54 protein-coding genes (1 of these 54 cut by a window edge) are annotated in these 56,080 nt (G+C 72.0%); 20 read left to right on the plus strand and 34 right to left on the minus strand.

Going from position 1 to position 56,080, the window contains the following annotated elements:
• The first annotated feature begins 435 nt into the window (after positions 1-435).
• Positions 436-3,255 carry an AbfB domain-containing protein gene (locus ACIA5G_RS44340; protein WP_395934761.1) on the plus strand — a complete coding sequence of 940 codons (2,820 nt, stop codon included), beginning with the start codon at positions 436-438 and terminating at the stop codon, positions 3,253-3,255.
• Positions 3,256-3,299: 44 nt separating this feature from the next.
• On the opposite strand, the gene ACIA5G_RS44345 is transcribed toward ACIA5G_RS44340, so the two are convergent.
• The 4 genes from ACIA5G_RS44345 to ACIA5G_RS44360 form a co-directional block, all read right to left on the minus strand.
• Positions 3,300-4,352 carry a polyprenyl synthetase family protein gene (locus tag ACIA5G_RS44345; RefSeq protein WP_395934763.1) on the minus strand — a complete coding sequence of 351 codons (1,053 nt, stop codon included), beginning with the start codon at positions 4,350-4,352 and terminating at the stop codon, positions 3,300-3,302.
• Positions 4,349-5,785, minus strand: coding sequence for a cytochrome P450 (locus ACIA5G_RS44350; RefSeq protein ID WP_395934765.1), 1,437 nt, complete (start codon positions 5,783-5,785; stop codon positions 4,349-4,351). The genes ACIA5G_RS44345 and ACIA5G_RS44350 overlap by 4 nt, the downstream gene beginning before the upstream one ends.
• A complete protein-coding gene (locus tag ACIA5G_RS44355; protein ID WP_395934767.1) occupies positions 5,782-6,882 on the minus strand; it encodes a terpene synthase family protein in 1,101 nt (366 codons plus the stop codon). The genes ACIA5G_RS44350 and ACIA5G_RS44355 overlap by 4 nt, the downstream gene beginning before the upstream one ends.
• A 152-nt stretch (positions 6,883-7,034) precedes the next feature.
• Entirely contained in the window at positions 7,035-7,319 is a 285-nt protein-coding gene (locus ACIA5G_RS44360; RefSeq protein ID WP_395934769.1) for a protealysin inhibitor emfourin, read from the minus strand.
• 103 nt (positions 7,320-7,422) lie between these two features.
• Here ACIA5G_RS44360 and ACIA5G_RS44365 point away from each other — a divergent pair, with 103 nt between their 5' ends.
• Positions 7,423-7,650 carry a hypothetical protein gene (locus tag ACIA5G_RS44365; protein WP_395934771.1) on the plus strand — a complete coding sequence of 76 codons (228 nt, stop codon included), beginning with the start codon at positions 7,423-7,425 and terminating at the stop codon, positions 7,648-7,650.
• A gap of 5 nt (positions 7,651-7,655) precedes the next feature.
• Here ACIA5G_RS44365 and ACIA5G_RS44370 read toward each other — a convergent pair whose 3' ends face one another.
• Entirely contained in the window at positions 7,656-8,693 is a 1,038-nt protein-coding gene (locus ACIA5G_RS44370) for a M4 family metallopeptidase (RefSeq protein ID WP_395934773.1), read from the minus strand.
• Between the two features lie 244 nt (positions 8,694-8,937).
• Between ACIA5G_RS44370 and ACIA5G_RS44375 the strand changes: the two genes are divergently transcribed.
• Complete coding sequence (locus tag ACIA5G_RS44375) at positions 8,938-10,086, plus strand: serine hydrolase domain-containing protein (protein ID WP_395934776.1); 1,149 nt, start codon at positions 8,938-8,940, stop codon at positions 10,084-10,086.
• A 105-nt stretch (positions 10,087-10,191) separates the two neighbouring features.
• Here ACIA5G_RS44375 and ACIA5G_RS44380 read toward each other — a convergent pair whose 3' ends face one another.
• The 7 genes from ACIA5G_RS44380 to ACIA5G_RS44410 form a co-directional block, all read right to left on the minus strand.
• Positions 10,192-11,031, minus strand: coding sequence for a leishmanolysin-related zinc metalloendopeptidase (locus ACIA5G_RS44380; RefSeq protein ID WP_395934778.1), 840 nt, complete (start codon positions 11,029-11,031; stop codon positions 10,192-10,194).
• A gap of 110 nt (positions 11,032-11,141) precedes the next feature.
• Positions 11,142-11,777, minus strand: coding sequence for a hypothetical protein (locus ACIA5G_RS44385; RefSeq protein ID WP_395934780.1), 636 nt, complete (start codon positions 11,775-11,777; stop codon positions 11,142-11,144).
• A 153-nt stretch (positions 11,778-11,930) separates the two neighbouring features.
• Entirely contained in the window at positions 11,931-12,290 is a 360-nt protein-coding gene (locus tag ACIA5G_RS44390) for a hypothetical protein (protein WP_395934782.1), read from the minus strand.
• Positions 12,291-12,423: 133 nt separating this feature from the next.
• Positions 12,424-12,693: a hypothetical protein gene (locus tag ACIA5G_RS44395; protein ID WP_395934784.1), complete on the minus strand. Its 270-nt coding sequence runs from the start codon at positions 12,691-12,693 to the stop codon at positions 12,424-12,426.
• 136 nt (positions 12,694-12,829) lie between these two features.
• Positions 12,830-13,981 (minus strand): N(5)-(carboxyethyl)ornithine synthase, encoded by a 1,152-nt coding sequence (locus ACIA5G_RS44400; protein ID WP_395934786.1) that lies wholly within the window; start codon positions 13,979-13,981, stop codon positions 12,830-12,832.
• Between the two features lie 83 nt (positions 13,982-14,064).
• Positions 14,065-15,126 carry a fatty acid desaturase family protein gene (locus tag ACIA5G_RS44405; RefSeq protein ID WP_395934788.1) on the minus strand — a complete coding sequence of 354 codons (1,062 nt, stop codon included), beginning with the start codon at positions 15,124-15,126 and terminating at the stop codon, positions 14,065-14,067.
• Positions 15,127-15,295: 169 nt separating this feature from the next.
• Positions 15,296-16,897, minus strand: a complete 1,602-nt coding sequence (locus ACIA5G_RS44410; RefSeq protein WP_395934790.1) for a GAF domain-containing sensor histidine kinase — start codon at positions 16,895-16,897, stop codon at positions 15,296-15,298.
• A 173-nt stretch (positions 16,898-17,070) separates the two neighbouring features.
• On the opposite strand from ACIA5G_RS44410, the gene ACIA5G_RS44415 reads away from it, so the two are divergent.
• Positions 17,071-17,973, plus strand: a complete 903-nt coding sequence (locus ACIA5G_RS44415) for a hypothetical protein (RefSeq protein WP_395934792.1) — start codon at positions 17,071-17,073, stop codon at positions 17,971-17,973.
• Here ACIA5G_RS44415 and ACIA5G_RS44420 read toward each other — a convergent pair.
• Positions 17,933-18,601 carry a response regulator gene (locus tag ACIA5G_RS44420; protein ID WP_395934794.1) on the minus strand — a complete coding sequence of 223 codons (669 nt, stop codon included), beginning with the start codon at positions 18,599-18,601 and terminating at the stop codon, positions 17,933-17,935. The genes ACIA5G_RS44415 and ACIA5G_RS44420 overlap by 41 nt on opposite strands.
• A gap of 92 nt (positions 18,602-18,693) precedes the next feature.
• On the opposite strand from ACIA5G_RS44420, the gene ACIA5G_RS44425 reads away from it, so the two are divergent.
• From ACIA5G_RS44425 to ACIA5G_RS44435, 3 genes are all read left to right on the plus strand, one after another.
• Positions 18,694-19,368: a BON domain-containing protein gene (locus ACIA5G_RS44425; protein ID WP_395934796.1), complete on the plus strand. Its 675-nt coding sequence runs from the start codon at positions 18,694-18,696 to the stop codon at positions 19,366-19,368.
• Positions 19,369-19,404: 36 nt separating this feature from the next.
• On the plus strand, positions 19,405-20,253 hold the full coding sequence (locus ACIA5G_RS44430; RefSeq protein WP_395934798.1) for a slipin family protein: 849 nt from the start codon (positions 19,405-19,407) through the stop codon (positions 20,251-20,253).
• Between the two features lie 124 nt (positions 20,254-20,377).
• Entirely contained in the window at positions 20,378-20,857 is a 480-nt protein-coding gene (locus tag ACIA5G_RS44435) for a GNAT family N-acetyltransferase (protein WP_395934800.1), read from the plus strand.
• Between the two features lie 4 nt (positions 20,858-20,861).
• Here ACIA5G_RS44435 and ACIA5G_RS44440 read toward each other — a convergent pair whose 3' ends face one another.
• Complete coding sequence (locus tag ACIA5G_RS44440) at positions 20,862-21,029, minus strand: hypothetical protein (protein WP_395934802.1); 168 nt, start codon at positions 21,027-21,029, stop codon at positions 20,862-20,864.
• Between the two features lie 17 nt (positions 21,030-21,046).
• Here ACIA5G_RS44440 and ACIA5G_RS44445 point away from each other — a divergent pair, with 17 nt between their 5' ends.
• Entirely contained in the window at positions 21,047-21,682 is a 636-nt protein-coding gene (locus ACIA5G_RS44445) for a hypothetical protein (protein ID WP_395934804.1), read from the plus strand.
• 53 nt (positions 21,683-21,735) lie between these two features.
• Here the strand turns inward: ACIA5G_RS44445 and ACIA5G_RS44450 are convergent, their stop codons facing one another.
• The 5 genes from ACIA5G_RS44450 to ACIA5G_RS44470 form a co-directional block, all read right to left on the minus strand.
• Positions 21,736-22,392 (minus strand): phosphoribosyltransferase, encoded by a 657-nt coding sequence (locus ACIA5G_RS44450; protein WP_395934806.1) that lies wholly within the window; start codon positions 22,390-22,392, stop codon positions 21,736-21,738.
• 230 nt (positions 22,393-22,622) lie between these two features.
• Positions 22,623-23,369 (minus strand): GAF and ANTAR domain-containing protein, encoded by a 747-nt coding sequence (locus tag ACIA5G_RS44455; protein WP_395934808.1) that lies wholly within the window; start codon positions 23,367-23,369, stop codon positions 22,623-22,625.
• 30 nt (positions 23,370-23,399) lie between these two features.
• On the minus strand, positions 23,400-24,137 hold the full coding sequence (locus tag ACIA5G_RS44460; protein WP_395934810.1) for a GAF domain-containing protein: 738 nt from the start codon (positions 24,135-24,137) through the stop codon (positions 23,400-23,402).
• A 162-nt stretch (positions 24,138-24,299) separates the two neighbouring features.
• Positions 24,300-24,866, minus strand: coding sequence for a sigma-70 family RNA polymerase sigma factor (locus ACIA5G_RS44465; protein ID WP_395934812.1), 567 nt, complete (start codon positions 24,864-24,866; stop codon positions 24,300-24,302).
• Positions 24,867-24,884: 18 nt separating this feature from the next.
• Positions 24,885-25,493 (minus strand): hypothetical protein, encoded by a 609-nt coding sequence (locus ACIA5G_RS44470; RefSeq protein WP_395934814.1) that lies wholly within the window; start codon positions 25,491-25,493, stop codon positions 24,885-24,887.
• A 231-nt stretch (positions 25,494-25,724) separates the two neighbouring features.
• Between ACIA5G_RS44470 and ACIA5G_RS44475 the strand changes: the two genes are divergently transcribed.
• The 4 genes from ACIA5G_RS44475 to ACIA5G_RS44490 all read left to right on the plus strand — a co-directional run bounded on the left by ACIA5G_RS44475 (position 25,725) and on the right by ACIA5G_RS44490 (position 29,688).
• Complete coding sequence (locus tag ACIA5G_RS44475; protein ID WP_395934816.1) at positions 25,725-26,930, plus strand: LLM class flavin-dependent oxidoreductase; 1,206 nt, start codon at positions 25,725-25,727, stop codon at positions 26,928-26,930.
• Positions 26,931-26,941: 11 nt separating this feature from the next.
• Complete coding sequence (locus ACIA5G_RS44480; RefSeq protein ID WP_395934818.1) at positions 26,942-28,282, plus strand: NtaA/DmoA family FMN-dependent monooxygenase; 1,341 nt, start codon at positions 26,942-26,944, stop codon at positions 28,280-28,282.
• 39 nt (positions 28,283-28,321) lie between these two features.
• Complete coding sequence (locus ACIA5G_RS44485) at positions 28,322-28,957, plus strand: DUF2238 domain-containing protein (RefSeq protein ID WP_395934820.1); 636 nt, start codon at positions 28,322-28,324, stop codon at positions 28,955-28,957.
• Positions 28,958-29,061: 104 nt separating this feature from the next.
• Complete coding sequence (locus ACIA5G_RS44490; RefSeq protein ID WP_395934822.1) at positions 29,062-29,688, plus strand: DUF4190 domain-containing protein; 627 nt, start codon at positions 29,062-29,064, stop codon at positions 29,686-29,688.
• Between the two features lie 58 nt (positions 29,689-29,746).
• On the opposite strand, the gene ACIA5G_RS44495 is transcribed toward ACIA5G_RS44490, so the two are convergent.
• The 3 genes from ACIA5G_RS44495 to ACIA5G_RS44505 all read right to left on the minus strand — a co-directional run bounded on the left by ACIA5G_RS44495 (position 29,747) and on the right by ACIA5G_RS44505 (position 35,627).
• Positions 29,747-33,076, minus strand: coding sequence for a glycosylhydrolase-like jelly roll fold domain-containing protein (locus tag ACIA5G_RS44495; protein ID WP_395934824.1), 3,330 nt, complete (start codon positions 33,074-33,076; stop codon positions 29,747-29,749).
• A gap of 101 nt (positions 33,077-33,177) precedes the next feature.
• Entirely contained in the window at positions 33,178-35,424 is a 2,247-nt protein-coding gene (locus ACIA5G_RS44500) for a heavy metal translocating P-type ATPase (protein ID WP_395934826.1), read from the minus strand.
• Positions 35,421-35,627, minus strand: coding sequence for a heavy-metal-associated domain-containing protein (locus ACIA5G_RS44505; RefSeq protein WP_395934828.1), 207 nt, complete (start codon positions 35,625-35,627; stop codon positions 35,421-35,423). Before ACIA5G_RS44505 ends, ACIA5G_RS44500 begins: the two co-directional genes overlap by 4 nt.
• A 144-nt stretch (positions 35,628-35,771) precedes the next feature.
• On the opposite strand from ACIA5G_RS44505, the gene ACIA5G_RS44510 reads away from it, so the two are divergent.
• A complete protein-coding gene (locus tag ACIA5G_RS44510) occupies positions 35,772-36,350 on the plus strand; it encodes a sigma-70 family RNA polymerase sigma factor (RefSeq protein WP_395934830.1) in 579 nt (192 codons plus the stop codon).
• Entirely contained in the window at positions 36,350-37,048 is a 699-nt protein-coding gene (locus ACIA5G_RS44515) for a zf-HC2 domain-containing protein (RefSeq protein ID WP_395934832.1), read from the plus strand. The genes ACIA5G_RS44510 and ACIA5G_RS44515 overlap by 1 nt, the downstream gene beginning before the upstream one ends.
• Here the strand turns inward: ACIA5G_RS44515 and ACIA5G_RS44520 are convergent.
• Complete coding sequence (locus ACIA5G_RS44520; RefSeq protein ID WP_395934834.1) at positions 37,045-39,294, minus strand: heavy metal translocating P-type ATPase; 2,250 nt, start codon at positions 39,292-39,294, stop codon at positions 37,045-37,047. The two genes, ACIA5G_RS44515 and ACIA5G_RS44520, sit on opposite strands and share 4 nt — an antisense overlap.
• Before the next feature lie 190 nt (positions 39,295-39,484).
• On the opposite strand from ACIA5G_RS44520, the gene ACIA5G_RS44525 reads away from it, so the two are divergent.
• Positions 39,485-39,703 carry a hypothetical protein gene (locus tag ACIA5G_RS44525; protein ID WP_395934836.1) on the plus strand — a complete coding sequence of 73 codons (219 nt, stop codon included), beginning with the start codon at positions 39,485-39,487 and terminating at the stop codon, positions 39,701-39,703.
• Here the strand turns inward: ACIA5G_RS44525 and ACIA5G_RS44530 are convergent, their stop codons facing one another.
• The gene (locus tag ACIA5G_RS44530) at positions 39,704-40,309 is read right to left on the minus strand and encodes a DUF5134 domain-containing protein (RefSeq protein ID WP_395934838.1); all 606 of its coding nucleotides are present in this window, start codon (positions 40,307-40,309) and stop codon (positions 39,704-39,706) included.
• Positions 40,306-41,622, minus strand: coding sequence for a PepSY-associated TM helix domain-containing protein (locus tag ACIA5G_RS44535; RefSeq protein ID WP_395934840.1), 1,317 nt, complete (start codon positions 41,620-41,622; stop codon positions 40,306-40,308). Before ACIA5G_RS44535 ends, ACIA5G_RS44530 begins: the two co-directional genes overlap by 4 nt.
• A gap of 159 nt (positions 41,623-41,781) precedes the next feature.
• On the opposite strand from ACIA5G_RS44535, the gene ACIA5G_RS44540 reads away from it, so the two are divergent.
• Positions 41,782-43,119 (plus strand): alginate lyase family protein, encoded by a 1,338-nt coding sequence (locus ACIA5G_RS44540; protein ID WP_395934842.1) that lies wholly within the window; start codon positions 41,782-41,784, stop codon positions 43,117-43,119.
• Positions 43,120-43,160: 41 nt separating this feature from the next.
• Here the strand turns inward: ACIA5G_RS44540 and ACIA5G_RS44545 are convergent, their stop codons facing one another.
• The 8 genes from ACIA5G_RS44545 to ACIA5G_RS44580 form a co-directional block, all read right to left on the minus strand.
• The gene (locus ACIA5G_RS44545; protein WP_395934844.1) at positions 43,161-44,006 is read right to left on the minus strand and encodes a hypothetical protein; all 846 of its coding nucleotides are present in this window, start codon (positions 44,004-44,006) and stop codon (positions 43,161-43,163) included.
• Between the two features lie 69 nt (positions 44,007-44,075).
• The gene (locus tag ACIA5G_RS44550; protein ID WP_395934846.1) at positions 44,076-44,702 is read right to left on the minus strand and encodes a TetR/AcrR family transcriptional regulator; all 627 of its coding nucleotides are present in this window, start codon (positions 44,700-44,702) and stop codon (positions 44,076-44,078) included.
• A 27-nt stretch (positions 44,703-44,729) separates the two neighbouring features.
• A complete protein-coding gene (locus ACIA5G_RS44555; protein WP_395934848.1) occupies positions 44,730-45,818 on the minus strand; it encodes a hypothetical protein in 1,089 nt (362 codons plus the stop codon).
• The gene (locus ACIA5G_RS44560; RefSeq protein ID WP_395934850.1) at positions 45,818-47,272 is read right to left on the minus strand and encodes an FAD-dependent oxidoreductase; all 1,455 of its coding nucleotides are present in this window, start codon (positions 47,270-47,272) and stop codon (positions 45,818-45,820) included. The genes ACIA5G_RS44555 and ACIA5G_RS44560 overlap by 1 nt, the downstream gene beginning before the upstream one ends.
• A 63-nt stretch (positions 47,273-47,335) precedes the next feature.
• Entirely contained in the window at positions 47,336-47,653 is a 318-nt protein-coding gene (locus ACIA5G_RS44565; protein WP_395934852.1) for a DUF4387 domain-containing protein, read from the minus strand.
• Positions 47,646-49,019, minus strand: coding sequence for an acyclic terpene utilization AtuA family protein (locus tag ACIA5G_RS44570; protein ID WP_395934854.1), 1,374 nt, complete (start codon positions 49,017-49,019; stop codon positions 47,646-47,648). Before ACIA5G_RS44570 ends, ACIA5G_RS44565 begins: the two co-directional genes overlap by 8 nt.
• Entirely contained in the window at positions 49,016-49,963 is a 948-nt protein-coding gene (locus ACIA5G_RS44575) for a phosphoglycerate dehydrogenase (protein ID WP_395934856.1), read from the minus strand. The genes ACIA5G_RS44570 and ACIA5G_RS44575 overlap by 4 nt, the downstream gene beginning before the upstream one ends.
• Entirely contained in the window at positions 49,960-51,234 is a 1,275-nt protein-coding gene (locus ACIA5G_RS44580) for an MFS transporter (protein ID WP_395934858.1), read from the minus strand. The genes ACIA5G_RS44575 and ACIA5G_RS44580 overlap by 4 nt, the downstream gene beginning before the upstream one ends.
• Positions 51,235-51,349: 115 nt before the next feature.
• Between ACIA5G_RS44580 and ACIA5G_RS44585 the strand changes: the two genes are divergently transcribed.
• Positions 51,350-52,057 (plus strand): GntR family transcriptional regulator, encoded by a 708-nt coding sequence (locus ACIA5G_RS44585; protein WP_395934860.1) that lies wholly within the window; start codon positions 51,350-51,352, stop codon positions 52,055-52,057.
• A gap of 215 nt (positions 52,058-52,272) precedes the next feature.
• Positions 52,273-53,502 (plus strand): DUF222 domain-containing protein, encoded by a 1,230-nt coding sequence (locus ACIA5G_RS44590; RefSeq protein ID WP_395934862.1) that lies wholly within the window; start codon positions 52,273-52,275, stop codon positions 53,500-53,502.
• A 351-nt stretch (positions 53,503-53,853) separates the two neighbouring features.
• Here the strand turns inward: ACIA5G_RS44590 and ACIA5G_RS44595 are convergent, their stop codons facing one another.
• Positions 53,854-54,783 carry a hypothetical protein gene (locus ACIA5G_RS44595; protein WP_395934864.1) on the minus strand — a complete coding sequence of 310 codons (930 nt, stop codon included), beginning with the start codon at positions 54,781-54,783 and terminating at the stop codon, positions 53,854-53,856.
• Between the two features lie 287 nt (positions 54,784-55,070).
• On the opposite strand from ACIA5G_RS44595, the gene ACIA5G_RS44600 reads away from it, so the two are divergent.
• Entirely contained in the window at positions 55,071-55,838 is a 768-nt protein-coding gene (locus ACIA5G_RS44600; RefSeq protein WP_395934866.1) for a S1 family peptidase, read from the plus strand.
• A 111-nt stretch (positions 55,839-55,949) separates the two neighbouring features.
• A protein-coding gene (locus ACIA5G_RS44605) for an ATP-binding protein (protein WP_395934868.1) crosses the window boundary here: on the plus strand, positions 55,950-56,080 show its 5' end (the start). 262 nt of this gene lie beyond the right edge of the window; the window shows 131 of its 393 coding nt (coding positions 1-131); it begins with the start codon at positions 55,950-55,952; its stop codon lies off the right edge, out of view.

A 56,080-nucleotide genomic window follows, 5' to 3' on the forward strand; every position in this document is an offset into this window, starting at 1 on the left:
GCCATCAGCGTTAACCCGGCTCCGCGATCCGGCGCCGATTCCGCCGGGCCATCAGCGTTAACCCGGCTCCGCGATCCGGCGCTCCGGCGGTCCTCTGCACCCCGTCGCGATCCCACCACCCGGCGCCCCTGCCGACTCCGGCCACCGGCCGACTCCGGCCACCCGGCTAACTCGATCACCCCACGTCGCGATCCCACCTCTGAGAGCACACCCCCAAGACCTTCCGCGGCGAACACCCGACCACCGCATGTTGATTGTCTGGTGGTTTCTGAGTTGTTCCGTTTGTCCATGTCTCGTGTTACGTTCGATTCGACGAGCCCGCCGTAGTGCTCCGGGCTCGGCGTGCCCACCCCGTTCGCCGCCCCGCCCGGAGTTCTGCGCCGTCCCCGCCAGGCCGGTACGTGGCTTCCGTGCGCATTCCGTCCGAGGAGTCCGATGCGCCGCCTCGTCACCCTGGTCCTCGCGCTCTTGTGCGCGATCGTCGTGAGCCCGGCCTTGCCGGCCGCGTACGCCGACATCGTGCCGAAGACACCCCCGCTCACCACCCCGTGGACTTCGCAGGTGAGCACCACCAACCCGCTGCCCGACTACCCGCGGCCGCAGATGACGCGGCCCGACTGGCAGTCGCTCAACGGGGAGTGGCAGTTCCTCAACCCCGCCACCGGCTCCGGGGGCAGCGTCGACCGGTACGCCGCGCCGCCGCTCGGGCAGACCCTCCCCGAACGCATCCTCGTGCCCTACCCGGTCGAGTCCGCGCTCTCCGGGATCATGCGCAACGACAACCGCGACCTGATGTTCTACCGCCGCACCTTCACCGTGCCGCAGGCCTGGGCCGGGCGGCACGTGCAGCTGCACTTCGGCGCCGTCGACTACGAGGCCACCGTGTGGGTCAACGGTGTCCAGGTCGCCACCCACAAGGGCGGCTACGACCGGTTCGAGGCCGACGTCACCGCCCAGCTGAACGGCGGCACCAACGAGATCGTCGTCCGCGTTTACGACCCGACCGACGGCCGCGGCGAGAAGCAGCCGCTGGGCAAGCAGGTCAACAACCCCTCGGGCATCTTCTACACGCCCACTTCCGGCATCTGGCAGACCGTCTGGCTCGAGCCGACCGCGCCGTCGTCGATCTTCTCCGTCGACATCTACCCGAACCTGGCGAACAACACCGCACGCGTGCGGGTGTTCGGCCGTGGTGACGTCGGCGGGTACTCCGTGCTCGCCGAGTCGATGACCGGCGGCGCCGTCGTGGGCAGTGCGACCGGTGGTTTCACCGAGTTCTCGGTGCCGGTGCCGAACGCGCGGCGGTGGTCGCCCGACGACCCGTTCCTCTACGACCTGCGGGTGTCGCTGCGCAATGCCGCCGGCGCCACGGTCGACCAGGTCGTCAGCTACTTCGGCATGCGTGAGGTCGGCACCAAGAACGTCAACGGCGTCGTGCGCCCGACCCTCAACGGCGAGTTCGTGTTCCAGGTCGGCACGCTGGACCAAGGTTTCTGGCCCGACGGCCTGTACACCGCGCCCACCGACGCGGCGCTGGCGTCGGACCTGCAGAAGCACAAGGACCTGGGCTTCAACATGGTCCGCAAGCACATCAAGGTCGAACCCGCGCGCTGGTACTACTGGGCCGACCGCCTCGGTTTGCTGGTGTGGCAGGACATCCCGTCGACGCTGAGCAACGACGCGAACCGGACACCGGCGCAGATCGCCGAGTTCGAGACCGAAGCCCGCGAGATAGTCGACGAGCACCGCTTCTCCCCCGCCGTCGTGACCTACGTGCCGTTCAACGAAGGCTGGGGCGAGTGGAACCTCGACGACACCAAGCGCGTGACCACCAGCTTGGAGAGCTACGACCCGACCCGGCTGATGAACCCGCACAGCGGCAGCAACTGCTGTTCCGCCAAGGGTGACCCGGGCACCGGCGACCTGCTCGACTGGCACGTCTACACCGGACCGGACGCACCCCGGCCGACCGCGACCCGCGCGTCCGTGCTCGGCGAGTTCGGCGGGCTCGGGCTGCGCAACCCCGGCCACGAATACAGTCCCAACGGCCAATTCTTCGCCTACGAACAGATGTCGAGCGCGGACCAGCTCAACGACCGCTACACCGGCATGGTCCGGGACGTCCGGCAGCTGATGACCACGAAGGGCGTCTCGGCGTCGGTCTACACCGAAATCACCGACGTCGAAGGGGAATACAACGGCCTCTACACCTACGACCGGCGGGTGCAGAAGGTCGACACCGCCCGCGTCCGCGCGGCGCACGCCGACCTGATCGCCGCGTCCCGCAACCAGAACGCCGCGGTGCCGCTGACACTCGGGCACCTCCGGTCGTTCAAGGTGACCACCCCCGGGTTCACCGACCGGTACCTGCGCCACGCCGATTCCTTCGCCCGCACCGACGTCCTGACAACGGCGAGCCCCGACGCCGCCCGGCAGGACGCGTCGTTCCGCACCGTGGCGGGGCTGGCGAACCCGAAGTGCTTCTCGTTCGAATCGGTCAACTTCCCCGGGAAGTACCTGCGGCACAGCGACAACCGCGTCCGCATCGACAGCGACACCGGCGGGACGTTCACGGCCGACGCCACCTGGTGCAGCCGCTCGGGCCTCGCGGCTGGCGGGACGTCGTTCGAGTCGCTGAACCTGCCGGGCCGGTACCTGCGCCACTACAACGACAACGTCTACCTGGCCGTCAGTGGCGGCCCGAACCCGTGGGACACGGCGACGAGCTTCGCCGCGGACGCGACCTGGAACGTCACGGCGCCGGCGTTGTGGCGCAGCTCGGTGCCGCTCGCGGTGAACGCCCGGCAGTCCCTGCGGGTGACGACGTGGGGTTACACCGACCGGTACCTGCGGCACGCCGGCGGCCTGGCCTACACCGAGGTCGTCACCGGCGGCAGCAGCGCGCTGCTCAAGCAGGACGCCACCTACACCGTGCGCCGCGGGCTCGGCGAGTCGTCGTGCTACTCCTTCGAGTCGGTGAACTACCCCGGCCAGTTCCTGCGCCACCAGGACGGCCGGGTCCGCAACTCACCGGACGACGGCTCGGCGCTGATGCGCGCGGACGCGACGTTCTGCACCCGGCCGGGTGTCGGCGGCACCGGCGTGACGTTCGAGTCGCTCAACATCGCCGGGGCGTTCCTGCGCCACTTCGACTCCGCGGTGTACATCGCGTCGGGGGCGGGCACCGACTCCGACCGGCCGCAGACGGTGACGGCGGACAGCAGCTGGTCCGTCGCCCCACCCTGGGCCCCGTGAGGTGACCCCCGGCCACGACCGAGCAGCGGTCGTGGCCGGGGTTTTCAGTGCCGTCGTTCGACGAGGACGTCCGCCAGCTCGGCGAGCATGGTGCGGCCCGCCGGGCTCAGGTGCTCCGCGGCGGCCGACAGCGCGTCGATCGCCTGGGCCGAGTGCGCTTCTGCGGCCCGCCGGGTGACGTCGAGGCCGCCGGTTTCCCGGACGACGCGGACCGCCACGGCCGCGGCCGCCCGGTCCCCCCGGCGCAGCAGCTCGCGCAGGCCCGGCCGCTCACGCAGGGCGTGCACCACCGGCAGCGTGTAAACACCCTCGACGATGTCGTGCCCGGCCGGCTTGCCCAGCGCCTCCGCCGAGGACGTCACGTCGAGCAGGTCGTCCACCAGCTGGAACGCCAGCCCCATGTGATGGCCGTACGCGGCCAGCGCCTCGACGGCGTCGGCGGGCAGCCCGACCGCCATCGCCCCCAGCCGGCAGGCGGTCGCGAGCAGCGCGGCGGTCTTGCCGGAGATCGCCTCCAGGTAGGACTCCTCCGTGCGGTCCACGTCGAACAGCGCGGCGGACTCGCGGGCCTGGCCCTCGCAGAGCCGGCTGAACGTCCGCGCCGCGACCGCGCCCTCTTCGGCGCCGAGGCTGCTGCCGGCCAGGAGTCCTTGCGCCAGCAGGTAGTCACCCGCGAGCACCGCGCGGATGTTGCCCTCGCGGATGTTGACGCTGTCGACCCCGTGGCGGGTGGCGGACTCGTCCATGACGTCGTCGTGCACGAGGCTCGCCAGGTGCAGCAGTTCGACCACCGCGCCGGCCTGCACGGCCCGGTCCCGCGCCCGCGGGTCCAGCGGCGCCGCGGCCGCGTACGCCGTGGCGAGCACGAGCAGCGGGCGCAGCCGTTTGCCGCCGCCGACCACGCCGGCGACGACGTCGGAGACGATCAGCGGTTCGGCCGAGGCGATCGTGCCGATCCGCCCGAGGCACCCGGCGAGGTCGGCCGCGAGCACGGCCGGGCCGGCCAGGTTCGCGACGATCCGGTGCGGCGCGGACGTCATCAGCGCGGCGACGTTCGTGCCGTCGACGGTGCTCCGCGCGTTCAGTGCGGCGCTCACGACGGCTCCCCCGTCCGGTGGTCCACCGGGCAGCCGGCGGCAGCGGCCGGCGGGGCCGGCCGGTCGGCCTGGGCGACCGGCTCCGGCACCATGGGCAGCGGGCCGGTGCCCAGCGACGCCTTGGGCGCGGTGCTGATCCGGTGGCCGGGCACCGGCCGCAGCCGCCACCGCGCCACCGCCGCGGCCAGCGTCAAGGTCGTCTCGGCGATGCCGAAGTTGTCCCCGATGCACTTGCGGTTGCCCTGCCCGAACGGGAGAACGGCGTTGCGCGGCAACTGCTTCGCCCGCTCCGGCAGCCAGCGGTCCGGGTCGTAGCGGTCCGGGTCCGGGAACATCTCCGGGTTGCGGCCGAGCAGGTACGAGCTGTAGAAGACCGGCGTGCCGGCCGACAGCCGCGCGCCGGCGATCTCGACGTCGCGGGTCGTCGTGCGGGACAGCAGCCACGCCGGCGGGTACATGCGCAGCGTCTCGGTGAGCACGCGGTCGGTGTACTCCAGCCGCGGCAGGTCGGCGCTGGTGGGCCGCCGGCCGCCGAAGACGGTGGTGACCTCGTCCTGCAGCTTCGCCTCGATCTCGGGGTGCCGGGCGAGCAGGTGGAACGTCCAGGCCAGGGTGTTCCCGGTGGTCTCGGTGCCGCCGATGAGCACGGTCATGACCTGGTCGTGGATCTCCTGGTCGGTCAGCCCTTCGCCGGTCTCCTCGTCACGCTGGTTGACCAGGATCGACAGCACGTCACCCTGGTCGGCCCCGGAGCGCCGGTACTCGGCGACCGTGTCGCTGATGACGTCGCGCATCCGGACCTGGGCCTCGGCGAAGAGCCGGTTGTGCTTGTTGGGGATCTTCTCGATCAGCGAGGTCGGTGAGATCATCCGGCGGTAGACGCCCTGCATGATGACCGGCATGCACTCGGTCACCGCCCGCACGGCGTCCTCGCCGATCCGGGTGGCGAACATCGTGCGCGCGGTGATCCGCAGGGTCAGGCCGTGGGTGATGTCGCTGACGTTGAACGCGACCCCGGGCCGCCACGACGACAGCTCGGCGTCGATCTCCTCGGCCATGATGTCGATGTAGTGCGGCATCCGCGCGCGGTGGAACGCCGGCTGCACCAGGCGCCGCTGCCGGCGGTGGCTCTCGAACCCGGAGCTGACCAGGCCGTCGCCGACCAGCAGCCGGGCCTTCTCGAACAGCGGGCCGCCCTTGTCGAACGTCCGCGAGTCGTGCAGCAGCTGGGTGACCAGGTCGTGGTGGCAGGCGATGTAGGCGAGCCGGGGGCCGAGCCGGAACGCCACCAGGTCACCGTGGGCCGGCAGCGAGGTCAGGAACTCCAGGGGCCTGCGCCACAGCTGGGGAACGTGGCCGAGCAGCGGCACCCGGCCGGGCGCCTCGCCGACGGTGTAGGTGGCCGCCGAGGGGCTTTCCTTGACGATCGTCATTTCCACTCCCAGGTCTCGGCGCTTGCGGTCGACGGCGCCGGGCGGAACCTGGCCACCGGTGCGGTGAGGTCGAGCCAGCCCGACGTCGTGCCGTCCCACACCGAGCCGTCGCCGAAGTAGCGGGGCGTGAGGTACTCGAACTCCTGGCTGCCGCCGATGAGCAGATCCATGCCCTCGAGGTAGGCGCGCACGTCCTCGCGCTGCCCGAGCGGGCCGGCGAGGACGCGGTCGCGGACCGCGATGTAGGCCCGCTCGTGGTGCTCGACGAGCGCGCAGAGGCGGTTGATCGCGTCCTGCAGGCCGAGGCCTTCCTGCTGCCACAGCACGCGCACCGCGGTCATGGTGTCGCCGTCGGCGTGCTCCTTGCGCCAGGAAAGGAGGTCGTTGACGATGATCATCTGCCGCATGGAGTGCGTGTGGATCTCGGCGAACTCGGGCTCGGCCCGCAGCTCGGTCATGTCGACGCCGGCGGCGTACTCGGTGAACAGCTCCAGGAAGTCGCACCCGAAGCTGTCCTGGCGGACCGCCATGCACGTTTCGTAGTCGGGGATCGCGTCGGTGAGCTTCGACTCGATCTCGGTCGCGCAGCCGCGCAGGAACGCCTCCAGGCTGCCGACGAGCCGGCGCACCTGGGCCGGGGCGAGGCCGGCGCTGATGCGCAGCCACAGGTCGCGGGCCGCCCGCCCGTAGGGGAACTCGCGGGTCAGCGCGTCGGCGTCGTCCACATCGGCCATGATCGCGGCGAACACCTGCCGCGCCCCGTCGTGGCTGGCGCCCAGCGCCGACCGGTCGGAGACGAAGCTGTCGATGACGGTGACGAACTGGTACCAGTCGGCGATGTTGCGCGCCCGGTCGTCGGCGGCGAAGGGAACCGTGATCGGGCCGTAGATTCCGTTGCGCTGGCGGAGGAACACCAGCAGGGACTCCTCGTCGGGGAAGCACTCGCCGAGGAACTCCCGCACCCAGCCGTTCGACGCGATCTCGATCTGCGCGGCCTTGGGGTGGTAGGCGTAGGGAAGGAGCCGGGGCAGTTCGGGGAGGTGGAACTCCCGAATCCCGGGAACAGTGGATATCGCGGTCATAAGGTGGACCCCCATGTCCAGGCAGCACACAGGTTGCGCCTGCTTGATGCCGCCTGATTCTGCTGACCCCGGCCGGGAGCGTCCACTCCGAGCGTGCTTGGTGTCCTCGGACTGTCCATAAAGGACTTCGAGTGGACGGTGCCCGGCCGTGATCCGGGGGCCGGGCCTCAGCGGCCGGCGCGCTCGAGCAGCAGCACCAGCTTCCGCACCGGCGGCGGAACGAAGGGGTCGTCAGCGGTCAGCTCGACGTGACCGTCGTCCCCCCAGACGTCGATCCGGTAGTGGAAACCGTCCGGTATCGGCGGTGCGGGCGGAGCCTTCGCAGCGAAGTCGATCTCCGAGACCGCTTCCCGGACCGCTGCGGCCCGCTCGGCGGGCAACGTGGCCAGGTCCGCTTCGGCCACGAGCCGAACACCGGCGAAGCCGCCGCTTCGGGTGACCCGTACCTTCATCACGACTCCCCTTGACGCTCGTCGTTTCGCCGGGCAAGCAGTGGGGCATTCTCCCCCGGTGATGTGCCGAGCGCACCACGAGGATACGGCGAGAGGACCACTCGTGCCCGAACACGGACACGCCGGCCGCTCCGCGGAACGGCCGGCAGAAGCGACCAACATGTCCCTGGTGATGGCTGAGTGCTGGGCCTGCGACACCCCGCGTTACAAAGAGGTGCCCTGGCGCAACCGGCACCACCGGCACTTCACCTGGTCCTGCCCGGACTGCGACGTCGACTGGTGCGGCCCGGGTGCACAGGTGGCGGAGCCGGCGGCGCGGATGGCCGGCTGACCTCGTCAGATGATGCCCACCTCGTGGAAGGCTGCGCGCACGGTTTGAGCGCCCTGCCGCCCGATGACCCCGTCCCGGGCCAGGATGCGGGCCATCTGCGCACACACGTCGGCCGCGGCCGCGAAATCGGCGGTCGGCCACAGGTTCTGCAGCGTGGCGTACCACAGCTTCGCCGCCGGGAACGTGCCGAGATCGGTGGCGACCAGGTAGAACACGCGGTTGACGATGCCGCTGTTGACGTGCGGATCACCACCCGGCACGTACTGCGACATGTCGGCGGCCTGTGGGTCCTTGCCCATCAGGGGGTTGTCGTAGGCGGTGCCGGGGTGGGCCATCGACCGGATCGCTTCGCCGTAGAGGCCGTCGGCCATCACGTCTTCGCCGATCAGCCAGTTGAAGGTGCCGGCGTCGAGGTTTTTGCTGAACTGTTCGACGCACACGCCGAAGATGTCGGACGTCGCCTCGTTCAACGCGCCGGGCTGGTCCGAGTACTGCAGCCCGGCGGTGTACTGGGTCACCCCGTGGGTCAGCTCGTGCCCGATGACATCGACATCGCCGGTGAAATCCTTGAATATCTGCCCGTCCCCGTTGCCGAAGACCATTTCGGTCCCGTCCCAGAAGGCGTTGTTGAAGTCGGCACCGAAGTCGACGTGCCCCTGCAGCGTCAGGCCCGCATTGTCGAGTGAGTCACGGCCGAGTTCCTTTCGGTAGAACTCCCGGGTGCTGCCGAGCCCGTCATAGGCGAGGTTCGCGTTCTTCAGCTTCGTCGGCGGGTCGTCCTCGCCACGAATCGGGCTGGTACTCAGCTGCCACTGATGACCGTCGTCGAAGATCACCCGCTCACCCTTGCCGGGCTGCGGGGTGTGCAGGGCCGCACCCAAATCGGCCGCACCACCGAGCGGCGCGCGGCGGGCGTCGCGCAGCAACTGCCCGGCCAGCGCCGTCCGTTGCGCGGCGCCGGCGCCGTCGGGCGATTTCCCGGAAACCCTGGCGATGTGATCGATGATATGCGGCGGCACGTAAGAGCAAACAATTTTCCGCATGACATCTCCTCCTGGCGAAAATAGATCACGAATATCGACGATTCGATTCCCTCCAGGTCTACCACCCGATTTCCGCGTCGCTACCGCCGAAAGAGTGCACGAATTCACCGGCCCGCCGGCGGCTCTTGCGGCGCCTTGGCGGTAGCGCCAGCACCACCCTGGGTTCGGTAGGCAGCGCTACTGATCTTCGCGGCGGATCCGGCCACCATTCGAGGTGTCATTCACCGGCGGCGAAGGAGAAGCGATGCAGAGCACAGCCATCTCGGCGGCACGCAAGGGCGCAGTGGCCCTGACCGTGGCGGGACTGATGGGCGCCGCCCTGACCAGCGCGGCGGCCGCGGACCGGCCCCGGGACCAAGCCGTCCGGGACAGCCTCGACGCGCTGGTGAGCCAGGAGAAGTTCCCGGCCGCGCTCGCCTCGGTGACCAAGGGCGGCCGCACGACGACGCTGGTCGCCGGGTCCGCCCGGCTCGGGCGCCAGGTCCCCGTCCCGCCCGACGGCGAGGTCCGGGCGGGCAGCAACACGAAGACGTTCACCGCGATCGTCGTGCTGCAGCTGGTGGCCGAAGGCAAGGTCGTGCTGGACGCGCCCATCGAGCGCTACCTGCCCGGAGTGGTGCGCGGCGAAGGCATCAACGGCGCCGACATCACCGTCCGGCAGCTGCTGCAGCACACCAGCGGGCTGCCCAACTACACCGAGTACATCGGACTCGAGGACTTCGAAAAGGTCCAGCACAAGTTCTTCCAGCCCCACGACCTGCTCGCCGCGGCGCTGGCCCACCCGGCGAAGTTCGCGCCCGGCACGAACTGGGAGTACAGCAACACCAACTACCTGCTGGCCGGCCTGCTGATCGAGCACGTGAGCGGACGTCCGGTGCAGGAGCAGATCACCGAGCGCGTCATCAAGAAGGCGGACCTGCGGAACACGTACTGGCCGCAGCCCGGCGACCAGACCATCCACGGCCCGCACCCGCACGGGTACGCGACCTCCGCCACCGGCGCCGTCGTCGACGCGACGGAGATGGACCCGTCCTGGGGCGGCGCGGCCGGGCAGCTCATCTCGACCCCGGGTGACCTCGCCCGGTTCTCCCGCCTCCTGCTCGACGGCCGGCTGCTCCCGCCGGCCCAGCTGGCGGAGATGCGCAAGACGGTCGACGCGCCGCTGCTGCCGGGCTGGCGGTACGGCCTCGGCCTGTTCAGCATCCCGCTCAGCTGCGGCGGGGTGTTCTGGGGCCACGGCGGTGACATCGAGGGCTTCGAAACCCGCGGCGGCGCCACCGAGGACGGCCGGTCCGTGGGGCTCGCGGTGACCGCGCTCCCCGGGACGTTCGGCGACGGGGAGCAGGGCGTGAAGGCGGTCATGTCCACTGTGGACACTGCGTTCTGCAAGTGACGGACGGCCCGGTGCGCGCGCCCGGATGTCGTGAACGACTCGTTCATCGCGTCGGACGAGGTGAACGAGTCGTTCACGGCATCGCAGCCAGGCCGCGGCCGTGCGTCAGCGCAGGTCCGAACGCGACAGTTCGGCCGGCGCCGGCGTGACGGCGAGCGCGTGCACCGCCAGCCGTTCCGCCGGCTGCGGCAGCTGGGTGGCCGCGGGCAGCTCGTATGGGTCGGCCGCTTCGATGTCGACCTGGTAACCGAGGTCGCCGAGGGACGCGGCGGTGAGCCGGCTCAGCGGGTTCGGCGCGGGGTTGACGAAGCCGGTCATCAGCTCGTTGCCGAAGGTGCGGTCCCGCCAGTGCACGTCCCGGGTGCCCGGGCCGCCGGTGTCCTCCACCGGCACCCGCACCGGGTCGCCCGAGCCGGTGCGCAGCTTGTGGTACTCGGCCATCGCGGCCGGCCCGGAGAACGTGGGGTCGGTGGTGCCCTTGCCGACCAGCAGGCCCTTCGCCGCCCAGAGCGAGCCGACGCCCACGACGTGGCCCATCTCGTGGGTGATCACGTCTCCGAGGATGCCCTCGGCTTCCATCTTGGCCAGGTCGACCTTGTCGAACGTCATCTCGCCGCGGGCCGGCAGCAACGCCGACGGCTCGCTCCCGGCCGGCCGCACGTGCGTGATGCGCGCCTGGCCGAGGATGTGGCCCGCACCGTCGATGTCGGCGCCCCGCGCGATGATCAGCACGTCGTCGACCGGCTCGCCGTCGACCACGACGTCCGGCAGGTCGCCGACGATCACCTCGGCCCACCGATCCGCGGCCGCGGCGAAGGCGTCCATCTGGGCCGAGGTCAGGCCGCCTTCGAACCGGACCGTGATGGTGAACGGCGATTCGGTGCCCGCGAGCAGCAGCGCACGCCCGGCGTCGGCCCGCGCGTGGTAGATCTTGTGTTCCGGCATGGTCGTTCCTTCCCCGTGGGAGCTGTACCTCTCCGAGCCCGGAACGCCGAAGAAAATACGCCCGCGACCGAGGCGATCAAAGGGGCCGCCACCAGGCGTGACCCGCCGGGTCAGCGCATCGGGTAACCGGGCCCGCCCGGCGCCTCGCGGGCGCACCAGACGGCGGTCGGCTTGACGATCGCGAGGGTCAGCGTCGCCCCGGCCGGGATCAGGACCATCAGCAGGCCGACGATCGCACCGCCCAGGTACACGCCGCCGACGCCGGCGCCGAGGCCGCCCACCCCGATCGCGTTCAGCACCACCGACACCACCATCACCAGGATGGCCAGGCCGCTGCCGACGATGGTGAGCACGCGGCCCATCGGCTTGCGAAGGAACAGGAGGATGCCGCCGGTGATCAGCGTGCCCGCGAGCAGCAGGTCCTCGACCAGGGACACGAAGAACAGCCAGTGCACGAAGCCGCTGCTCAACGCGATGATCGTGCCGATCAGGCCGACGAGGTAGAACAACCCGCCGAGGATCGCGAGCACCCCCGCGATGATCGCCGTGACCCCGCTCGGCTTCGGCGGCTGCATCCCGTAACCCGGGTACGGCCCCTGCGGGTACGGCTGCTGGGGATACGGCTGGCCGGGATACGGCTGGGCGGGGAAGCCGCCCGTCGGCGCCGGGTACGGCTGCTGCCCGGGGTAGGGCTGCTGTCCCGGGTACGGCTGCTGCGGCGGGCCGGGATTCGGCGGGTACGTCATGGCGTCCTCGGTCTCCAGTGACCGCCCCCCTCGGTGCGCCACCTCGCTCCGGTGGCTACGGCCGAGGTCAAGCCTCTCATGCGCGCCGCCGGAAGGTCAGGTTGCGCCCGGTCCCGGTCTCGCGCACGGCCAGGTCGCCGCGGATCGCGGCTCCTACCTGGGCCCGCGGTCGGGCAGCTCGACGACCACCGTGCGGCCCCGGTCCTCACCGTCGTCGGCGGGACGCACGGGAACGGGCTCACCCGGCGGGCTGGCGTCGACGATGTCCGTCGCCCGCACCAGCCGCAACGGCGTGTCGGGGGCCGCGCGGAGGGGCCGGACCGGCACCCACGTGGTGCTGGTGTGCTCGTCGCGCAGGCTGGGGCCCGCGACGGTGCCGATCCGCTCCGGCTCGGCCGGCCGCCCGGCCGCGCTGCGCCCGGGGCGCCCGCGGTAGCGCACCTGCCAGCCCGCCGGGTAACCACCGCCGTGGCGCGCCGGCCAGTGCCGGCCGGCCTCGGTGCCCTCAGCCATCCCTCACCCCGTTCGCTCGAAGATCATGTCCGGCGCCGGGCTCCGGGGCGCGACCTCCAGCCTAGGCCAGGCCGGCGTGCCACGCCCTCATCCAGGCGGGTGGTTCCCTTCGGGTATCCACTGAGGACGGACGTCACCAGGCGGCCGCGCCGTCCGGGGGCCGGCGGGGCTCGATGCCGATGACGTCGCGGTCCGGGACCCAGACCGTGGGCGCGTCCGGGCCACCCTCGAAGGGTGAGAGCGGAATGGTTTCCAGGCCCGTGTGCGGATCCCGCACCGGCGAGCCGACGACGACCCCGGCCGAGCAGCTGCCGGCCGGTGGGCCGGGCGTCCGCCGGCGCCGGTAGGTGAGGACCCAGCCCACCGGGTACTCGTCGTACAGGTCGTCCAGCGGCGATTCCACGGCACACCCCGTTCGGTTCGACGGATTCGTCGCCGGGGTCCGGGGCGATTTCCCACCCTACGCGAGAGCCGCGAACGACCGGCAGCGCCCACCCGGGTGGTTTCCGTCTACGGCAACGGGGTGATGCCGTGGCCCCTCACGCCACGAGGTGCGGGTACTCCGCCGCGCGGTGCTGGAAGGCCAGGATCGCGGGATTGCGCACCACGCCGTCCCGGATCTCGATCGCGCGCCGGACGGTCTCGCTACCGTCCCATGTGGACGGTCCGCCGAGCACCGGCCGCAGCAGCGGGAGCAGCGCCTCGCTGATCTCCCACGACGCCGAGTTCCACAGGTAGGACGGGCTGTGGTCGACGGCGTAGTAGGTGATGCCGTCACCGACCGTGAACGTCGGGCTGGCGAACGAGGTGGGCCGCGCCCAGCTGAACCCCATCCCTTCGTCACACGACACGTCGACGATGAGGCTGCCCGGCTCGAACCCGGCCAGGTCGTCCTCGACGAGGAACGTCAGGGGCTCGGCGGTGTCCTGCAGGACGCAGTTGACGACGATGTCGTGCTCGGCGAGGAACCCGGCCAGCGGCACCCGGCCCTTCTCGGTGCGGGCGTGACTGCGGCGCAGGTCACCCGGGTTGGTGACGTCGTGGTCGAAGTGCACCATCGTCGCGGAGTGGATCGGCGACCCGACGGCGGCGATGCCGCGGCCGGTGAGCACGTGCACGTCGTGCACGCCGTGCGCGTTGAGCGCGGTCACCGAACCGCGCGCCGTCGCGCCGAAGCCGATCACCACGGCCCGCAGCCGGCGGCCGTAGTCGCCGGTCGAGCCGGCCAGCTGCAGGGCGTGCAGCACCGAGCTGTACCCGGCCAGCTCGTTGTTCTTGTGGAAGACGTGCAGGCCGAACGAGCCGTCGCGGTTCCAGTGGTTCATCGCCTCGAAGGCGATCAACGTCAGCCGGCTGTCGATCGCCAGCTGCGTGAGCTCCTGGTCCTGGACGCAGTGCGGCCAGCCCCACAGCACCTGGCCCGTCCGCAGCTCGGCGACGTCCTCGCGGATCGGCTTGGCCAGCAGGACGACGTCGGTCTCGGCGATGAGCTGCTCGCGCGTGCGCATCCCGGCGACGAGGCCCTTCAGCTGTTCGTCCGGCACGCCGAAGGCCTCGCCGTAGCCGTGTTCGAGGTAGATGCGGTCACGCAGATCGGCGTCGATCCGCTCGACGTGGCGTGGGTGGATGGGCAACCGGCGTTCGTCCGCTTTGCGCGAATGCGCGACGACGCCGAGGGTGAGCTGGTCCACTGGGGGCCCCTTTGCTAGACCCCGAGTCTAGCCGCACGGCGCGGGCACCGTCCCGCGCGGACCGTTGAGTCCACAGTAGACGGTCAGCGGCCGGGCAGCGCCAGCCGGAAGATCTTCTTGACGACCGAGCCGAGCTGACGCGACAGGGACCCGGTGTTGTAGGGCAGCCCGTAGCGCTCGCAGATCTCCCGCACCTCGGCGGCCATCCGCGGGTAGCGGTGGCTGGGCAGGTCCGGGAACAGGTGGTGCTCGATCTGGTGGCTGAGGTTGCCCGAAAGCACGTGGAACAGCGGGCTGCCGGTGATGTTCGCCGAGCCGAGCATCTGGCGCAGGTACCACTGCCCGCGGGTCTCGTCCGCGCTCTCCTCCTCGGTGAACACCTCGGCGCCGTCGGGGAAGTGGCCGCAGAAGATGATCGAGAACGCCCAGAGGTTGCGGACCACGTTGGCGGTGATGTTCGCGGTCAGCGTCAGCGGCGCCAGCGGGCCGGTGAGCACCGGGTACAGGACGTAGTCGCGGCCGGCCTGGCGGGCGGTCTTGCGCAGCATCGGCGCCAGCAGCGGCCGGACGTCCGCCCAGCCCCGCCGGCCCTGCACGATCCGGTCCACCTCCAGGTCGTGCAGCATGATCCCGTATTCGAAGAACAGCGCCTGCGCGGCGGCGTAGACCGGGTTGCCCAGGTAGTACGGGTGCCACTTCTGGTCTTCGGTGATGCGGAGGATGCCGTACCCGACGTCACGGTCCTTGTCGAGGATGTTGGTGTAGGTGTGGTGCATGAAGTTGTGCGAGCGGCGCCACTGCTCGCCGGGGCACACCATGTCCCACTCGAACGTCCGCGAGTTCAGCGCGGGGTCCTTCATCCAGTCGTACTGGCCGTGCATGACGTTGTGGCCGATTTCCATGTTGTCCAGGATCTTCGACACCGCGAGCGCGGCCACCCCGCCCAGCCAGGCGGGCGGGAACCAGCCGGCGAACAGCAGCACCCGTCCGGAAACCTCGCAGAACCGTTGCACCGCAACGACGTTGTGGATGTAGTCGGCATCCTGCGCGCCGAGGTCGCCGGCGACCCGCGTGCGCAGGTCGTCCAGTTCGATGCCGAGCTTCTCGATCTCGTCGTGATCGAGTGCCATGGCCGTGGTCGTCATCAGCGGTTCTCCTCGGGATGGGCCGGTTTTCCGGTCGCCGTGGTCCAGGGCCGGCCCCCACCCTAAACCCCCGCGTCCGCGCCGTGCTGGGCCAGGCGGGTGGTCCCGGATCATTGTCACGAACGCCACACGCGCGTAACAACCCGTTGAGATCAACAAATCCGGCCCGTCAGGGCACCGGGACCGTCCACATCAGACGGGTGCCGCCCTCGGCCGGGCGGTCGACCCGCAACGACCCGCCCACCTCCGCGGCGCGCTGCTCCAGGTTGCGGAGTCCGCTGCGCGCAACGGCTTCCGGCATCCCGGTGCCGGTGTCCGTCACCTCGACGACCAGGTCGCCGTCCAGGGAAACGGTGACCGCCAGCTCCGTGGCGCGCGCGTGCCGCAGGACGTTGCTGACGGCTTCGCGGACGACGGCCTCGGCGTGCTCGGCCAGGCCGGCGGGCACCCGGTCGAACGACCCCGACAGTCGCACGGTGGTGCGGATCGCGGAGTCGGCGGTCGTGTCGGTGATGGCGTTCTGCAGGCGCGCCCGCAGACCCCGCCCGGCGCCCGGTTCGGTGTGCAGGTCGAAGATCGCGCTCCGGATCTCCTCGATGACGTCCTGGAGGTGGTCGACGTGCTGGGTCAGCCGGGCGGCGACCGCGGGCGAGTCCGTCCGGCGCCGGGTGCCCTCGATCCCGAGACCCACCGCGAACAGCCGCTGGATGACGTGGTCGTGCAGGTCACGGGCGATCCGGTCGCGGTCCACCACCAGGTCGAGCTCGCGGCGGGCGGCCTGGCTTTCGGCGTCCCTGAGCGCCAGCGCGGCCTGGTCGGCGAAGGCGGACACGAGCTGGAGCTCGTGCTCGCCGAACCGCGCCGCGCCGGCGCCGCGGATCGCCAGCAGCACGCCGGCGGTGGACTCGCCGGACCGCAGCCGCACGGCCAGGGCCGGCCCGAGGTCCACCCCGAGGCCGTCGGCCAGGTCGAACGCCAGCCTCGGCACGCTGCGCGGCACGTGGTCGCGCAGCACCGCGCCCGAGGTCGAGCCGTCGAGCGGGATCCGGCGGCCGGTCAGCACCTCGGCGTCGGGGCCGGCGCACACCGTGACGACCAGCTCCCCGCCCGGCGCCACCGGCAGCGCGATCAGCGCGTCCCCCGCGTCGGTGAGCTCGGCGGCCCGGCTCGCGACCAGCCGGAGCACCTCGTGGACGTCGGCGCCGCCCAGGAGCTCGGCGGAGATCTCCCCGGTGGCCTCCAGCCACCGCTGCCGGCTCTGGCTCTCTTCGTAGAGCCGCGCGTTGTCGACCGCTATCCCGGCGGCGGCCGCCAGCGCGACGACCGCCCGTTCGTCGTCGGCGGTGAACGGCTGCCCGCCGCTCAGGTACAGCCGTCCGAGCACCTCGCCCCGGACCAGCAGCGGGACACCGAGGAAGGTCCGCATCGGCGGGTGGCCCGGCGGGAACCCGGCGGCGCCCGGGTGGCCGGCCAGATCCGCCAGGCGCACCGGGGCCGGCCCGGTCACGAGCTCGCCGAGCACCCCGTGGCCCGCCGGTGGCGGCCCGATCCGCGCCCGGGTCGCGTCGTCGACGCCGGTGGTGGCGAACGCGGTCGTCCGGCCGTCCTCGTCGAGCAGGGCCAGCGCGCCGTGGCGGGCGCCGACCAGGCCCGCGGCGGCGGTGACGATCCGGTGCAAGGTGGTCTCGAGCTCCAGACCGGCGGAAAAGGCGAGGACGGCCGCCGGCAGCGCGTCCATCCGGTCCCGGCCCGGTGTGCGCTCCTCGGGCATGGCCCCACCCTCGCACAGCGGCCCGGGCCGTGGCGGGATCCGGTGCGAACCGAACCGGGTTCGCAACCGGCGACCTTCGCCGGGCCACCGGAGGCCGTTCGGCACTTGGCGGGCGGCGCGGCCCGGGCGGACGGTGAACCGCGTCCAGCGAACCCACCCCCGGAGTCGTCCCCATGAAAACCGGTGTCATGCCCGTCGGGCACCTCAGCGCGAGCCAGGTGCGTTCCGTCCTCCTCGCGGCCACGGCTCCCCCGCCGCTGCGCCACTCCCGCCCCTGGCGGTTCCAGTGCACGCCCGACTCCGTCGAGCTGTACGCGGATCCGCTCACCACCGGCAGCGACAACGAGCAGCGCGAACGGCTCCTGGACTGCGGCGCGGCGCTGCTGAACCTGCGGCTGGCGATCAAGGCGCAGGGCAGCCACGCCGACGTGCGGCTGTTCCCCTCGGCGGGCCGGCCGGACCTGCTCGCCGTGGTGCGGCCGCACGGCTACGAGACGATCGCCCCGCACGACGGGGAGCTCGTGGCGGCCATCGCCGACCGGCAGAGCAACCGGCGCCCGTTCACCGCCGCCGTCGTCCCCTCCGCGGTGCAGCGGCAGATCCGGCGGGCGGCGGAGGTGGAACGCGCGTGGCTGGCCACCATCACCCCCGAGCAGGTGCCGCAGCTGCGGGAGATCATGCGCCGCACCGAGGTCCCGCCGGCGGCGCCCGGGCCCGGCGGCGGGACCGACCTCGACGTCGAACCCGAGCGGCTGGTCGTGGTCATCGGGACGCTGCACGACACCGTGCTCGCGCGGGTGCAGGCCGGTCAGGCCCTGCAGCGGGTCCTGCTGACCGCCACCGCCGCCGGGATCTCGGCGGCGCTCTCCACCCAGCCGATGGCCGTGCCGGCGATCCGGCGGGAACTGCGGCAGCTGCTCGGCGGCGGGCTCTGGCCGCAGATCATGCTGCGCCTGGGGCACGGCACCGCGGTGGCGCCCTCCTCGCGGCCGCAGCTCGAAGACGTGGTGATCAGCGACGAGCACCCGTTCGCGGCTAGCCGCCCGGACGACGGTGCGCGCCGTGGATCCCGGTGACCAGCACCGCCGCCTGGGACCGCCGCTCCAGCCCGAGCTTCGCCAGCAGGCGGGACACGTAGTTCTTGACGGTCTTCTCCGCCAGGAACATCCGCTCGGCGATCTGCCGGTTCGTCAGGCTCTCGCCGAGCAGGTCCAGCAGGACGAGCTCCTGCTCGCTCAGCCCCGCCAGCGGGCCCGGCTCCGCGGTGGTGGCGCGCAGCTCGGCCACGAGCGCGGTGACCGCCCGGCCGTCCAGCAGGGTCTCCCCCGACCCCACCCGGCGGATGGCGTCGACCAGCTGGAGCCCCTTGACGTCCTTGATGACGAACCCCTCGGCCCCGGCCAGCACCGCTTCGACCATCGAATCCTGGTCGGTGAAGGAGGTCAGCATCAGGCACCGCAGGCCGGGCAGCGCCGCGCGCAGGTCGCGGCACAGGTCCACGCCGCTGCCGTCGGGCAGGCGGACGTCCAGCACCGCCACGTCCGGCCGCAGCGCGGGCACCCTGGCCATCGCCTCGGCGACCGAGGACGCCTGCCCGACCACGGTCAGGTCGGGTTCGTCGTCGACGAGCTCGGCGACCCCGCGCCGCACGAGCTCGTGGTCGTCGACCAGGAAGACCGTGATGCCGGGCTCGCTCTCATCCACCGGTCCAGGCTACGCCCGCTCGCGCCGAACGACCCCGGAAGAGAGGTCTCGCGGCCCTAGGCCGGCCGGCGCCCGACGGCCACGGTGAAGGGATGACAGAGATCCAGCACAGGCCCGATCATCAGCTCAAGACCGCCGTGACCGATGAGCTCGCCTGGACCCCCAGCGTCAACGCCGAAGAAATCGGCGTGACCGTCGCCAACGGGGTCGCGACGCTGTCCGGGCACGTCGGCACCTACCCCGAGAAGGAAGAAGCCCTGCGCGCGGCCGCGCGGATCCACGGTGTGACCGCGACCGCGGACAAGATCCTCGTCCGGCACGGCGACGGGGTTCCGGAGGACGCCGATCTCGCCCGCGAAGCCATGATCGTGTTCGACCGCCGCACGGTCGTCGTGCCGAAGGACTCGGTGCAGGTCGACGTGCGCGACCGGGTGGTCACCCTCCGCGGCTCGGTGGACTGGCACTACCAGCGCGAAGCCGCGCGCCGCGCGGTGGCCGCGCTCCCCGGCATCAGCGGGGTGCGGAACCTGATCACGCTGAGGCATTCGACGGCGGTCTCGCCGGCCGACACGAAGGCGGGGATCACCGCGGCGCTGGCCCGCCACGCACCGGGGTTCGCCCAGCACGTCGAGGTCGGTTTCGACGACGGCCAGGTCACCCTGACCGGCGCGGTCCTCACCCCGGCCGAGCGCCGGTCCGCCGAGCAGACCGCCTGGTTCGCCCCCGGCGTGACCTCGGTCGACAACCAGGTGAAGCTCTCGGGCTGACCCGCCCGCCGAGCTCGTCGTGAATTCTGGAGCACCATGAACGTTCTCGTGATCGTCGTCATCGCCGCCGCCCTGCTGCTCCTGCTGGCCTCCGCCGTGCGGATCGTCAAGCAGTACGAACGGGGTGTGCTGTTCCGGCTCGGCCGGGTGGTGGGCGTGCGCGAGCCGGGGTTGCGGCTGATCATCCCGGTCGTCGACGTGCTGCGCCGCGTGCCGTTGCGGATCATCACGATGCCGATCCAGTCCCAGGGCATCATCACGCGCGACAACGTGAGCGTCGACGTGTCCGCGGTCGCCTACTTCCGGGTGCAGGACGTGGTGAAGTCCGTCGTCGCGATCGAGAACGTCTACGCCGCGATCGACCAGATCGCCCAGACGACGCTGCGGAAGGTCGTCGGGCAGCACACGCTGGACGAGACGCTGTCGGAGACCGACAGCATCAACGTCGACATCCGCCGGATCCTCGACGTCACCACGCTCGACTGGGGCGTGGAAGTGACTTTGGTGGAGCTGAAGGACATCCAGCTGCCCGACACGATGAAACGGGCGATGGCCCGGCAGGCCGAAGCGGAACGCGAGAAGCGCGCCAAGATCATCAGCGCCGAAGGTGAGTCCCTCGCCGCCGCCGCACTGGGCGACGCGTCGGACACGATGATGGCGCACCCGCTCGCGCTCCAGCTGCGCAACCTGCAGAGCCTGGTGGAGATCGGCGTGGACAAGAACACCACCGTGGTGTTCCCCGCCCCGCTGATGAGCACCATCGGTGAGCTCGGGGCCTTCCTGGCCCGCGAAAGCGCCGCCGCGACCCAGCCGAAGCCGGCCGCCACCGCCGCGATCGTGCCGCCTCCCGCGGCCGTCAACGGCTCCCGCACCGGCGAACACTGACCGTGGCCGCGACCCCGGACTCCGCAGTGTTCTGTGCGAAAAGGACAGGGCACTGTGGACCCGGGCCACTTCGCCGGACGTGAGGAGCCATGGCGATGATCGGGAGACACCCTGCGGAGGCGACATGACCACCGCGACCCCACCGGTGCGGGTCCTGCTGCCCGACGGCGAAGTCGCCTGGGTGCGCCGGCTCGAAGCGCGTGACGCCGACGCGGTCCTGGCGCTGCGGACGCGGCTCTCCAGCCGTGACCGGCACCTCCGGTTCTTCGGCCTCGGCGTGGCCGGGCTGGCCGAACTCGCGACGCAGCTGACCCACAGCTCCGGGGTCGGGCACACCGCGGTCGGGTGCTTCCGGCACTCCCGGCTGGCCGGCGTCGCCCGCTACGACATCCTGGCCGACCCGGCCGAGGCGGCGGTCGCGCTGGTGGTCGACGGCGACGGGCCGACGATCGGCGTGGCGACCCTGCTGCTCGAACAGCTCGTCGTCTCGGCGGAACACGAAGGCGTCCGGACGCTCGTCGCCGACGTCGGCGCGGAGAACGCGAAGATGCTCGGCGTCTTCGCGGCGGTGGGCATCCCGTTCCGGCCCGTCAGCGCGGAATGACCGGTCAGCCGCCGGCTTCCCCGGCGGGCGCGTCGTCGAGGCGGGCGTGCAGGCGTTCCCGGATCTCCTCCGGGGTGTAGGCCCGCCGCCGGCGCTCCTGCCGGGCGATCACCACTCCGGTCGCGGCCACTCCGACGAGCCCGGCCAGGCCCACTGTCTTCCACCAGCGCATCGGCCTAGGCTACTGCCGTGCCGGCCACCGAGCTCGATCTGGACGAAGCCGTGGCTGTCACGCGCACGGGAGACCTGTGGTTGTTCCGGGGGCACTCCGCCGCCGACCGCACCATCCGCGTGGTGACGAACAGCCCCGTCAACCACGTCGGCATGGCGGTGGTGATCGAAGACCTCCCGCCGCTGCTGTGGCACGCGGAGCTGGGGCGTGCGCTGCCGGACGTCTGGTCGGGCACCCACCAGCGGGGCGCCCAGCTGCACGACCTGCGCCGCGCCGTGCTCGTGTGGGCCGAGAAGTACCACCAGCAGGTCTGGCTGCGCCAGCTCGACCACTCGGTCGGCCGGGAGGTGGAGGACGCCGTCCTGCGCACGGTCGCCCGGCTCGACGGCACGCCGTTCCCGTCGACCGCCCGCCTCGCGACCCGCTGGCTCGGCGGCCGGCTGCCGTCACGGAAGCGGGACACCCCGGACGTCGCCCTCGAAGCCGCTTACTGCGCCGAGATCGTCGCGCTGACGTACGAAGCCATGGGCCTGCTCCCGGCGGGCCGCCGCCCGAACTGGTACGACGCCGGCCGCTTCTGGAGCGGCGACCACCTCGAGCTCACCGGCGGCGCCGAACTGGGCGCCGAGATCGCCGTGCGCCTCCCCGGCTGACGTCGTGTCCATTGTGGACGCGCCGACGGGACGTCGGCGACGCTGGCCGCCGGTCAGCGGCGGACCTCGACCGGCCGGCGGGGCTCGCGGTGCAGCAGCTCCAGCGCCTCGGCGTCGCCGACCGCGGAGAACCTCCGGTAGCTGTTGCCGACCGCGTGCATCCAGGGCAGCGGACGGAGGCAGGTGAACTGGTCCACCTCGCGGGACAGCCGGTCGAGCACCCGCGAGTCGGCCACCGGAACCGCGAGCACGATCCGGCCGACCTGGCGCGCACGCAGCACGCGGATCGCCGTGTGGGCGGTCGTGCCGGTGGCGGCGCCGTCGTCGGCGAGGACGACCGTCCGACCGGCGATCCGCACCGGCGCGACGGTGTGCCGGTAGACCGCGACCTGCGCGGCCAGCCCGGCCCGCGCCCGGTCGGTCAGCCGGGTGAGCTCGGCTTGCTCGATGTCGAAGCGGCGGAGGGCGTCGTGGTCCCAGACGAGCAAGCCACCCTCCCCGACGGCGCCGAGTGTGGTGGCCGGCGGCCCGGCCGCCTCGATCCGGCTGGTGAGCAGGATGTCCAGCGGCGCCCCGAGCACGGCGGCGATCTCGCCGGCGACCACCAGGCCGCCCTCCGACAGACCGAGGACCACGGCCCGGTCCCCGCGCAGCGGGCGCAACCGGAGCGCCAGTCGTTCGCCGGCTTCGCGGCGATCACGGAACCGCATGGGAACTCCTGCCGTCGGGGGGCCGTCCCCCAGCATCACGGCGCCGCGGCCGGCGCGCGAGGGCCGTTGGTCACCGCGGAGCGGACCGTTCGGCACCTCTGCGAAGTCTCGTCACGGCGCGTTCACAAGTCCACAGTGGACGTTCACCCGGGCAGGGTCCGGCAAGGCAATGCCATGAACGACTCGTTCATGACGTCCGACCGGCAGCGGCATCGGCGAGATGGGCGCGGTCAGCTCGGCCGGCTCGTCTCCACCGGCGCCAGCACCACCCCGGGCGCGAGCTCACGCTCGGCCAGTGCCCGGGCCACCTCGCTGAGCCGCTGGTTGTTCCGCCGGGAGTAGGCGCGCAACGCGGTGAACGCCGCGTCCATGCGCAGCCGCCCGGCCGCGGCGAGCACCCCCTTGGCCTGCTCGATGATCACCCGGCTGTTCAACGCGGTCTGCAGCTGCTCCGAGAGGATCTCGGCCTGGCGGACCGCCCGTTCGTGGAGGATGCCGATGGTCGCGGTGTCGGCCAGCCCTTGCGCCAGCGCGACGTCGTCGGCCGAGAGCTTCCCAGGGCGGAGCCCGAAGAGGTTCAGCGCCCCGATCGTCTGCCGGCGCAGCCGCATCGGCACCGCGTGCACCGAGGCGAACCCGTCCCGGGCCGCTTCGGCCGCGAACCGCGGCCACCGCGCCGCCTGCTCGGCGATGTCGGCCACCAGCACCGGGGTGCTGCTGGTGAAGCACTCGACGCACGGGCCTTCGTCGATGTCGAGCTGGAACAGCTCGAGCAGGCGCGCCTGCTCGGTGGAAGACGCCAGCACCTGCAAGCCGCCCCGCTCGTCGGCCAGGGTCAGGCCCGCCGCCGCGACGTCGAGCAGTTCCACGCACTGCTGCACGAGCGTGTGCAGCAGATCAGCGACGTCGTAGTCGTCGACCAGCGTGTCCGCCAGAGCGACGAACGCCCGGGTCACCTGTCGTTCACGGTCGGACATGCCCACCATCTCCTGGTTCGTCGACTGTCTTCATGGTGATTCCCCCTGGAACTCTTCGTCCAGGTCCAACCGCCCGGCCACGATGTCGCCCGCCACCTCGAGCAGGGGACGCCCGTGCCCGAACGCGTACGCCCGCAACCGGGCCAGCGCCGCCGAAGCCGGCAGGTCGAGGTGCGCGATCAGCATGCCGGTGGCCTGGTGCACCTCCCGGTACCGCATGCCCGCACCCTCCATCCACCGCCCGTCGCCGTCGAGCCAGCGGTCACCGCCGGACCGCAGCCCCGACAGGGCGAGCGCCGCGACGTCGGCCACCTGCAGCGCCGTGGCCAGCTCGCCGGACCCCAGCGAGCCCGGCGTCGCGCGATAGGTGTCGAGGGTCGCCACCCGCACCGCCCCGATCTGCACCGGGAACGTGAACAACGCGGCCACCGGGTGCGCCGCGGCTTCGGCAGCGAACATCGGCCACGCCGGGGGCGGCCCGGCGGCCAGGTCCGGCACCAGGACCGGCCCGCCGGTCACGTACGCCTCGAAGCACGGCCCTTCGCCGAGGGAAAACTGCAGCTCGGCCAATGCCGTGCTCACCACGTCACTGGCGTAGACGACCTCTCGCTGCCCGGGGTCGACCATCACCGACACCGCCGCGCCGTCCACCGGCAGCAGGTGCACACACGCCCGGCAAACCCGGCCGACGACGTCGACCCCGCTGCCGGAAGCTCCGTCGCGCAACGCGGCCAGCACACTCGCCCGCAGGACCTCGACCTCAGCCACCGCGCGCCCACCGCCGGCGAGCGCCGCTTACCCGCATCCGGTTCCCTTCGAGTCGGTGTCCCTGCTCATCACACCAACTCGGACAGGACCAGGCCCGGATCAGCTCCGCCGTCGCGGCTGCAAAGACCGATCCTACCCGGCGCCCCCGGGCCCGCCACGCCATCAGGGCACCGGCGAGGCGGCGATGTGCCGGCGCAGCGCGATCAGCGCCCGGTGCTGGCTCACCCGCACCGCGCCCGCGCCCGCGAGCCCCAGCACACCCGCCGCGTCCCGGGCGGACAGGCCGAGCACGAGCCGCAGGACCACGACGTCCCGCTGCTGCGGGGCCAGCTGCCCGAGCAGCAGGTTCAGCCGCTCCCGCCGCTCGGCCGCCTCGACGTGGCCGAGCGGCCCCGGCCGGTCGGACGGCACCGGCGCGAACTCCGGCACCGGCACGCTGACGTCGTCCTGCCGGTGGCGGTGGGCGTCGACGACCTTGTGCGCGGCGACCCCGTAGACGAAGCCCCAGAACCGGCTGGGCTCGTGCCGGTAGCCCGGCAGCGCGTCCAGCACGGCGAGCAGGATCTCCTGCGCACAGTCCTCCGCGTCGCTGTCCCGGTGCCGCCGGTCGCCCAGCCGCGCGCGGCAGTACCGCAGGACGCCCGGGCGCAGCAGGCCGAGCAGGGCGTCCGTCGCGGCGGAGTCACCGGCCACCGCCGAAGTCACGAGCGTGCCGTCGACCGTCGCCATGGTGCTCCTCCCGCTCGGTCAGCGCCGCGTGGTCAGGTACGGCCCCGGGTCGCTCCCGGCGCGCGCACCGCTGTCGAGCCAGCGAAGGAACCCGCGGCGGTCCCGGCGCTCGATTTCGTCCAGGAAGTCCTGACGGCGCTGCACCACCAGCCGGTGGGTGCGCTCGTCGGTGGCCAGCAGCAGGTGGAAGTAACTGCGCCGCCAAGCCGTGCACAGCTCTTCGGTCGCCATGCCGGCGACCGGCGTGCCGGCGAAGACGTCAGGCGGCTTCACCTCGGCGGACAGCGCCTTCCGGACCACCGGCCGGGTGCGGCGCCGGAACCACCACCCGGCGACGGCGAGCAGGACCACGACGGCCACGGCGAAACCACCGCCGAACACGGTCACCAGACCGGCGAGCACGAGGTAGGCCGCGAGGAACGCCGCCGCGGCGGCCACGCCCGCCCGCACGTCGGGTCCGCTCGCCGGCCGCCGGCGCCCGCGCCGCAGCCGGGGCGCGGCGAACGCGCCGAGCACCCCGGCCGCCGAGCCCGCCAGGCTCCAGCCGATCAATGCGTTCGTGGTGGTGGCCGCCGCGCCGATCACCGCCAGCACGCAGCTCGGGACCACCAAGAGCAGTCCTGCCACGCGTGCCGCCATGGTGCGCCTCGCCGTCCGGGTCGGGTGCCGGATCCGCCGAGGTCTGGGGCGTCCACCTGCAGTCTAGTACGCAGGTCGCGGAGATCGCAGCGGCGGGAGCGCGGACTTATTCCCGTCCCGGGCGACAACCTCGCGCCGTCCCAGCAGTTGGGCCGGCTCCGCCCGCGACCCGCGATCCGGCGCAGACTGCAAGGACGTGCCGAAGGAAGGAACGCCGGGATGGCCTCAGGAAACGGACCACGCATCGCCGTCGCGCTGGACGGCGCCGGCTGGCACCCCGCCGCGTGGCGCGAACCCGGCGCACGGCCGGCCGAGCTGCTGACCGCCGCGCACTGGACCGAACTCGTCCAGGAGGCCGAGGCGGCCAAGCTCGACTTCGTCACCTTCGAGGACTCGCTGGCCTTGCAGACCGTGAGCTACCTCGACCGGCCCGGCGAGCGGACCGACATCGTCCAGGGCCGGCTCGACGCGGTCCTGGTCGCCGCCCGCGTCGCGCCGCTGACCTCGCACATCGGGCTGGTGCCGACCGCCGTCGTCACGCACACCGAGCCGTTCCACCTGTCGAAGGCGATCGCCACGCTCGACTACGTCAGCTCGGGCCGCGCCGGTGTGCGGGTGCAGGTCGCCGGGCGCCCCGCCGACAACCGGCACTTCGGCCGCCGCGAGTTCGGCGAGTTCCGCCTGGAGGACTCCGCCGAGCCGGACCGGCCCAGCCCGCTGGCGGACCTGTTCGACGAGGCCGCGGACTACGTCGAGGTGCTGCGCCGGCTGTGGGACTCCTGGGAGGACGACGCCGAGATCCGCGACGTCGCCACCGGCCGGTTCGTCGACCGCGGGAAGCTGCACTACATCGACTTCGAAGGCCGCTGGTTCAAGGTCAAGGGCCCGTCGATCACCCCGCGCCCGCCGCAGGGCCAGCCGCCGGTCAGCGTGCTGGCCCACGCCGCCGTCCCCTACCGGCTCGCCGCGCGGTCGGCCGACGTCGTCTACGTGACGCCGTTCGACCGCGAGCAGGCCGGCTCGATCGTCACCGCGGTGCGCGAGGAGCAGGACCGGGCCGGGCGCGGCGCCGAGACGCTGCACGTCTTCGGCGACGTGGTGGTGTTCCTCGGCGAGACCGAGCAGGCCGCCGCGGACCGCAAGGCACGCCTCGACGAGCTCTCGGGCGCGGAATACGCCTCCGACGCGCACGTCTTCACCGGCACCCCGGCGAGTCTCGCCGACCTGCTGCTCGACTGGCACACCGCCGGGCTCTCGGGCTTCCGGCTGCGGCCGGGCGCGGTGCCGCACGACCTGACCGCGATCACCCGCGGGCTGGTTCCCGAACTGCGCTCCCGCGGCGCCTTCCGCACCGAGTACGAGGCGAGCACCCTACGGGGGCTGCTCGGCCTCACCCGGCCCGCCAACCGCTACGCGACCGCCTGAGGAGGCCTGTGATGTCTCAGCCCCGCAAGCAGATCCACCTCGCGGCGCACTTCCCCGGCGTGAACAACACGACCGTGTGGAGCGACCCCGAGGCCGGCAGCCACATCGAGTTCAGCTCCTTCGTCAAGCTCGCGCAGACCGCCGAGCGCGCGAAGTTCGACTTCTTCTTCCTCGCCGAGGGCCTGCGGCTGCGTGAGCAGAACGGCGAGATCTACGACCTCGACGTCGTCGGCCGGCCGGACACCTTCACCGTGCTGTCCGCGCTGGCCGCGGTCACCGAGCGGCTCGGCCTGGCCGGGACGATCAACTCGACGTTCAACGAGCCGTTCGAGGTGGCACGCCAGTTCGCGTCGCTGGACCACCTGTCCGCCGGGCGCGCCGCCTGGAACGTCGTCACGTCGTGGGACGCCTTCACCGGCGAGAACTTCCGCCGCGGCGGGTTCCTCCCCCAGGACCAGCGCTACGCGCGCGCCGAGACGTTCCTGCGCACCGCCTGGGAGCTGTTCGACTCCTGGCGCGGTGACGAGATCGCCGCGGACGCCGAAGCCGGGGTGTTCCTCCGCGACCCCGCCGCGGGCGCCTTCGCCCACCACGACGCGCACTTCGACATCGAGGGCCGGTTCCCGGTGCCGCGCAGCCCCCAGGGCCGTCCGGTGATCATCCAGGCCGGCGACTCCGAGGAGGGCCGCGAGTTCGCCGCGGCCACCGCCGACGCCATCTTCAGCCGCTACGGCACGCTGGAAGCCGGGCAGGCGTTCTACTCCGACGTCAAGGGCCGGCTGGCGAAGTACGGCCGGACGGCCGAGCAGCTGGTGATCCTGCCCGCGGCGACGTTCGTCCTCGGTGACACCGACGCCGACGCCCACGAGCGCGCCCACGTCGTGCGGCTGCAGCAGGTCAGCGGCCAGACCGCGATCAAGTTCCTCGAGCAGCTCTGGAACACCGACCTGAGCGACCACGACCCGGACGGCCCGCTGCCCTCGACCGACCCGGTGCTCGGCGAGAACACGATCGCCCGCGGCCGCGCGAGCGTCCGGATGTACCGCGACCCGCTGGCCACCGCCCGGGAGTGGCGGCAGCTGGCCGAGGCGAAGAACCTGACCAGCCGGGAGCTGATCATCGAGGTCACCGGCCGGCAGACGTTCATCGGCTCTCCCGGGACGGTCGCCGCCCGGATCGACGAGCTGGTGCAGGCCGACGCGAGCGACGGCTTCATCCTCGTCCCGCACGTCACCCCCGGCGGGCTCGACGAGTTCGCCGACAAGGTGGTGCCGCTGCTGCAGGAGCGCGGCTCGTTCCGCACCGAGTACACCGGCACGACCCTGCGCGAGCACCTCGGCCTGGACGCCTGAAGTTCTGCCCGGCGCCGGGGACGGCGCTAGGTTGGCCCGATGGTGCGCGGAGCCGGTCGGGCCGAAGGGCTGCTGCTGACCGGCGTCGTGCTCGCGGCGCTGGTGGTGACCGGGGTCCAGGCCCGGTCACCCGGCACCTGGTTCATGGAAGTCGTCTGGGTGCTGATCGGGCTGCCGCTGGTGGTGGCGCTGCGCAAGCGCTTTCCGTTGACCCGCCTGCTTTCCTGGCTGCTGGTGCTGCACGCGCTCGTGCTGTGTTACGGCGGCCAGTACACCTACGCGGAAACCCCGCTCGGCGAGTGGGCGCAGGCCTGGATGGGCACCTCGCGCAACAACTACGACCGGCTCGGCCACTTCGTCCAGGGCTTCGTGCCGGCCATCGCCGTGCGCGAGATATTGCTGCGCCGGACGCCGCTGCGGCCCGGCGGCTGGGTCGCGTTCCTGACCGTGAGCGTGTGCCTGGCGATCAGCGCGTGTTTCGAGTTCGTGGAGTGGTTCAGCGCGCTCGTGGCCGGCTCGGGTGCGGACGATTTCCTGGCGACCCAAGGAGATGTCTGGGACACGCAGTGGGACATGTTCCTCTGCCTGTGCGGCGCGGTGATCTCGCTGCTGGTGTGGCGGCGGCTGCACAACCGGCAGCTACAGCTTGATCACGACGCTAGGCCGAGCGGGTGACACTTCGTCGCGCACCGGAACGAACCCGGGGCGCCGGACGACGGATGGCGCAGAGCGCAACCGGGCATTTGGTTGTGCCGGCTATCCGCTGAAAGAGGCAACCCGTGTCCTACGCCCCCATGCCACCCACCCAGACCCAGCCGCAGCGCAAGAACGGCCTCGGCACGGCCGGGTTCGTGCTCGGCCTGGTCGGTCTGGTCTTCGCCTTCATCCCGATCATCGGAGTGATCGCGTGGCCGCTGACGATCCTGGGGCTGATCTTCGGCGTCATCGGCATCACGCGGGCGAACCGGGGCCAGGCCGACAACAAGGGCATGGCGATCGCCGGAGTGGTGCTGTCCGCCGTCGGCCTGCTCATCTGCGTCATCTGGACGGCCGTGTTCAGCAAGGCCGTGACCGACAGCGTCCCCACTCCGGCCGCACCGCCGTCCATCCAGTCGTCCGGCGCCCCGGCCGGCAAGCACACGGTGGTGCTGGAAGTGACCACCACCGCGAAGTCGAACCTGCTGTGGACCAGTGGCTTCCGCACCAACTCGCAGGAAGTCCTGGAGCCCGGCAAGCCCTGGAGCCGGACCCTGTCGATGGACACCCTCGCCTGGACGTCGGTCAGCGTGTCCCCGGTGAGCTACGAGCCCGGCGGCAAGGACAACACCTGCAAGATCACCGTCGACGGCAAGACGGTCTCGGAGCAGGCCAACGGGGTCGCCGCGCTCTGCACCTTCCAGCCCTGAGAACCGTCAGCCCTTTACGGTCGGTACAGCGGCTGCACCGCCGGCGCGGCGGTGGTTGTCACCGATCCAGGACGACGTCGACCAGGCGGAACGGCCGCAGCGCCACCGGCCCCAGCAGACCGGACGCGAGCACCTGACCACGGGCGTTGGCGCCGGTGTTGGTGACGCGGACCCGCAAGCGGTTCACACCCGGCCGCAGGGCCGCCGTCACGTCCAGGCGGTACGGCGGCCACAGCCGGGAGCCGATCCGGTTTTCGTTGATCTCGACCTCGGCGACCTCGTGCACCTCGCCGAGGTCGAGGGCCCACCGCCGGCCGGGCAACACCGGCGCGGAAACGGTGAATTCCTTTGTGTACCAAGCAGCACCGGAGTAGGCCGGGTTCAGCTCGGTCCAGGAACCGAGTGGACGCGTACTGACCGGTGCGCCGTCGAAGTTGACTGCCCAGTCGCCGCCGAGCGGGATCGCTGTGAGCGGGTCGGAAACCGTGGTGCGGCCGGTGAACGAGCGGCGGCCATCGGTCGCGGTGACCGTGACCTCGCCCGGCGCCGTCACACGCACTGTCGCGGCTCGAGCATCGGAGCGCACCCGCTCGACCGGCGCCGACGCGGCCACCGCGTGCGCGGGTTCCCGTCCGGGACGGAACACCACCAGCAGCGTCGCTTTCGGTTCGAGCCGCAGGACGGTCGACGTGCCGGACGGTGCGGGCCGCCAAACTCCCACCGGTGTCACCGTTCCGGTGTCGGGGTCCCAGACCTCGGGCACCCCGGTCGCCGGGAACGTCGCCGTCAGCTCGACGGCTTCCGCCCGCTCGTTGAGCACGACGAACGTCGCGCGGCCGTCACCTTCGAGGCGCAGCACCCGGACGTCGTTGTGCCGCGGTTCCAGCACCGCCGCCGCGCCGCCCACCGCGGCCGCCGCGGCCGCTGCCGGGTCGGCCACGCGGACCACCGACCGGACGGCGAACAGCTCGGCCAGCGCGGTGCGCAGGCCCGCGTCGTTTCCGCCGGCCTCACGAGCGGGCTCCCCGCAAAGAACCACTTTGCCCCCGCCGCGCGCGAACCGGATCAGGGTCCGCACCGAGCCGACCGCGAGGATCGGCGTCCGGGGCACCACGACGATCGTGTAAGCCTGCTGCCCCATGACGAGCCGCGGCCCGTTCGGCCGCGCGTGCGTCAGCAGGGCGGGGTCGGCGTCGAGGGCGCCTTCGTCGAGGAAGTCGAAGTCGATCTGGACGTCTTCCAGCGCGTGTGCGGTGTCCAGGAACGCGGTGTCCACATCGGACATCTCTGGAGTGTCCTGGGTGGACTCGGCGGCACGTTGCGGCTGGAGCAAAGCGGTGCGGGCCCGGGCCGGCACGCGGCACGCTTCCATCAGCCTGCCGATCCAGTCGTTCAGCGGCGCCGACACCGCCCACCACGGGTTGGCCGGCTGGAACGGCGGCGGGTAGACGATCTGGTTCTCGTCGCTGAACCGGGCGTGCAGCAGCGTGTGGTTGACCCCGCGCACCGCGAACGCCCCGATCACCTCGCGGACCAGCGCCGGCGTGACCGCCCAGCCGGTGCCGCCCATCGCCTCGAGGTAGACGCGCTCCAGCCCGAGCTGGTGCGCGGTGCTGGCCGGCCACCGCGACAGCGTGCGGTGGTACCCGCGCTGGTAGTGGTCGAAGATCAGGTCGGTGCCCGGCACCTGCGCCCACTGGTTGGTCGTGTTCAGGTTGCCGGAGCTGCGCAGCTGCTCACCCGGCCCGTACTCGTCCCACAACGGGTTGGAGATCAGCCGCAGGCCGTGCGCGGCCATCCACTGCCCCTGGGTCTTGTAGTACGCCGCCGCGAACCGGTTGCTGACCGCGCGCCAGAAGACCCCGCGCAGCCGCCTGCCGTCCGGCCCGAGATCGTCGTGCACCGCGGTCAGCGCGATCCCCGGCGCCACCCCGAGTGTGTGCAGTTCGGCGTCCAAAGTGGACGACCAGGGCACGGTGTCGAACGGGCCGTCGGCCGAGGCGAGGTAGGGCTCGTCGTCGGCGAACCCGCGCAGGACCGAACCCACCGCCCACGGGAACCGCCGCAGGTACTCCCCCGGCACGGCGTCGACGAACAGCCGCACCGCCTCGTCGTCGAGCAGGTCGAGGTAGGCGCGGCCGGTGCCGGTGGGGGTGCTCAGCGGGCGCACGGTGAACAGGTCCAGCCGCCAGCTCCCGGCGGGCGGTGTCCACGTGCCGCCCGCGCGCGCCTGCTCGGTCAGGTCGACCAGTGTCCCGGGATCGGCCGAGGAGTCCGGCCGGGCGGCCGCGGCGACCAGCGGCACCCCGGTCGCGGGCAGGTCGAAGGTGTCGAGCGCGGCCGCGCTGTCGAACGTCTCCGCGTACAGCACACCGCCGTCCGGAGCACGCACGGTCAGGCTGTCCCACGACGATCGCTGGCTCGCGACCGCACGCACGCCGACCCGGCCGGTGGCGTGCGAGACCTCGGCGGGAGCCTGCGCGGCGCCGTCCAGCGACACCGTCAGCGTTGTTCCCCGGAGCCGCACCACCAGCTCGTGGTCCGCGGCGGGGTCGAAACCCGCGACCGGCGAACCGCTCCGGACCAGTGTGAACGCGCCGCCGGTCTGCTGCCAGACGTCGACGGCGCCGTCCGCGCGCAGGTCGGCGAGCACGCCGTTGCCCTCGTCGGCGCTGCGGACCATGAGCCCGGCCGTGGCACGGTCGATCCGGACCTTCGCCACCACGTCGCAGTCCTGCCGGCCGGCGCCGTCGCGCAGCAGCGTCACGCCGTCGCGAGCACTCGCGTCGACCAGCAGCCGGCCACCGGACACCGAGAGCCCGCGGCTCACCAGCGGCACCGGCACCCCGCCCGCAACGGTCAGCACCTGGTGCCCGACCCCCTTGAGCCGCAGGTCGGGCCGCGGCTGGTAGACCCGGTTGCCGACCTTCCCGCCGTCGACGACGAGCCCGCCGGCCCGGCCGCTGGGGAAGTAGTCGTCGTTGAACAGCCACAGGTGCATGCCGTGCCGCTGCGCCTCGCGCAACGTGAACTCGATGAGCGCGAACCACTCCTCGGTGAAGAACGCCGGCTGCAGCGCCGCGGTGTCGAACGGGAACACCAGCACTTCGTGGATGCCCTTGTCGCGCAGGTCCGCCAGGCCGTCGGCGACGAGCGCCGTGGTGACGGCGCCGTTCCAGAACCACAGCACGGTGGGCCGCGAGTCCGGGCGCGGGTCCGCGAACCGCTGGGCCGGATCACCACCGCCGTCGGCAGCGGCGTAGGCGATAGGCCAGCCGCCCGCCGTGCCGGCGACGGCCGCCGCCGAGGCGAGTGCGAGCACCCGCCGCCGGGACAGCCGGAACCCGCCGCCAGCCGCCGGGAACTGCGCCGGATCGTGCTCGGTCATCGTGACCCCCGTCGACTTGAAACGATTCAAGGCAGGCGGAAAGCTACGTGACGCCGGTCATACCCGTCAAGGAATGGCCGCCAAGTTGTCCGGTGCGGACCTCAGGCGGCGGTGCCGCGGAAGCGGGTCAGGCGCAGGCTGTTCGACACCACCAAGCAGCTCGACAGCGCCATCGCCGCACCCGCGATCATCGGGTTCAGCAGCCCGGCCGCGGCCAGCGGCAGGGCGGCGACGTTGTAGGCCAGCGCCCAGAACAGGTTCATCTTGATCGTGGCGAGCGTCCGCCGGGAGAGCCGGATCGCGTCGACCGCCGCGAGCAGGTCACCGCGGACCAGGGTCAGGTCGCCGGCTTCGATCGCCGCGTCCGTGCCGGTGCCGATGGCCAGGCCGAGGTCCGCCGTGGCGAGCGCGGCAGCGTCGTTGACCCCGTCGCCGATCATCGCGACGACCCGGCCCTGTGCCTTCAGGTTGTTGATCACCTCGACCTTCTGCTCCGGGGAGACGTCGGCGACCACTTCGGTGATCCCGGCTTCCCGCGCGATCGCCTGCGCCACCGTCGTGTTGTCACCGGTGAGCAGCACCGGCGTCAGCCCGAGGCGGCGCAGCTGGAACACCGCGGGCGCCGACGTCGGTTTGACCGTGTCGGCCACGACCAGCACCGCCCGCGCGAACCCGTCCCAGGCCAGGATCACCGCGGTGTGCCCGGCCTGTTCCGCCTGGCGCTTGGCGGCCAGCATCGCGGCCGGCAGCCCGACGGACAACCGCTGCAGCAGCTCGGGCCGGCCGATCACCACGCGGTGGCCGCCGACCCGGCCCAGCACACCGAACCCGGCGACGTTCCGGAACTCCCGGACCTCCGCCACCTCGCCGAAGCGCCGCACGGCCGCACTCGTCACGGCAACGGCGATCGGGTGCTCGGAGGCGTTCTCCAACGCCCCGGCGAGCCGCAACGCGACGTCCGGCGGCACGCCGTCGATCGTGCGGATGCCGGCCAGGCTCATCTTCCCGGTGGTCACCGTGCCGGTTTTGTCGAGCACCACGGTGTCCACCCGCCGTGTCGACTCGAGCATCTCCGGCCCCTTCACGAGGACGCCGAGCTGCGCGCCCCGGCCGGTGCCGACCAGTAGCGCGGTCGGCGTGGCCAGACCCAGCGCGCAGGGACAGGCGATGATCAGCACGGCGACGGCCGCGGTGAACGCGACCCCGCCGCCCGCGCCGGTCGCGAGCCAGAACACCAGCGTGGCCAGCGAAAGGGCGATCACGACGGGCACGAACACCGCCGACACCCGGTCCGCCAGCCGCTGCACGTCGGCCTTGCCGCTCTGCGCCCGCTCGACCATCGCCGCGATCCGCGCGAGCCGGGTGTCCCCGCCGACACGCGTGGCCCGGACGACCAGCCGGCCGCTCATGCTCACGGTCGCACCGACCACCGCCGTCCCGGCGGACACCTCGACCGGCGTCGCTTCCCCGGTCACCAGGCTGAGGTCGACCGCGGAATCGCCGGCCTCGACCACGCCGTCGGTCGCGATCTTCTCGCCGGGGCGCACCACGAACCGCTCCCCCACGCGCAGTTCCTCGATCGGGACCCGCTCTTCGCGCCCGCCTCGCAGCACCGCGACGGACTTCGCGCCGAGGTCCAGCAAGGCACGCAACGCAGCTCCCGCGCGCCGGCGTGAGCGGCCTTCGAAGTAGCGCCCGGCCAGGATGAACACCGTGACACCGGTGGCGACCTCGAAGTAGATGCCGGCGAGGTTGTGGTCGGCGTAGAGGGTCAGCTCGAATTCGTGCCGCATCCCGAGCACTCCCGCGCCACCGAAGAACAGCGCGACCAGCGACCACAGGTACGCGGCGGTCACGCCCATCGACACCAGGGTGTCCATGGTCGCCGTCGCGTGGCGGAGGTTGGTCCAGGCGGCGCGGTGCAGCGGCCAGGCGCCCCAGCCGACCACCGGGGTGGCCAGCACGAGCGAAACCCATTGCCAGGCCGGGAACTGCAGCGCGGGCACCATCGCCAGGAGGATCACCGGTGCGCTCAGCACCGCGGAGCCGAGCAACCGCCGGCGCACCGGGTCCGCCGCCGGTTCCGGCTCGGGCTCCGGCGGCTTGGGCAGCTGCGCGGTGTACCCGGCGGCTTCGATCGCGCGGACGACGTCGCCGACCGTCAGCCGTGGCGGCACCCGCACCGACGCCTTCCCGGTGGCGTAGTTGACCGTGGCGTGGACACCGTCGAGCCGGTTGAGCTTGCGTTCGATGCGGGCCGCGCACGAACCGCAGGTCATGCCGCCCACCACCAGCTCGACGGTCGCGGCCGGCGCCTCGGGGCGGGCCCGGTGGGGTGTCGCGGTCATCGGACAAGCTGGTAGCCCGCGTCGCGCACCGCGCCTTCGACCTGCGAGAACGGCAGTTCGGCGGTGCTGGTCACCAGCACCCGGCCGGTGCCGAGGTCGACGTCGACCTGCCGGACGCCGGGCAGCTCGCCGATCTCCTCGCGGACCGAGGCGACACAGTGGCCGCACGTCATTCCCGTCACCGCATACGTACTCTGGGTCATCGTCTGGCACCTTCCGGCTGTGGCCGTCTCGTGATGGGTCAGTGGCCTCGGGTAACAAGGTCGGCCCCGGCGCCGGAATGGTTCCCGCGAATGTTCGTCAAGATCATTTTCAACCGACCCCGCCCGGCGCACGTAGTAGCGGGTGTGAGGCCTCGAACTGCCGACGACGGCGAAATCACGCAGTGGGCCCGGCTCGCCGGGCGCGGCGACCAGGCGGCGCTGGAGCGTTTCCTGCGGGCGACCCAGCCGCACGTCTGGCGGTTCGTCGCCGGGCTGAGCGACCCGCAGACCGCCGACGACCTCACGCAGGAGACCTACCTGCGCGCGCTCGGCAGCCTGCGCCGGTTCCGCGGTGAGTCGTCGGCCCGGACCTGGCTGCTGTCGATCGCGCGGCGGGTGGTGGCCGACCACATCCGCGCCGCGCAGGCCCGGCCGCGCCGGGCGGCCACCCCCGACTGGCAGGAGGAGGCCGAGCGTGCCGAACCGACCGGTGGCGGCGGGTTCGACGAGCGGGTCGTGCTCGACCAGCTGATCCGCGCGCTCGACCCCGAACGGCGCGACGCGTTTGTGCTCACCCAGACCCTCGGCCTGTCCTATGTGGACGCGGCCGAGGTCTGCGGCTGTCCCGTCGGCACCATCCGCTCACGGGTGGCCCGCGCCCGCGAAGACCTCGTCGCGGCGATGGCCGAGATGCCCGCCCGGCGCCGTCCGGCAGTCGGCTGATGCCCGTGCAGTGCGCGGAACTCCGCGAATCGCTCTCGGCCCGGCTCGACGGCGAGACCACTTCGGACGACGACGTCCTCGACCGCCACGTCGAAGCGTGCCCCGGCTGCCGGAGCTGGCAGGAGCAGGCCGCGGCGCTGCGCCGGACGATGCTCGTCCGCGAAGCGCCCCCGGTGCCGGACCTGAGCGAACGGATCCTCGCGAACGTCGTGCCGCCCCGCGCCGACAAGTGGGCGGTCCGGATCGCGCTGGCCGTCGTCGGTCTCGCGCAGGCTGGGCTCGGCTTCGGCGACCTGCTCGTCAAGGGCGCCGAGCACGCCGGCCACGCCGGAATGGCAGGCATGGCCGACATGCCGGGCATGACCGGGATGACGACGGCGTCACACCTCGGCAGCGAAAGCGCGGCGTGGAACATCGCCATCGGCATCGGCCTGCTGTGGGCGGCGCTGCGCCCGCGGTTCGCCACCGGGCTGCTGCCGGCGTTCGCGGGGTTCGTGCTGGTGCTCGGCATCGTATCCGCGGTCGACGCGTCCGACGGTGACGTCGCGGCAGGCCGGTTGTCGTCCCACGTGCTCGTGGTCGCCGGGGTCGCCCTGTTGTTCGTCCTCCACCGCCAGCTCCGGCGATCCACCGCGCCCGCACCGAGATCCGCGCGCCGTCTGCCGGGCCGCCCGGCCAGCCGACGTCCGGCCGCTTAGCGATCCACGTCCGCACCCACTGCCGGATCGATGCTGGCAAAACCCCGCAACCGCAAGCTGTTCGACACCACCAGCACCGACGAGACCGACATCGCGGCACCGGCGATCAACGGATTCAGCAGACCGGCCGCGGCCACCGGGATCGCCGCCAGGTTGTACCCGAACGCCCAAGCCAGGTTCCCGCGGATCGTGCCCAGCGTGCGGTGGGCCAGCCGGAGCGCGTCCGGTACGACCCGCAGGTCCTCCCGCACCAGGATCAGGTCCGCCGCGCGCAGCGCGATGTCCGTGCCGGTGGCGATCCCGAGGCCGAGATCCGCGGTCGCCAGGGCCGGGGCGTCGTTCACACCGTCGCCGACCATCGCCACCCGGTGGCCGTCCGCGCGCAGGCCTTCGACCACTTCGGCCTTCTCCGTCGGCAGCACACCGGCGCGGACGTCGTGGATCCCGACCTCCGCCGCGACCGCCCGGGCCGTGACTTCGTTGTCGCCGGTCAACAGCACCGTCTTCAAGCCCATGGCGTGCAACGCATTGACCGCGTCAGCCGCCGAGGGCTTGACCTCGTCACGCACCAGCAGTGACCCGGCCACCTCGCCGTCGCACGCGACCAGCACCACCGTCGCACCACCGGCCGCGACTTCGTCCGGCACGGTGACGCCTTCCTCGGCGAGGAGCCTCGCGCGGCCGACGATCACCGGCACCCCGTCGACCACACCGGCGGCGCCCAGCCCCGGCAGCGCGCGGAAGTCCGTGACCTCGGGCAAGCCGGCGCCCGCGCGGGCCACCACCGCCGCGGCGATCGGGTGTTCCGACGCCGCCTCGACGGCCGCGGCCACCCGCAGCACCTCGTCCTCGGTCCAGCCGACCCGCGGACGAACCTCGGTCACCGTCATCCGGCCGCTGGTCACCGTCCCGGTCTTGTCCAGCACGACGGTGGTGATGCGGCGGCTCGCTTCGAGCGCGTCCGGGCCCTTGACGAGGATGCCCAGCTGCGCGCCGCGGCCGACACCGACCATCAGCGCCGTCGGCGTGGCCAGCCCGAGCGCGCACGGGCAGGCGATGATCAGCACCGACACCGCCGCGCCGAAACCCGCGCGCGCCGGCTGGCCGGCCAGCAGCCACCCCGCGAGCGTCACGGCCGCGATCCCCAGCACCACCGGCACGAACACCGCGCAGATCCGGTCGACCAGGCGCTGCACGGCCGCCTTGCGCTCCTGGGCCCGTTCGGCCAGCGCGCTCATCTGCGCCAGCTGCGTGTTCGCCCCGACCTCGGTGGCACGCACGATCACCCGGCCGCTGCGGTTGACGCTCCCACCGATCACCCGGTCCCCGGCCGACACTTCGACCGGCACCGGCTCACCGGTCACCGCCCCGACATCCACAGTGGACATACCGCGGACGACCACACCGTCGGCGGCGACCTTCTCCCCCGGCCGGACGACGAACTCGTCACCCCGGGCGAGGTCGGCCACCGGCACGGTGACCTCGGCGCCGTCGCGCAGCACACGGACGTCCTTGGCGGCCAACGCATCCAGCGCCCGGAGCAGGTCACCGGCACTGCGCCGCGCGCGGGTCTCGAAGTACCGGCCGGCGAGCAGGAACGTCGTCACCCCGGCCGCGACGTCGAGGTAGACCGAGTCGGCCCCCGCCGCCGTGGTGCCGAACCCCAGCCAGTACCCGGCCGCGCCGGACCCGCCCGTCACCACCGACCAGGCGGACCAGCCGTAGGAAGCGAAGACCCCGAGCGACACCAGGGTGTCCATACTGGACGATCCGTGCCGGAGGTTCCACCACGCGGCCCGGTGGAACGGCGCCGCGGCCCAGCACACGACCGGTGTGGCCAGCACGAGGCACAGCAGCTCCCAGAACGGGAACCGCAGTGACGGCACGAGCGCCAGCGCGATCGAGAGGTTGCCGAGCGGGATCGACAGCAGCATCGCCACCCCGAGGCGACGCCGCAGATCACGCACGCGCGCGGTGTGCGCGTCCTCCTGCCGTGCGTCGTGACGCGCGCCCCGGCGGATCTCGGCGGTGTAGCCGGCCTTGGTGACCGCGGCCGTGAGGACGGCGGGATCAAGGTCGGCCGGGCAGCGGACGGCCGCGCGTTCGGTCGCGAAGTTGACCGTGGCGCGGACGCCGTCGAGCTTGGTGAGGATGCGCTCCACGCGGGCCGCGCAGGCGGCACACGTCATGCCGCCCACCGCGAGCTCGACACTCTGCGCGGCGGGGGTCGTCGTCTCGGAAGACATGGTTCTCCGTGGTCTGCGGCGGCTGTCGAAGTTCGGTGGCAGCAACAGCGCGTGACCGCGGCCGAGAATACGCAGGCCCGCACCCGCCGCCGTCACCGGATCGGCTGACCCGGGAACCAGCAAGCGCGGGCGCCCGACTACTGGACCGGTGGCAGTGACAGAAGTGCCCTCCGACCCGAGGAGAACAACCATGACCGCAAATTCCCCGTTGCGCCACGTCGCGACGTTCTGCGGGCAGTGCAACTGCGGCTGCCCGGAGCTCCACGTCAACGACGAAGCGCCGGCCGAGCGCCGGATCGTCGTCACCGACGACTTCGGCCAGCGGATCGAGATGAGCGTCGAGCAGCTCGAGGTGCTCGTGCAGGACATCAAGACCGGTGTGCTCGACCAGCTCCTCACGCCCGCCTGATCACACCATCGCCAGCAGCATCACGGCGGTGCCGAGGCCCATCAGGCCGTCGGCGCTCCACCCGGCCGTCCGCACGGACGGCCGGGCCGCGCGCACCCCGTCGATCGCCCGGGCCAGGAAAGCCGTGCCCGCCAAGGCGAACCCGGCGGCGAGCACCAACGCGAGGACCAGGACGTCGGCCGGGGTGCCGCCCGCGCCCGACGCGACCGGCATGGACATGCCCGGCATCCCCTCCATGTCCATCGTCCCGCCGCCCGCCGTCATGGCGCGGGGCATGGCGAACACCATCCACGCCATCACGGCCATCATCGCGGCGTGGTAACCGGGCTGCCACCGGCCGGTGTGCCCGGCGTGCGCGGCGCCCCACACGGTCGTCCCGGCGAACCACACCGCGGCGAACCCGAACAGCACCAGTTGCGGCACCCGGGCGAAGCTCATCGTCGCGGGCCAGGCCATGGTGACCATCGCCGCGCACATCACCGCGTGCAGCACGTCGCCGAACCGGCTTGTCGCCGGACCTTGGCGGACGCAGCGGTACACGCAGAAGAACCCGACGCCGGCGAACAGCGCCGTCAGGATCCAGCGCAACCCCGAAGCCTCGATCACGGCTTCACCTCCTGCCGTCGGGCCCCGACGATCACGTCGACGACCAGGAAAGCCAAGAGCGACAACCCGAACACCGGCAGGTAGTAGCCCACCACCGCGGTCACCACGAGCACCGGCGCGAGCACCCGGCCCGGGATCCGCCGCCAGGCCCCGCGCACCGGCGGCCGGCCGACCCGCGCGTCACCTCGTGTCGGCCGGCGCAGCCACCACATCCGGTATCCCCAGCCGACCACCGCGATCAGGCCGGCGGCGAGCAGGGTCAGCAGGATCTGGTTGGCGACCCCGAAGAGCAGTCCCATGTGGGCGTCGATGCCCCACCGGGCCAGCTTGGCCGCGAGCGAGTAGTCGTCGAAGGGAAGGGTGCCGGTGATCCGCCCGGTGGCCGGGTCGACGGCCATCGAGTCGGCCTTCGTCGGCCAGTCGCGCCCGACCTGCGCCACGACGTAGGCCTTGCCCGGCCCGGTCGGCGGCCGGATCTCCACGGGATCGGCCAGCCCGGCCTGCAGTGTCGCCGCCCTGACGGCGTCCAACCCGACGTCGCCCGCCGCGGTGCCGGGGAGCGCCGTCGAGACCGACGGTGTGGTCCAGTCCAGCTGGGACCGCAGTTCGCTGATGTTCTCCCCCGCGTGCTCGGACCAGGTGAGTCCGGTGACGGAGAGGGCGAGCAGGCCCGCCGCGATCACCAGGCCGGTCGTCCGGTGCCACGAGAGCAGCCGCTGCCGGCCGGACGAACCGCGTTTGCGCCGCCGGTTCCCGATCCACAGCGCGAGCCCGGCCAGCACGACCACCCAGAGCCAGCTCGCCGCGAGCTCGCTGTACCAGCGGCCGAAGTCGCCGAGGTGCAGGCTGCGGTGCAGGGTGTCGACCCAGCCGCGCACCGGCATCGCCTGGCCGGAGCCGTAGGTCTCCAGCTGCCCGCGGATCGTCCCGGTGTGCGGGTCGACGAACACGGTGTGGTGGTAGCTGGGCTCGAGCCCGGGACGGTTGAAGATCACCTGCGTCGAGTCGGTCGCGGTCGGCCCGGGCCGGATCCCGGTCACGGTGCCGTCCGGCACGGCGGCCTCGGCCACCGCGGCCTGCTGGTCCAGCGGCAGGACACCGGGCGCGGCCGGGACGTGCAGCTCGTGGTCGTAAACGGCCTGCTCGAGCTGCGGGGTCCAGACGTAGGCCAGCCCGGTCACCGCGGCCACCAGCAGGAAGGGCCCGATGAACACCCCGGCGTAGAAGTGCAGCCGGAGCAGCAGCGGCCGCAGCGCCGCCCAGGTGAACGCGGGCGGCGCCGCGGTCCGTTCGTCGCTCTGGTCGATCGACATCGAGCTCCCTTCACTCGGAAGAGTGGTCGGGTGAACAACGCCGTTGGTTCCCGCGGCCCGCAAGTGCCGGGGGCTGCCGACCTTGACGGTTTCCGCGTTCAGGTATCTACTTCATCGTCACATATATGCCAGTAGTTCATGTATATGAACGGAGTAGCAGTGTTGCCGCTCAGAACCTTCCGGCGCGCCGGTGCCCTGGTGACGGCGACGGCCGTGCTCAGCCTCGGGCTGACCGGTGCCGCCTCGGCCGTCCCCGCCCCCGCCCCCGCTTCCGCTTCCGCCGGGCCGTGCGCCCTGCCCGTGCTTTCCCGGCTCTGCCCGCCGAAGACCGTCGTGCTCGACGGGAACCGGTTGCTGCTCACCAAGATCGCGCTGCTCGTCGGTGACCGGACGACCAAGGCCGCGCTCGGGAACCTCGTCAAGCAGGCTGACGTCGCTGTCAAGGCCGGGCCGTGGACCGTGGTCGACAAGGAGCGTGTGCCGCCCAGCGGGGACAAGCACGACTACCTCAGCCTCGCCCCGTACTGGTGGCCGAGCCAGCCGAAGACGCCGGCGAACCCCCTCGGCTGCCCGTATGTGCAACGCGACGGCGTCCTCAACCCCGAGACCACGGCCGTGCCCGACAAGGCCGAGCGGCTCAAGGCGTTCAGCTCGATCTACCAGCTCTCGCTGGCCTGGTACTACACCGGCAAGGCCGACTACGCCCGGCGCGCGGCCCTCGACCTGCGCACCTGGTTCCTCGACGCGGCCACGAAGATGAACCCGAACCTGAACTTCGCCCAGGGCATCCCCTGCAAGAACGACGGCCGCGGGATCGGCATCATCGAGTTCTCCTACACCTTCACCCAGGTCCTCGACGCCGCGGCGATCCTGAGCACCGGCGCCCCCGGCTGGTCCAAGGCCGACGAAAGCGCGTTCAAGGGCTGGTCGGGCGAGTTCTTGACCTGGCTGCGCACCAGCCAGTACGGCAAGGACGAAGCCGCGGCCCAGAACAACCACGGCACGTTCATGGACATGCTGACCGCCGGGACCGCGCTCTACACCGGGCAGACCGGCGTCGCGAAGGACATCCTGGAGAAGGCGAAGGCCGGCCGGATCGACCACCAGATCGCCGCCGACGGCAGCCAGCCCGAGGAGGTGGCGCGCACCCGCACCTTCCACTACTCGACGTTCAACCTGGTGGCGCTGACCCGCCTCGCCCAGCTCGGCCGCCACACCGGCGTCGACCTCTGGGGTTACCGCAACCCGCAGGGCGGCAGCATCTTCAAGGCCGTCGACTTCCTGCTCCCGGCCGCCACCGGCGGCGCGTCCCAGTGGCACTACCCGGATCTCAACTTCACCCAGTACGCGGCCCTGGACAGCGTCCACGCCGCCGCGGACGCCGGTGACCGGCAAGCCCGGGCGGCCCTCCCGAAGGTCCCGGCGCCCCCGGGTGGTGACCTCTACCCGGTCCGCCCGGCGGCCGAGCAGCTCGACGACATCTCCACCACCGGCTGACGCTCAGGTGGTGCCGGTCGCCTGCCGGCCGGCACCACCGGTCAAGCCGGTTCCGGCGCTCCCGCGGGTGACGTCCGGTGTGCGTAGTGCGCGGTGCCGATCGCCCCGACCACGGCGAGGACGAACCCCGCCACGGCCGCGGCCGTGAAGCCGACGCGGACGCGGTCGTCCAGCAGCGTCACGCCGATGAGCGAGGACACCGCCGTGTTGGTGGTGAACATGATCGCGGTGACCGCGGTCGCGCGGCCGCGTTGCAGGGCCATCGCGAACGCCACCGCCGCGGCGAGGCCGTTGGCGATCATCGCCCAGATCGCCGGCTCCGCGGCGAGGCGCCAGACCGGGCCCGACGCGTCCAGCGTCCGCGCCGAGATCCCGACGGCGCTGAACCCCAGCCCGGCGCAGAACCCGAGCACGATCGGCGACCAGCGGCCGTCACTGCGCTGGACGACGAACGCGATCGCCGCGATCACGATCGCCACGCCCACCAGCAGCAGCTTCCAGCCGGTCGGCAGCGGCTGTGCGGGACCCGGATCCGCGGACAGCCCGAGCAGCACCAGGCCGGTCGCGCCGACGCCCAGCGCGGCCCACCCGGCGCCAGCCAGCCGGACGCCGAGGATCGCGGAGATCGTCGCGGTCACGCCGACGCTGAACGCGAGCACCGACTGGACCAGGAACAGCGGCAGGCGGTGCAGCGCGGCGGCGGCGAAGACGAACCCGAGCAGGTCCCCCCCCACCCCGAGGAAGTACAGCGGCTGCCGGCGCAGCGCGACCAGGTCCTGGGGCGAGCCGCCGAAGGCGCCGGCCCGCCGGACCCCGGCGGACTCCAGGATGGAGCCACTGCCCGAGGCGACGGCGGCCAGCACGGCGAGGACGTATCCGAGGATCACCCCCTGAGTCTCTCAGCCCGCTCGCCGGGGCCCGCACCTCGGCGGTCACTTCGGCCATTGCCTTGATCTTCATGGTCCGGACGGCAGGACCGGCGGACGCCCGCCGAGCGCCGGCCCGATCCAGCGCCGGACGAGCGCCCGCAGGCCGTCGTCGGTGAGCGCCGGTGTCGTCGGGTACTGCAGGAAGGAGATGAAGAGCCGCATCAGGACCTCGGCGAGTCCCTGGAGGTCGTCGTCGGTCTTGACGCCCACCTCCGCCCAGTCGACCGGCACGTCGCGCAGGATCCGTGCGCCGAAGGAGAACCCTTCGGGTGAGATGACGCCGACGGTGAAGAAGTCGGCCTCGCCCGCCTTCAGGAGCAGGCCGAGGTAGCGCTCGTCGGGGACGGTCCGGGCGGCGAACACCACCGACTCCACCGCGGCTTCGGCGGCGCTGCCGAAGGAGGCCAGGTGCCGGGCCATCCGCCCGGCGAACTCCTCGACGCCGGCCAGCGCGACGGCGCGGAGGATGTCCTTCAGGCCCGGGAAGTACCGGTAGACGGTCTGCCGGGTCACCCCGGCCTCGGCGGCGACGTCGGAGAGGCTGGTCTTGGCGAGCCCGGCGCGGTCGAGGCACACCGTCGCCGCCTCGACGATCCGGCGGCGTGCCTCGTCTTCGGTGCCGGGCGGGTTGCCCTGCCAGCCGTGGTGCCCCATGCGTGTCATCTTCCCCGAGGGGCCGGGTCAGCCGGGCGCAGGGGCCGGGCGGCGTGTCCGGTACAGCGCGGCCAGCAGCAGACCGGCGCCGAGGAAGCAGGCGAGTGCGTAGGGCCCGCTCCCGATCGGGGTGCCGTCGGCGGTGACGCCGTCGTGCGCGGCGAGGTATGCCGGCAGGGCGCCGATCCAGCACACCGCCATCCCGCCCAGGTAGATCGCGGGGTAGCACCGCGCGAACGCGGCCAGCGGCACGTCCGGCCCACGGTCCGGCGACCTGAGGTGCGCGACGACGATCCAGGCGCCGGCGAACCAGAGCAGGGCCAGCTCGGCACCGAGGACCCAGGCCTGCGCCGTGACGTTCCCGGTGAACAAGCTCGACGGGATGCCCGCGATCGCCATGGTCGGCGGCGTGAGGACACCGGCCACGAGGGTGCGCCAGCCGAGCGACCACCCGCGTCGCGGCCCGCCGGCCAGCCGCACGACCAGGTAGGTCATCGCGCCCATCGAGACGGACGCGAACAGCAGCATGCTGGTCATCGGCACCGCCGCCAGGGCCGGGTGGTTGACGATGTGGTTGCCCGGGTTCCACGCCCACCACTTCAGCTGCGGGCCGAGGTGGTCGAAGACCTCGTAGAACACCTGGCAGGCGAAGGCGACGGCCACCGAACCGGCGAACGGCCCGCGGCGGCGGAAGATCCCGAGCGACCGCACGACCTCGTAGGCGAGCTGGCTGATCACCGGGTAGAACGCGACGATGTAGAGCGGCAGCCGGTCCGCCATGAACTGCACGGTGAACTCGTTGTGGGCGAAGATGAAACCGTACTGCTTGTCGAGGCCGAACCACTCCGGGAAGTACAGCGGCGGTTCCGTCACGAAGAGGTAGACCAGCGAAGCCCACCACAGCGCCAGATTGACCGGATCACCCGCGCGATACCGGCGGAGGGCGTGCACCAGTGCGAAGATCGCGCCGCCGACGATCAGCACTTCGAGCAGCGGCATCGTCCAGTGCGCGAGTGTCCACGGAGGACGGACCGAAACCACCGGGGCGACGTCGTGGCAGTCGAAGCCGAGGCCGCGGGTGACGGCTTCCGCCTCCGGTCCGCACTCGGCGCTCATCACGCGGCGGCCGGCGAGTAGTCCGTCGCCGGCGGCTCGGCCTGGGGATCGAACCCGAAGGGCACGCGGTGCTTTCCCAGCGCCGAGCGGACGCGGTAGCGCACGAGCCCGGCGAGCACCCGCGGGTTCCGGAGCATCTCCCCCAGCGATTCGTCGAGGTTGAACACCTTCGCGAAGTGTTCGTCGACCACCTCGTATTCGCGGGCGGCGCCGACGATGAGGCTGAAGGCCGGGCCGGACACGGCGTCGAGGACACGGCGCTTCCATTCGGGCGCCTTCTCGGTGCCCTCGGCACACGCGTAACCCTGATCGCGGGCCATCGCCAGGCGCCACGGAACGGCGAGGAGCTTGCGTTGCGCGCCGAGGAACCGAGGGACAAAACCCGCGTCCAGCCGCTCGGCGCGGGAGAGGTGCTCGCGCAGCAGCAGTGCCGACCCCGCCGCGGAACTGATGCCCTGCGCGTAGAACGGGTTGAACGCGCAGATCGAGTCGCCGACGAACACCAGGCCCGCCGGCGGGGTGCGCAGCCGGTCGTAACGCCGCCACTTGTTGCCGGTCGACCGGGTCAGGTGCACCTCGGACGTCGGCGCGCAGCGGTCCATCGCGTCGGCGAACAACGGGGTCCGCACCCGGCGGGCCGTCTCGACGAACGCGTCGGTCGTGCGCGGCATGGCGAGGCCCCACGAACCCATGCACGCGATGACGCGGTTGCCTTCGATCGGGAAGAAGTTGACCAGGAACTCGTGCTCGGCGGGGTGGGCGCCCTTGTCCGGGGTCGGCATGATCACCAGGTGCTGCCACCACCAGGACGCGGGCCGGGCCGCCGGGGCCGGCAGGTCGTACCAGCGTGAGGTGTAGGTGACCTTGGCGTCGAGGGTCCGGACTTCGGGCTCGGGCCAGCCCGCCTCGGCCAGCCAGCCGCTCACCGGCGAGCCGCGGCCCATCGTGTCCACCACGAGGTCGGCGTCGACGTGCTCACCGCCGTCCGAGGTGGTGAAGCCGACCCCGGTGATCGCTCCGGCCCGCACGGTCAGACCGGTCACCGCGGCGCCTTCGCGGATCACGACGTTCGCCAGCCCCCGCACCTGGTCGCGCAGCACCCGCTCGATGAGGATCCGCGAGCTGTAGATCATCGTCATCGCGCTGCGCTTGCGTGCCGACCAGCCCGGACCGTCGAGGTAGGCGGCGTCCAGGGACGGCATCAGGTGCAGCCCGCCGGCCGCGACCAGGTCGTCCTCGAAGCCGGGGAACAGCGCCTCGATCGCGCGGCGGCCCGAGTTCAGCAGGAAGTGCGGGTGCTTGCTCTGCGGCACACCGCGGCGGTGCTCCGCCTCGGCCGGGAGCTCGTCGCGTTCCAGCACCAGCACCCGGTCGAAGTGCGGGGCGAGCGCGCCGGCCGTGCACAGACCGGCGGCACTGCCCCCGAGGACGACGGCGGTCTTGCCGAGCCGCATGCGGACCAACTCCCGTCATTCATACAAATGGACACTAAATGTATGAATGACGGGAGACGCGTGTCAAGGAGCCGGCAGCTCCAGGCTCGCCAGCGGCACGTGGTGCTGGCCGGCGTGGATGTCCCGATCCCGCAGGCCACCTTGGGGAACCGGGCGGGGGAAGGAGATCTTGACGACGTTGAGCGCGGGGATCCGGAAGATCTGCACCCCGCCGGCCGGGACGCCGTACAGCCGCGCGATCACGTCCTCGTTGAGGAACTCTTCGTCGGCGGCGGCGCGGTAGCCCGCTTCGTCGCGCATGAACAGCTCCATGGTGACCCAGAACGGGCCCGCGTTCTTCGACCGGACCTCGAGCGCGCGGTCCTGCAGCGTTTCAGGCATCGGCGCCGTCCTTCCGGAACTCGGTGCGGAACATCGCGGTCGGCGACTCGGCGTCGACGACGTGGTTGAGGACGAACTCGTAGGCCGGACCGCGCTCGGTCTCCGCCGGCGACGTCGCGAACGCGAGGCTGGGCAGGTAGGCCATGTCCATCGTCGGCAGGTGCAGCATCAGCGGGTTGGCGATCTTCGCGACGGCCGTCGCGGTCGCCTGGTCGGCCGCGTGCACCAGCAGCAGCACGCCCACCTCACGGGCGGGAGCCGTTGCGGGGTCGAGGTCTTCGAGGATCGCGTTGTGGCCGTAGAGGCGGATGTCGAACTCGTAGTCGCCCTCCCCCAGCGCGAGCGTCTGCTGCACGCGCTCGACGAGCACCTTGCGCAGCAGCGCGGCCCAGTCTTCGATGCCGGCCAGGATGTGCGGGTCGCGGATGGCGGTGAACGACATCGTCTCGTAGCCGGTGAGCCGGGCGCCTTCGAGCTTGATCGTGTGCTGCGCGGCGGGTTCGAACACCGAGCCCTCGACCCGGACGACCCGGTCGTCGACGGCCCGGTAGCCGGCGCCGGAGACGTCGAGCGTCCCGGCGGGCTCCCGCATCCGGAACGGGTTCGCGGTCTCGTACAGCATGTGCGCGGCCACCGACGTCGGCGTGCAGGACGCCGCGGGGTCCAGCGGTTCGATCGTGAAGCCGGTGCGGTCGATCCGCGCGAACACCCCGCCGGAGCGCGGGTTGGTCGTGCACTGGCCGCCGCATTCGACGATCTTCGCCGCGTGCCACACCGGGCCGGGCGGCATGCCCTTCATCAAGGCGAAGGCGGCCGCGACGGCGGTGTCGGTGGCGCGCCCGGCCAGCACGACGTCGGCGCCCGCGTGCAGCGCCGCCTCGATGGGCTCGTGCCCCATCATCCCGACGACGCGCACACAGCTGTCGAGGGTCGTGCGGTCCAGCGGTCCGAGCGGGGGCAGCGGGTGGATCGCGCCTTCGTCCAGTCGCCGCTGGAGAAACGCGGGATCCTGCTCGCTGTAGATGGTGGCGACGGTCAGGTCGAGTCCGTCCGCCGCCAGGATTTCGGCGGTGATCGCGGCGAGCCAGTCGACACCGCTGTCCGCCCCGCTGGTGCCGCACGACCCGACGATGAGCGGGATGTGGGCCTTCGCCGCGGCACGCAGCAGCAGGCGCATGTCACGGGCGACCGCGGCGGTGGACGTCTTCGGGGTGCCGGAACCCAGGTAGAAGGGGCCGGAATCGGTCGAGCCGCCGTCGACGGCGATGACGTCGGCGCCGAGCGCGAGACCGCGGTCCACCGTTTCGGCGGCGAACCCCGCGCCGATCATGCCCGCGGGCACCAGGATGCCCACTGAGTCGTTCACTGCTTTCTCCTTCGTGGGGAACTGAATACGGGACTACGGGGCTCACCGCGCAGCGACGCCAGCAGCTCGTGCGCGGCACCGGCCACCGCGGCACGGCGAGCTTCGGCGGTTTGCCCGGCCAGGTGCGAGTAGACGGTGATCCCGTCGACCCCGCGCAACGGGCTGTCCGCCGGCAGCGGCTCGGTCTGCACGACGTCGAGGGCCGCCCCCGCCAGCCGGCCCGAGGTGACGGCGTCGGCCAGCGCGGCTTCGTCGACCAGGGCGCCGCGAGCGGTGTTGACCAGGATCGCCGTGGGCTTCATCAAGGCGAGCGCGGCGTCGTCGACGAGGTGCCGCGTCCGCGGTGTCAGTGCGGTGTGGAGGGACACGAAGTCCGCTTCACAAAACAACTTCTCCAGCTCGACGAACTCGACACCGGAGTTGTGGGGGTGGCCGGTGGTGCAGAGGATCCGCATCCCGAAGGCCCGGGCGAGCGGGACGACGGCGCGGGCGGCCGGGCCGTATCCGATGAGCCCGAGCGTGGCGCCGCGGAGCTCACGACCGCTCTGCCGGGGCCAGTCACCCGCGCGCACACCGGCGGCCGTTTCGACCAGCCGCCGGGCCGCGGCCAGCAGCAGCCCCATCGTGCACTCGGCGACGGCGTTGCTGTTGACCCCCGGGAGGTTGCTGACCGTGATGCCCAGCCGGGCGGCGGCGTCGACGTCGACCGAGTCGTACCCGACCCCGGACCGCACGATCGCGCGCAGCCGCGGTGCGCGTTCGAGGACTTCCGCGGTCAGCGGATCGTTCCCGATGATCGCGCCGTCCACATCGGACAGCGCCGCGACCAGCGCCTCACCGCGCGGGCGCACGACGTAGCGGATGTCGTGGCCGGCGGCGGTGAGCAGGGTGTGGGCCTCGTCGCCGGGCCGCGTGTAGTCGGTGGTGACCAGGATCCTGCTCACAGCGCGACCCCGTTCTCGGCCGGCCCGCGCCGCCGCAGCACCCGCACCACGGCGGCGACGGCGAAGACCGCGAGCACGGCCGCGTCGATCGGCATGAGGTTCCAGCCGGTGATGTCGACCATGCCGCCGACCACGGCCGGCCCGAGGAACCCGCCGCCCGCCCAGCCGACGGTGTACAGCGCGGTGTAGGTGCCGAGCACCCGGCTGGACGGCGCGAGGTTCCACAGGACCACCGCGGCGTTGATGACGAACCCGGCGGCGCCGACCGCGGCCACGCACAACGCGACGATCGTCGCGGTGGCGGTGTGCACGAGTGTGCCGACGATCAGCGCGGTCACGAAGACCGTCGCCCCCAGCGCCATCACGCGCAGCCGGCCGATCCGCTCGGACAGCAGGGCCAGCGGGTACGCGGCGAGCAGGAACGCCACCCCGCTCGGCAGGGTGAGCCCGCCGGCCTTGCCGCGGGACAGCCCGAGGGCTTCGATGCCGTAGTTGGTGATCAGCGAGCGTGACGCGGCCCAAGCGGCGCCGAACAGGAGGATCGCCAGCAGCACCAGCAGCCGGGTGCGGTCGGCGTCGCGGACGAGCTCACGAAGGATGTCGCGCATGCGCGGCTTGGGGGCGTCTTCGTGCTCCGGCTGCTGGTCTTCCGCCACCGCGGCCTGGTAAGCGGGTGAGGCGCTGTCCCGGACCCGCAGCACCAGGACGGCCGCGGAGGCGAGCATCAGGAGCGACGGCACCGAGAAGGCCAGCACCGGGTGCGAGTCGACGAGGAAGGTGCTGACCAGCGCCGAGACGATGATGGTCAGGCTGGACGCGATCTTCACCGCCGCGTTCGCCCGGCTGCGGCGTTCCGGCCGGATGAAGTCGGGCAGCAGCGCCTCCCCCAGCGGCTTGAAGCTGTTCGCCACCAGCGCGTAGGCGAACATCAGCGCGACGAGCGCCGGCAGTGACGACGCGAGCGGGATGGTCGCGAACAGCAGGGCGGCGATCGGCATGCCCACGGCCAGGTACGGGATCCGCCGGCCCCAGCGGGTGCGGGTGTTGTCCGAGCGGTTGCCGATCCAGGGCTGGATGAAGACGCCGAGGATGTTGTCCATGCCCATCAGCAGCCCGATGACGGCGGCGCTCCCGACGTGCTCACGCAGCAGGGGCGGCACCTGCGCGTCGTAGAAGTTCCACGTCGATTCCTGGGCGAAGACGGCGAGGGCGACGAAGAAGGTGATGTGCCGGCCGGTCTTCCGCCCCCTCGGGGCGTCCACTGTGGTCATCGCAGGTCCTCCGGGTCACCGCGGCCGCATCGCCGCTGCGGTCACCGTAGAGATGCTATAGCAAAATTGTCAACGGTTGCATATCTGGATGCCATGGCTCCGCTACGATGGCCCCATGGAGTCCCCCGTCACCACCGAGACGCTCGCCGACCGCACCTACCGGGCGGTCCAGGCCGCGATCGCGGCGGGCGAGCTGAGCCCGGGTGAGAAGGTGACCGAGCGCGGCCTGGCCGAGCGCTTCTCGGTCAGCCCCACACCGGTGCGCGAGGCGATCCGGCGGCTGGAGCAGGACGGCCTCATCGAGCGCGCGGGCCCGCGCACGGTGGTCGTCGCGGCGATCGGGGACACCGCGATCCAGGACCTGGCCGAGGTGGAGGTCGCGCTGCGCGGGCTGGTCGCGCGCTTCGCCGCCCGCCACGCGACACCCGCCCAGCTCGACCGCCTCGACACGATCCTGGACGAGGCTGACGACCTGGTGATCGTCATGCGCCAGCGGCATTCCGCCGGCCAGCCCATCGACCGGTACGTCGGCACGCTGCTCGACACGATCCAGCGGTTCAACGACACGGTGAGCGCGTGTGCGGGCAACCCTGTGCTCGTGCGGCTGCTGGAGCAGAGCCGCGTGTTCTCCCGCGACGAGCGCCGCTCGCGCATCCACGAGCACGTCCTGGCCGACGACCGCTTCGGCGCTGATCGTTATTCGAGCCATCGGGCGTTGGTTCATGCTCTCCGCGACGGTGATGCGGCGAAGGCCGAGGAGATCGTCATGAGGGATGCGCGGGGCGGCCTCGATGATCTGCTTCGGCGGGAGGTCAGAAGCTGAGGACGGCCCGTCCCGGGGGGCCGCCGACGCCATGACGGGCGGCGTGTTTTCTCAAGATGCGGCTTCGCCGGGGCGTGGGAAATCGGCGCTTCCTCGTGGTTGCTTGCTGCTCGGTGCGGGAGCGCCGATTCCCCACGCAACGGTGTCCCTGCCGGGCCGCCGCTTCCACCTGATCGAGTGATGAACATTCGTTCGATCATCGGTAATCTTGTTGTGTGGACAGCGAAACAGTGTGGCAAGCGGATGCGGTGGCCTTGGCCGACCGTCTCTCCGCGCTGCTCACCGTGGTGCGGTCCGCTGAGGCTGAGATCGGTTCGCTGCTGGTCGAAATCGAGTCTCGCGGGGTTATGGAGTTGTTCGGGTATCGGTCTGTTGCGCGGTTGTTCGAGCATCTCGCCGATGTTCCCAAAACTGCCGCTGAGACTGTGGTCAAACGAGCCCGAGCGCTGAACTCCGGCCGGAACCTCGACGGCAGTCCCGTGCCCGCTGTTGCTCCCGCCACCGGTGTCGCCGCGTTGGACGGTCGGTTGAGCAACCCGATGATCGACACCATCGTCGGTGCCCTGACGCAGGTTCCGCCCGAGCATCGCTCGGATGTCGAGCAGGATCTGCTGACCTTCACCGAAGATGCCGGGCACAAGCAGGTCGCCACCCTAGGGGCGCGGATCGTGGCGCACCTCGACCCCGACGGTGCTGAGCCGGACGAGACCGAACCGTCTGTGCCCACCCGAGAGCTTTCCCTGCGCCGGAAGAGATCCGGGGTGTGGGAGCTCAACGGTCGCTTAGACGATGAGACCGGCGCCCGCGCCAGCGCCCTGCTTGACGTGCTCGCCCAGCGCCGCACCGCCGACGACGGCGGCGACTTCCGCTCCCCGCAGGAACGCTACGGCGACGCCTTCTCCGACGCCATCGACCTCGCCTTGAACACCCCAGACCTCCCGACGCAGGCCGGCGAACGAGCCCACGTCATGGTCGCGATCTCGCTGGAAGACCTTCGGTCCGGCATTGGCCAGGCGACTCTCGGCGACACCGGCCGCATCTCGGCGGCTGAGGCTCGGATCCACGCCTGCGACTGCAAACTCATTCCCGCAGTCCTGGGTGACAAGAGCGAACTGCTTGATCTCGGCCGCTCACGCCGCTCGGTCCCGACCAGCCTTCGCCGCGCCCTCTACCTACGCGACCGCGGCTGCGCCTTCCCCGGCTGCCACCGCCCACCCCGACTCTGCCAAGGCCACCACATCCGCCACTGGGCCGACGGCGGCCCCACCGACCTGGGCAAACTCGTGCTGATGTGCGCCCACCACCACCGACTCCTGCACCGCTCCGGCTGGGAAGTTCGCATTGCCACCGACGGCCTCCCCGAGTTCCTACCACCCGTGTTCCTCGACAAACGCCGAAAACCTCGGCGCAACAACCTCCACCAACCCCTGCCCTTCGCGGCGTGAACAACCGAATACGGGAAAGGCCCGCAGCCAACCGGCTACGGGCCTACACCCACGTCGCGAACCGCGCGGCGGACGATCGTCATCGCGTTCGGGGCTGACCAAGGTGATCCGCAGTCGGTGTAGCGCTGATGCCATCGTGCTCAGTCCGCCGCGGTGCCGCCCAAGTCCTTAATCGCCGCCCCTCCTGCACGGATTTTCCAGGGCCGCAGTGTTGCCACCGCCTTGCTGAGGTGGCAGCAGCGGCTCAACCACCTACCCCCGTGATGTCCCGCTCCACTCCCCCCGGGGAATCCAGCCGGTTGAAGCACCGCTCGACCACATGCGGTTTCCGACCGGCAGCGGTACAACCACCTAAGCCCAGCACCAGCGCATCCCCCGGATCCCCGACGACACCCCGCTCCCGAACACATGCGCAGGCAACGCCGCCGACAGCGGCACCTCGGTCACGTCCCGCTCCACTCCACCCAGGGAGTCCAGCCGGTACGCGTGGCAGCTCGCGGGCAGCGCCTCCGGGGCGAAGTGGACCTCCAGCAGGTGCTCGGGCACCGGGTGCCGGAAGCGCCGGTCGTAGCTGGTGTCGGGGACTCCGTCGGTGTACTCGAACTCGTACTCGAGGATTGCGGTCTCCCCGATGGCCAACGACCGACCCGGCACCAGCTCGCTGAGCACGAACCCGGCTTCGGCCAGCACTTCGGTGCGGGCGGGCCGGCAATAGCGCGTCGACACCAGCCGGGGTGGGCAGCCCGGGACGCAGCCGCGGAGCGCGACCAGCTTGGCCTGTACCGGTTCGTCGACCGCGCGCACCACTTCGCGCACTCGCAGCCGGGTCAGGGACCGGTCGGCGGCGACGTGCAGCTCTTCGTGGAGGCTGAGCACCACCAGGGATGTCTCGTCGGCCGCGTCGAACGAGTGCAGCACGGACAGGACGTGGTTGCGCGGGCCCCAGAGCCGTTCCCAACGCACGACTCCCGGTGCGGCCGGGTGCGCGGGCCGGGCGAGCAAGCCGGTCAGTGAGCCCGCGGGCAGGCCGAGGACGCCTTCCAGTACCACGACCGCGCGCAGTGACTCCGGGCGTTCGGGGCGGGTGCGGCCGGTTCGCCAGTAGCTCAGCGTTGTTGTGCTGACGGGCACGCCCGCCGCGGCCAGGCGGCCCTTGAGCCGGGCCAGGCCCAAGCCGCTGCGGTTGATGGCCAGTGACAGCGCCCGGCTGAACGGGCCTGCGGCGAGCGCGTGCGCCAGTTCTCGCCCGGCTTCCGGGGTGGGGGCCGCGAACAGCTGCATCCAGGTCCTCGTTGATCCGGACGGACAAGGGGCGACGGCGGATCACGCCGGTCTGGTCTGGGCGGCCGGTGCGGTGGCCGGCGTCCGTTCGGTTTAACAGCGCAAGACCCCGCTGTCACCCGACGAACGTCGGCCGTGATCCTCGAGCCGACGGGCCGGGAAAGCGCAACCCGCCGAAGGAACCGTCCTGTTCCGTTGATCGGCTCGGGACTTCCAGCGGATTACCCGGAGCGCACCGCCCGCTTACGTTCGGTGAGTCCCCACCGGTTCCCCAAGGGAGTCCCGAAATGCGTGAAAACCCCGGCCGGCTCACCCGTGCCGCCGCCGTGCTCGCCGGTTCCTGCGCCGTGTTCGCGACGCTGGCCGCCGCCCCGGCGTCGGCCAGCACTCCGGTCGCGCCGCTCGCGCCCGGCGCGCAGCCGTCGATCATCGGCGGCAGCACGGCGCAGAACCCCGGCTACATCACCCGCTTCAACGGCCACGCCAACGGTTACACGTTCTTCTGCACCAGCACGCTGATCGGCGCGCGCTGGGTGCTGACCGCCAAGCACTGCATGTACGACAACAACGGGCAACGGCTGAGCGACATCGACCTCTACGTGGGGTCGAACAGCGCTTCCGGCGGGGTGCACGCAAAAGCGGCGGCGACCTACCTGTACTCGGGTGGCGACCTGGCGCTGATCAAGCTGAACACCAACGGCGGCAGCACCTTCGCGCGGCTCGCGAGCAGCTCCTCCGACGCCGAGGAGGGTGACGCCGCCCGCGTCTACGGCTGGGGCGCGACCCAGTCCACCGACGAGGGCAGCCACCAGTCGAACGTGCTGAAGCAGGCGTCGGTCCAGATCTCCGATACGACCGCCAGTGACTACTTCGGCGGCCCGGCGATCGAGGCCGACACCCCGAACGGCGCGGTCGCCGGTGGTGACTCCGGCGGCCCGATGCTCGACGGCGGTGTGCAGGTGGGGGTGTGCTCGACCAGCGACCGGTCCAGCACCACCACCTACGGCAGCGTCGCCGCGGGCCGCAGCTGGATCCGCCAGACCAGCGGCGTCTGACCTGGCGAACCGGGGTCGCCGACCGGCCGGCGACCCCGGTTCGGAAAATTACCGCTTGAACCGCGGGTGAATGGGGTACTTCCGAACGTTGCCGAACGTGAGGGGACCACGATGACGCCCGGCGAAGGGTACGAAGGCCTGCTGGCCGTGCACTGCGACATGGGCCTGGAGGACCGGGACGACCTGGCGCGGGTGCACCAGTGGACGCAGGCCGTGCTGGAAAGCCACCAGCCCGTCCCGGC

Origin of the sequence: Amycolatopsis sp. NPDC051758 (assembly GCF_044453095.1) — a bacterium.
Lineage (GTDB): Bacteria > Actinomycetota > Actinomycetes > Mycobacteriales > Pseudonocardiaceae > Amycolatopsis.

Excerpts from the sequence above, each read along its gene's own strand:
- ACIA5G_RS44340 (WP_395934761.1), top strand. The coding sequence starts at position 436 with ATGCGCCGCCTCGTCACCCTGGTCCTCGCGCTCTTGTGCGCGATCGTC.
- ACIA5G_RS44350 (WP_395934765.1), bottom strand. The coding sequence starts at position 5,785 with ATGACGATCGTCAAGGAAAGCCCCTCGGCGGCCACCTACACCGTCGGC.
- ACIA5G_RS44355 (WP_395934767.1), bottom strand. The coding sequence starts at position 6,882 with ATGGGGGTCCACCTTATGACCGCGATATCCACTGTTCCCGGGATTCGG.
- ACIA5G_RS44360 (WP_395934769.1), bottom strand. The coding sequence starts at position 7,319 with ATGAAGGTACGGGTCACCCGAAGCGGCGGCTTCGCCGGTGTTCGGCTC.
- ACIA5G_RS44370 (WP_395934773.1), bottom strand. The coding sequence starts at position 8,693 with ATGCGGAAAATTGTTTGCTCTTACGTGCCGCCGCATATCATCGATCAC.
- ACIA5G_RS44375 (WP_395934776.1), top strand. The coding sequence starts at position 8,938 with ATGCAGAGCACAGCCATCTCGGCGGCACGCAAGGGCGCAGTGGCCCTG.
- ACIA5G_RS44380 (WP_395934778.1), bottom strand. The coding sequence starts at position 11,031 with ATGCCGGAACACAAGATCTACCACGCGCGGGCCGACGCCGGGCGTGCG.
- ACIA5G_RS44385 (WP_395934780.1), bottom strand. The coding sequence starts at position 11,777 with ATGACGTACCCGCCGAATCCCGGCCCGCCGCAGCAGCCGTACCCGGGA.
- ACIA5G_RS44390 (WP_395934782.1), bottom strand. The coding sequence starts at position 12,290 with ATGGCTGAGGGCACCGAGGCCGGCCGGCACTGGCCGGCGCGCCACGGC.
- ACIA5G_RS44405 (WP_395934788.1), bottom strand. The coding sequence starts at position 15,126 with ATGACGACCACGGCCATGGCACTCGATCACGACGAGATCGAGAAGCTC.
- ACIA5G_RS44410 (WP_395934790.1), bottom strand. The coding sequence starts at position 16,897 with ATGCCCGAGGAGCGCACACCGGGCCGGGACCGGATGGACGCGCTGCCG.
- ACIA5G_RS44415 (WP_395934792.1), top strand. The coding sequence starts at position 17,071 with ATGAAAACCGGTGTCATGCCCGTCGGGCACCTCAGCGCGAGCCAGGTG.
- ACIA5G_RS44425 (WP_395934796.1), top strand. The coding sequence starts at position 18,694 with ATGACAGAGATCCAGCACAGGCCCGATCATCAGCTCAAGACCGCCGTG.
- ACIA5G_RS44430 (WP_395934798.1), top strand. The coding sequence starts at position 19,405 with ATGAACGTTCTCGTGATCGTCGTCATCGCCGCCGCCCTGCTGCTCCTG.
- ACIA5G_RS44435 (WP_395934800.1), top strand. The coding sequence starts at position 20,378 with ATGACCACCGCGACCCCACCGGTGCGGGTCCTGCTGCCCGACGGCGAA.
- ACIA5G_RS44440 (WP_395934802.1), bottom strand. The coding sequence starts at position 21,029 with ATGCGCTGGTGGAAGACAGTGGGCCTGGCCGGGCTCGTCGGAGTGGCC.
- ACIA5G_RS44450 (WP_395934806.1), bottom strand. The coding sequence starts at position 22,392 with ATGCGGTTCCGTGATCGCCGCGAAGCCGGCGAACGACTGGCGCTCCGG.
- ACIA5G_RS44455 (WP_395934808.1), bottom strand. The coding sequence starts at position 23,369 with ATGTCCGACCGTGAACGACAGGTGACCCGGGCGTTCGTCGCTCTGGCG.
- ACIA5G_RS44465 (WP_395934812.1), bottom strand. The coding sequence starts at position 24,866 with ATGGCGACGGTCGACGGCACGCTCGTGACTTCGGCGGTGGCCGGTGAC.
- ACIA5G_RS44475 (WP_395934816.1), top strand. The coding sequence starts at position 25,725 with ATGGCCTCAGGAAACGGACCACGCATCGCCGTCGCGCTGGACGGCGCC.
- ACIA5G_RS44480 (WP_395934818.1), top strand. The coding sequence starts at position 26,942 with ATGTCTCAGCCCCGCAAGCAGATCCACCTCGCGGCGCACTTCCCCGGC.
- ACIA5G_RS44485 (WP_395934820.1), top strand. The coding sequence starts at position 28,322 with ATGGTGCGCGGAGCCGGTCGGGCCGAAGGGCTGCTGCTGACCGGCGTC.
- ACIA5G_RS44495 (WP_395934824.1), bottom strand. The coding sequence starts at position 33,076 with ATGACCGAGCACGATCCGGCGCAGTTCCCGGCGGCTGGCGGCGGGTTC.
- ACIA5G_RS44500 (WP_395934826.1), bottom strand. The coding sequence starts at position 35,424 with ATGACCGCGACACCCCACCGGGCCCGCCCCGAGGCGCCGGCCGCGACC.
- ACIA5G_RS44505 (WP_395934828.1), bottom strand. The coding sequence starts at position 35,627 with ATGACCCAGAGTACGTATGCGGTGACGGGAATGACGTGCGGCCACTGT.
- ACIA5G_RS44515 (WP_395934832.1), top strand. The coding sequence starts at position 36,350 with ATGCCCGTGCAGTGCGCGGAACTCCGCGAATCGCTCTCGGCCCGGCTC.
- ACIA5G_RS44520 (WP_395934834.1), bottom strand. The coding sequence starts at position 39,294 with ATGTCTTCCGAGACGACGACCCCCGCCGCGCAGAGTGTCGAGCTCGCG.
- ACIA5G_RS44525 (WP_395934836.1), top strand. The coding sequence starts at position 39,485 with ATGACCGCAAATTCCCCGTTGCGCCACGTCGCGACGTTCTGCGGGCAG.
- ACIA5G_RS44535 (WP_395934840.1), bottom strand. The coding sequence starts at position 41,622 with ATGTCGATCGACCAGAGCGACGAACGGACCGCGGCGCCGCCCGCGTTC.
- ACIA5G_RS44550 (WP_395934846.1), bottom strand. The coding sequence starts at position 44,702 with ATGGGGCACCACGGCTGGCAGGGCAACCCGCCCGGCACCGAAGACGAG.
- ACIA5G_RS44555 (WP_395934848.1), bottom strand. The coding sequence starts at position 45,818 with ATGAGCGCCGAGTGCGGACCGGAGGCGGAAGCCGTCACCCGCGGCCTC.
- ACIA5G_RS44560 (WP_395934850.1), bottom strand. The coding sequence starts at position 47,272 with ATGCGGCTCGGCAAGACCGCCGTCGTCCTCGGGGGCAGTGCCGCCGGT.
- ACIA5G_RS44565 (WP_395934852.1), bottom strand. The coding sequence starts at position 47,653 with ATGCCTGAAACGCTGCAGGACCGCGCGCTCGAGGTCCGGTCGAAGAAC.
- ACIA5G_RS44580 (WP_395934858.1), bottom strand. The coding sequence starts at position 51,234 with ATGACCACAGTGGACGCCCCGAGGGGGCGGAAGACCGGCCGGCACATC.
- ACIA5G_RS44585 (WP_395934860.1), top strand. The coding sequence starts at position 51,350 with ATGGAGTCCCCCGTCACCACCGAGACGCTCGCCGACCGCACCTACCGG.
- ACIA5G_RS44595 (WP_395934864.1), bottom strand. The coding sequence starts at position 54,783 with ATGCAGCTGTTCGCGGCCCCCACCCCGGAAGCCGGGCGAGAACTGGCG.
- ACIA5G_RS44600 (WP_395934866.1), top strand. The coding sequence starts at position 55,071 with ATGCGTGAAAACCCCGGCCGGCTCACCCGTGCCGCCGCCGTGCTCGCC.